The sequence below is a fragment of the Brevibacterium sp. R8603A2 genome (assembly GCF_023072605.1).
Classification (GTDB): domain Bacteria; phylum Actinomycetota; class Actinomycetes; order Actinomycetales; family Brevibacteriaceae; genus Brevibacterium; species Brevibacterium pityocampae.
The window spans coordinates 57,672-115,342 of sequence record NZ_JALLGN010000009.1 but is presented as its reverse complement, the minus strand read 5'-3'; the positions used below and the strand labels follow the sequence as shown (position 1 = coordinate 115,342).

The 57,671-nt window shown below is 68.3% G+C and carries 42 protein-coding genes and 1 pseudogene (2 of these 43 cut by a window edge); 28 read left to right on the top strand and 15 right to left on the bottom strand.

Annotated features, from left to right (window positions below; translation table 11 throughout):
- The 4 genes from MTQ12_RS10540 to MTQ12_RS10525 form a co-directional block, all read left to right on the top strand.
- On the top strand, positions 1–517 hold the 3' portion of the coding sequence (locus MTQ12_RS10540) for a DUF4194 domain-containing protein (protein WP_247618585.1). It extends 203 nt beyond the left edge of the window; the window shows 517 of its 720 coding nt (coding positions 204–720); its start codon lies off the left edge, out of view; the stop codon is at positions 515–517.
- A complete protein-coding gene (locus MTQ12_RS10535) occupies positions 514–4,005 on the top strand; it encodes an SbcC/MukB-like Walker B domain-containing protein (protein WP_247618584.1) in 3,492 nt (1,163 codons plus the stop codon). The genes MTQ12_RS10540 and MTQ12_RS10535 overlap by 4 nt, the downstream gene beginning before the upstream one ends.
- The gene (locus tag MTQ12_RS10530) at positions 4,002–5,306 is read left to right on the top strand and encodes a Wadjet anti-phage system protein JetD domain-containing protein (protein WP_247618583.1); all 1,305 of its coding nucleotides are present in this window, start codon (positions 4,002–4,004) and stop codon (positions 5,304–5,306) included. The genes MTQ12_RS10535 and MTQ12_RS10530 overlap by 4 nt, the downstream gene beginning before the upstream one ends.
- Positions 5,307–5,470: 164 nt before the next feature.
- The gene (locus tag MTQ12_RS10525) at positions 5,471–6,559 is read left to right on the top strand and encodes a Fic family protein (RefSeq protein WP_247618582.1); all 1,089 of its coding nucleotides are present in this window, start codon (positions 5,471–5,473) and stop codon (positions 6,557–6,559) included.
- A 33-nt stretch (positions 6,560–6,592) separates the two neighbouring features.
- Here MTQ12_RS10525 and MTQ12_RS10520 read toward each other — a convergent pair whose 3' ends face one another.
- Entirely contained in the window at positions 6,593–7,117 is a 525-nt protein-coding gene (locus MTQ12_RS10520) for a DUF1801 domain-containing protein (protein ID WP_247618581.1), read from the bottom strand.
- Positions 7,118–7,501: 384 nt separating this feature from the next.
- Between MTQ12_RS10520 and MTQ12_RS10515 the strand changes: the two genes are divergently transcribed.
- Both MTQ12_RS10515 and MTQ12_RS10510 read left to right on the top strand, forming a co-directional pair.
- Positions 7,502–7,780, top strand: a complete 279-nt coding sequence (locus tag MTQ12_RS10515; protein WP_137318450.1) for a glutaredoxin domain-containing protein — start codon at positions 7,502–7,504, stop codon at positions 7,778–7,780.
- A gap of 55 nt (positions 7,781–7,835) precedes the next feature.
- A complete protein-coding gene (locus MTQ12_RS10510) occupies positions 7,836–8,303 on the top strand; it encodes a GNAT family N-acetyltransferase (RefSeq protein WP_247618580.1) in 468 nt (155 codons plus the stop codon).
- A 52-nt stretch (positions 8,304–8,355) separates the two neighbouring features.
- Here the strand turns inward: MTQ12_RS10510 and MTQ12_RS10505 are convergent, their stop codons facing one another.
- On the bottom strand, positions 8,356–9,030 hold the full coding sequence (locus tag MTQ12_RS10505) for a GntR family transcriptional regulator (RefSeq protein ID WP_247618579.1): 675 nt from the start codon (positions 9,028–9,030) through the stop codon (positions 8,356–8,358).
- A gap of 107 nt (positions 9,031–9,137) precedes the next feature.
- Here MTQ12_RS10505 and MTQ12_RS10500 point away from each other — a divergent pair, with 107 nt between their 5' ends.
- From MTQ12_RS10500 to MTQ12_RS10485, 4 genes are all read left to right on the top strand, one after another.
- Complete coding sequence (locus tag MTQ12_RS10500) at positions 9,138–10,157, top strand: 1-aminocyclopropane-1-carboxylate deaminase (protein ID WP_247618578.1); 1,020 nt, start codon at positions 9,138–9,140, stop codon at positions 10,155–10,157.
- A 361-nt stretch (positions 10,158–10,518) separates the two neighbouring features.
- Entirely contained in the window at positions 10,519–13,008 is a 2,490-nt protein-coding gene (locus tag MTQ12_RS10495; protein WP_247618577.1) for a pyruvate dehydrogenase, read from the top strand.
- Positions 13,009–13,163: 155 nt separating this feature from the next.
- Positions 13,164–13,346, top strand: coding sequence for a hypothetical protein (locus tag MTQ12_RS10490; protein ID WP_247618576.1), 183 nt, complete (start codon positions 13,164–13,166; stop codon positions 13,344–13,346).
- Positions 13,339–14,064, top strand: coding sequence for a hypothetical protein (locus tag MTQ12_RS10485; RefSeq protein ID WP_247618575.1), 726 nt, complete (start codon positions 13,339–13,341; stop codon positions 14,062–14,064). Before MTQ12_RS10490 ends, MTQ12_RS10485 begins: the two co-directional genes overlap by 8 nt.
- Positions 14,065–14,090: 26 nt before the next feature.
- Here MTQ12_RS10485 and MTQ12_RS10480 read toward each other — a convergent pair whose 3' ends face one another.
- On the bottom strand, positions 14,091–14,492 hold the full coding sequence (locus MTQ12_RS10480) for a helix-turn-helix domain-containing protein (protein WP_247618574.1): 402 nt from the start codon (positions 14,490–14,492) through the stop codon (positions 14,091–14,093).
- 192 nt (positions 14,493–14,684) lie between these two features.
- Between MTQ12_RS10480 and MTQ12_RS10475 the strand changes: the two genes are divergently transcribed.
- Positions 14,685–18,212 carry a bifunctional RecB family nuclease/DEAD/DEAH box helicase gene (locus MTQ12_RS10475; protein WP_247618573.1) on the top strand — a complete coding sequence of 1,176 codons (3,528 nt, stop codon included), beginning with the start codon at positions 14,685–14,687 and terminating at the stop codon, positions 18,210–18,212.
- A 37-nt stretch (positions 18,213–18,249) separates the two neighbouring features.
- Here the strand turns inward: MTQ12_RS10475 and MTQ12_RS10470 are convergent, their stop codons facing one another.
- From MTQ12_RS10470 to MTQ12_RS10460, 3 genes and pseudogenes are all read right to left on the bottom strand, one after another.
- On the bottom strand, positions 18,250–19,179 hold the full coding sequence (locus tag MTQ12_RS10470) for an HNH endonuclease (RefSeq protein ID WP_247618572.1): 930 nt from the start codon (positions 19,177–19,179) through the stop codon (positions 18,250–18,252).
- A 122-nt stretch (positions 19,180–19,301) separates the two neighbouring features.
- Positions 19,302–19,724, bottom strand: coding sequence for a (deoxy)nucleoside triphosphate pyrophosphohydrolase (locus tag MTQ12_RS10465; RefSeq protein ID WP_247618571.1), 423 nt, complete (start codon positions 19,722–19,724; stop codon positions 19,302–19,304).
- 76 nt (positions 19,725–19,800) lie between these two features.
- A pseudogene (locus MTQ12_RS10460) lies at positions 19,801–21,027 on the bottom strand (hypothetical protein).
- 329 nt (positions 21,028–21,356) lie between these two features.
- Here MTQ12_RS10460 and MTQ12_RS10455 point away from each other — a divergent pair.
- From MTQ12_RS10455 to MTQ12_RS10440, 4 genes are all read left to right on the top strand, one after another.
- Positions 21,357–21,866, top strand: a complete 510-nt coding sequence (locus MTQ12_RS10455) for an SRPBCC family protein (protein ID WP_247618570.1) — start codon at positions 21,357–21,359, stop codon at positions 21,864–21,866.
- 206 nt (positions 21,867–22,072) lie between these two features.
- Positions 22,073–23,239 (top strand): CoA transferase, encoded by a 1,167-nt coding sequence (locus MTQ12_RS10450; RefSeq protein WP_247618569.1) that lies wholly within the window; start codon positions 22,073–22,075, stop codon positions 23,237–23,239.
- A 2-nt stretch (positions 23,240–23,241) separates the two neighbouring features.
- Complete coding sequence (locus tag MTQ12_RS10445; RefSeq protein ID WP_247618568.1) at positions 23,242–24,375, top strand: acyl-CoA dehydrogenase family protein; 1,134 nt, start codon at positions 23,242–23,244, stop codon at positions 24,373–24,375.
- 335 nt (positions 24,376–24,710) lie between these two features.
- Positions 24,711–27,050 (top strand): hypothetical protein, encoded by a 2,340-nt coding sequence (locus MTQ12_RS10440; protein ID WP_247618567.1) that lies wholly within the window; start codon positions 24,711–24,713, stop codon positions 27,048–27,050.
- A 47-nt stretch (positions 27,051–27,097) separates the two neighbouring features.
- On the opposite strand, the gene MTQ12_RS10435 is transcribed toward MTQ12_RS10440, so the two are convergent.
- The 4 genes from MTQ12_RS10435 to MTQ12_RS10420 are packed head-to-tail and all read right to left on the bottom strand — an operon-like array spanning position 27,098 to position 31,252.
- Positions 27,098–27,922 carry a galactosyltransferase-related protein gene (locus MTQ12_RS10435; protein WP_247618566.1) on the bottom strand — a complete coding sequence of 275 codons (825 nt, stop codon included), beginning with the start codon at positions 27,920–27,922 and terminating at the stop codon, positions 27,098–27,100.
- On the bottom strand, positions 27,919–28,878 hold the full coding sequence (locus tag MTQ12_RS10430; protein WP_247618565.1) for a glycosyltransferase: 960 nt from the start codon (positions 28,876–28,878) through the stop codon (positions 27,919–27,921). Before MTQ12_RS10430 ends, MTQ12_RS10435 begins: the two co-directional genes overlap by 4 nt.
- Positions 28,875–30,035: a glycosyltransferase gene (locus MTQ12_RS10425; RefSeq protein WP_247618564.1), complete on the bottom strand. Its 1,161-nt coding sequence runs from the start codon at positions 30,033–30,035 to the stop codon at positions 28,875–28,877. Before MTQ12_RS10425 ends, MTQ12_RS10430 begins: the two co-directional genes overlap by 4 nt.
- Positions 30,032–31,252: a hypothetical protein gene (locus tag MTQ12_RS10420; RefSeq protein WP_247618563.1), complete on the bottom strand. Its 1,221-nt coding sequence runs from the start codon at positions 31,250–31,252 to the stop codon at positions 30,032–30,034. Before MTQ12_RS10420 ends, MTQ12_RS10425 begins: the two co-directional genes overlap by 4 nt.
- Before the next feature lie 135 nt (positions 31,253–31,387).
- On the opposite strand from MTQ12_RS10420, the gene MTQ12_RS10415 reads away from it, so the two are divergent.
- The 5 genes from MTQ12_RS10415 to MTQ12_RS10395 all read left to right on the top strand — a co-directional run bounded on the left by MTQ12_RS10415 (position 31,388) and on the right by MTQ12_RS10395 (position 36,327).
- A complete protein-coding gene (locus MTQ12_RS10415; protein ID WP_247618562.1) occupies positions 31,388–32,326 on the top strand; it encodes a WcbI family polysaccharide biosynthesis putative acetyltransferase in 939 nt (312 codons plus the stop codon).
- A 113-nt stretch (positions 32,327–32,439) separates the two neighbouring features.
- Positions 32,440–33,702 carry a hypothetical protein gene (locus MTQ12_RS10410; RefSeq protein ID WP_247618561.1) on the top strand — a complete coding sequence of 421 codons (1,263 nt, stop codon included), beginning with the start codon at positions 32,440–32,442 and terminating at the stop codon, positions 33,700–33,702.
- A gap of 30 nt (positions 33,703–33,732) precedes the next feature.
- The gene (locus MTQ12_RS10405; RefSeq protein ID WP_247618560.1) at positions 33,733–34,941 is read left to right on the top strand and encodes a glycosyltransferase; all 1,209 of its coding nucleotides are present in this window, start codon (positions 33,733–33,735) and stop codon (positions 34,939–34,941) included.
- A gap of 94 nt (positions 34,942–35,035) precedes the next feature.
- Complete coding sequence (locus MTQ12_RS10400) at positions 35,036–35,800, top strand: hypothetical protein (RefSeq protein WP_247618559.1); 765 nt, start codon at positions 35,036–35,038, stop codon at positions 35,798–35,800.
- A gap of 185 nt (positions 35,801–35,985) precedes the next feature.
- On the top strand, positions 35,986–36,327 hold the full coding sequence (locus tag MTQ12_RS10395) for an addiction module antidote protein (RefSeq protein WP_247618558.1): 342 nt from the start codon (positions 35,986–35,988) through the stop codon (positions 36,325–36,327).
- Positions 36,328–36,395: 68 nt separating this feature from the next.
- On the opposite strand, the gene MTQ12_RS10390 is transcribed toward MTQ12_RS10395, so the two are convergent.
- Together MTQ12_RS10390 and MTQ12_RS10385 are read right to left on the bottom strand one after the other, a co-directional pair.
- Positions 36,396–37,466: a DoxX family protein gene (locus MTQ12_RS10390; RefSeq protein ID WP_247618557.1), complete on the bottom strand. Its 1,071-nt coding sequence runs from the start codon at positions 37,464–37,466 to the stop codon at positions 36,396–36,398.
- A 1-nt stretch (position 37,467) separates the two neighbouring features.
- Positions 37,468–38,250 (bottom strand): SDR family oxidoreductase, encoded by a 783-nt coding sequence (locus tag MTQ12_RS10385; RefSeq protein WP_247618556.1) that lies wholly within the window; start codon positions 38,248–38,250, stop codon positions 37,468–37,470.
- A gap of 354 nt (positions 38,251–38,604) precedes the next feature.
- On the opposite strand from MTQ12_RS10385, the gene MTQ12_RS10380 reads away from it, so the two are divergent.
- Both MTQ12_RS10380 and MTQ12_RS10375 read left to right on the top strand, forming a co-directional pair.
- Positions 38,605–39,855, top strand: coding sequence for a glutaminase (locus MTQ12_RS10380; protein ID WP_137318436.1), 1,251 nt, complete (start codon positions 38,605–38,607; stop codon positions 39,853–39,855).
- Between the two features lie 205 nt (positions 39,856–40,060).
- Positions 40,061–42,139 (top strand): 3-hydroxyacyl-CoA dehydrogenase NAD-binding domain-containing protein, encoded by a 2,079-nt coding sequence (locus MTQ12_RS10375; protein ID WP_247618555.1) that lies wholly within the window; start codon positions 40,061–40,063, stop codon positions 42,137–42,139.
- A gap of 255 nt (positions 42,140–42,394) precedes the next feature.
- On the opposite strand, the gene aztD is transcribed toward MTQ12_RS10375, so the two are convergent.
- Complete coding sequence (gene aztD / locus MTQ12_RS10370; RefSeq protein ID WP_247618554.1) at positions 42,395–43,795, bottom strand: zinc metallochaperone AztD; 1,401 nt, start codon at positions 43,793–43,795, stop codon at positions 42,395–42,397.
- Positions 43,796–44,011: 216 nt separating this feature from the next.
- On the opposite strand from aztD, the gene MTQ12_RS10365 reads away from it, so the two are divergent.
- From MTQ12_RS10365 to MTQ12_RS10355, 3 genes are all read left to right on the top strand, one after another.
- Positions 44,012–45,295 carry an acyl-CoA dehydrogenase family protein gene (locus MTQ12_RS10365; protein WP_247618553.1) on the top strand — a complete coding sequence of 428 codons (1,284 nt, stop codon included), beginning with the start codon at positions 44,012–44,014 and terminating at the stop codon, positions 45,293–45,295.
- 267 nt (positions 45,296–45,562) lie between these two features.
- Positions 45,563–47,116, top strand: a complete 1,554-nt coding sequence (locus MTQ12_RS10360) for a PQQ-binding-like beta-propeller repeat protein (protein WP_247618552.1) — start codon at positions 45,563–45,565, stop codon at positions 47,114–47,116.
- A 1-nt stretch (position 47,117) separates the two neighbouring features.
- Positions 47,118–48,956, top strand: a complete 1,839-nt coding sequence (locus tag MTQ12_RS10355; RefSeq protein ID WP_247618551.1) for a gamma-glutamyltransferase — start codon at positions 47,118–47,120, stop codon at positions 48,954–48,956.
- Between the two features lie 104 nt (positions 48,957–49,060).
- Here MTQ12_RS10355 and hutG read toward each other — a convergent pair whose 3' ends face one another.
- Positions 49,061–50,080: a formimidoylglutamase gene (gene hutG / locus MTQ12_RS10350; RefSeq protein ID WP_247618550.1), complete on the bottom strand. Its 1,020-nt coding sequence runs from the start codon at positions 50,078–50,080 to the stop codon at positions 49,061–49,063.
- Between the two features lie 253 nt (positions 50,081–50,333).
- Between hutG and hutU the strand changes: the two genes are divergently transcribed.
- The 3 genes from hutU (at position 50,334) to MTQ12_RS10335 (ending at position 55,700) form a co-directional block, all read left to right on the top strand.
- Positions 50,334–52,076 (top strand): urocanate hydratase, encoded by a 1,743-nt coding sequence (gene hutU, locus MTQ12_RS10345; protein ID WP_247618549.1) that lies wholly within the window; start codon positions 50,334–50,336, stop codon positions 52,074–52,076.
- A 281-nt stretch (positions 52,077–52,357) separates the two neighbouring features.
- A complete protein-coding gene (locus MTQ12_RS10340) occupies positions 52,358–53,761 on the top strand; it encodes an MFS transporter (protein ID WP_247618548.1) in 1,404 nt (467 codons plus the stop codon).
- Positions 53,762–53,849: 88 nt separating this feature from the next.
- Positions 53,850–55,700: a long-chain-fatty-acid--CoA ligase gene (locus MTQ12_RS10335; protein WP_247618547.1), complete on the top strand. Its 1,851-nt coding sequence runs from the start codon at positions 53,850–53,852 to the stop codon at positions 55,698–55,700.
- Between the two features lie 237 nt (positions 55,701–55,937).
- Here the strand turns inward: MTQ12_RS10335 and MTQ12_RS10330 are convergent, their stop codons facing one another.
- A protein-coding gene (locus MTQ12_RS10330; RefSeq protein ID WP_247618546.1) for a carboxylesterase family protein crosses the window boundary here: on the bottom strand, positions 55,938–57,671 show its 3' portion. 102 nt of this gene lie beyond the right edge of the window; 1,734 of the gene's 1,836 nt are visible here — the last part of the coding sequence; the start codon falls outside the window, past its right edge; the stop codon is at positions 55,938–55,940.

Sequence of the window (57,671 nt, the reverse complement as noted above, 5' to 3'; positions counted from 1 at the left end):
CGAGGCAGCGTTGCGAGCCCGGTTGTCCGACATGTTCCTCGAGCTCGTCGTGGATACCGATTCGCGCCTCGCGTTCGTGCGCAATGCGGAGGTACCCGACGAGCAGGTCCCGGCCGTGGTCCGTACGCACAGCTTGACCTTCCTCGATACCGCTCTGCTGCTCCATCTGCGGCACGAGCTGCTTAGAGCGGACCGGTCCGAGCGCGTGATCGTCGGTGTCGACGAGTCGCGCGATGCACTCCGGGTGTACGGCAGCGCATACGGACTCGACGAGGTGGGCTTCGCGAAGCGCTTCAACGCCTCGTGGACCAAAATGCACAAGTACGGTCTGCTCGCCGACACCGCGACGGAGGACCGGTTCGAGATCTCGCCGGTCCTGCGGTTGATCTTCGGACCGGACGAGATCCGTGCGGTGCGTGAGGAGTACGAGCGGCGGCTCGCCGAGGTCGGGACGAATGCCGCTCACGCACGGGAAGACCGGGATGAAGTCATGGACGCGATGGAGGACGACGAATGAACCGACCCGCTGAATCGCCGGCGACTCTGTTCGACGTCGAGACTCCCGCCGGTGAGGACCTGGTGTCGACCGAGCAGACTGCGGCCTCCGGGACGGTCGATGCACCGTTCCTCCGATCCGGCACGCTGCCTGCCGCAGCCGCCTCACCCGATGTCTCCGGGCAATGGCGCCTGTCGCGGATCGATGTGGTCAACTGGGGGACCTTCAACGGTCATCACGTCATCGACGTGCCGAGGACCGGTCTGGTGATCACCGGGGATTCCGGGACCGGCAAGTCCTCGCTGCTCGATGCGGTGACCACGGTACTCACTCCGCGCTCGAAGGTGCGGTACAACGCCGCAGCACAGGACCAATCGGTCCGTGCAAGTGATCGCAGCCTGGTGAGCTACATCCGCGGTGCGTGGCGATCGACCGATGCCGAGGACGCCGACGAGGTGCGCAGTGACTTCCTTCGCGCGGGAGCCTGCTGGTCGGGAGTGCGCCTGCGCTTCGACACGGCTGACGGGCAGGATCCGGTAGTGCTCGTCAAGCTGTTCAAGCTCAACCGCGGACAGATGTCCTCCGGCGACGTCAAGGAGATCTGCGTGCTCGCGCGGGAGGACCTCGACCTCGCGAAACTCGGAGCATTCGTCTCCGAAGCCGTCGACATCCGCGGCCTGAAGAAGGAATATCCGCAGGCGACGATCACGGAGAAGCACTCCGTCTTCCAGCAGCGGTTCCAGCGCTTCCTCGGCATCGTGTCGGATTCGGCGATCCTGCTGCTCCACCGGACGATGGCGGCGAAGAACCTCGGCAGCCTCGATGCTCTGTTCCGTGAGTACATGCTCGACGAACCGAAGACCTTCGCCACTGCGGATATGGCGGTCGAACAGTTCTCGGAACTGTCACAGGCGCACCGCAGTGTGGTCGAGGCCCGCCGCCAGCTGGACGTCCTCGACACGATCGCTGAACTCCTCGACCGGTGGGAGACGGCGAGTGGCGACAGCGCTCGGGTCCGAGCACTCGCAGAAGCACTCGATCCGGTGACGAACGAATGGATCATCGAGCTCGCGGAGAAGGAGCTCGACCGGGCTCAGGCGTCGAACGCACGGGCCGAGGGCGAGCAGAGACAGGCGTCGACTGCGCTCACCGAAGCGCAGCGGGATCGGGACGCCGTGCACAGCCGCCTGCTCGAATCCGGTGGTGCCGAGCTCGAGAACCAGCAGGCGCTGCTCACCCATGCGCGGCGGGAGCACGAGCGGATCACGCGCACCCGAGAGCGCCTGGCTGCCCGGATCCGCACGGTGGGCATCGAATCGCTGCCGGATTCGTGGGAGGAGTTCGCCGAACTGCAGCGGACCGGGCAGAAGGAAGCCGCAGATACGGACCTGCTCGAACGACTCGACAACGCCAAGCTCGCCGCCCATGACCGGCTCCGGGACCTGCGGCAGTCGCGGTCCGGCCTCGAAGCGGACCGGGACGCCGCCCGCAGGCAGCAGTCCAATCTCGACCGCCGACTGCTCGCCGCGCGGACACTGATCGCGCGCTCCACCGGCCTCAACGAGTCCGCACTGCCATTCGCCGGGGAACTCATGGAGGTCCGCCCCGAGCACACCGAATGGACCGGGGCCATCGAACGGGTGCTGCGGCCTCTGTCACGCACGATCCTCGTCGAGGACCGGCATCTGCCCGAGGTCACGCGCGCCCTCGATGAGCACCATTTCGGCACCCGGGTGGTCGTCGAATCCGTTCCCGCCGAGGTGCCCGCCCCGCGGGCGCTCGCCGATGACCGCTCACTCGTCTATCGGGTCGACCTCAAGGACTGGTCGCCCAAGGCCGCCTGGCTGCGGACCGAGCTCGCCCGTCGATACGACTATTCGTGTGTGGGCAGCACTGCGGAGCTGACCGGCGTCGATCGCGGTCTCACCCGCGCCGGTCAGGTCAAACGCGGACCCGGCCGATTCGAGAAGGACGACCGTTGGCGGGTCGATGATCCGAGCACCTGGGTGATGGGTTTCAGCGCCGAGGACAAGGTCGTTCGTCTCCTCGAACAGCTCGAGCACATCGACCGACAGATCGCGAACGCGGACAAGGAGCTCGAACAGGCCATGCGCCGACACGCGCAGGCTCAGGAGCGCCGACGACTCATCGTCGATCTCGCCGACACCGACTGGGTGGACCTCGATATCACCGCAGCGTCCGCAGCGATCTCCGCGGTGGAGCACCGGATCGAGACTCTCACTGCGGCGAGCGCCGGGCTGGCGGCTGCCCGGCGTGATCTCGACGCGGCCGAGAAGTCCCTGACCGCAGCTCGGGTGCGGTGCCGGGACGCCGACCGCGAGCACGCCCGGATCGGGCAGGAGCTCAAAGCCGTCACCCGGGCCTTGGACGACGCGCGTGCCGACCTGAGAAGGACCGTGGAAGGACAAGTCGTCGCCGAAGACACGTCTACGGGCGAAGTCCCGGCGCCGGTGGTGGCATCCGGGCAGCGAGACGTCATTCGCAGGCGCATTCGAGCGGCCAAGCGGCACATCGAGTACTTCGATCTGGTGCGGCTCTCGAAGAACCTCTCCATCGAACTCCAGCGGGAGGAGAAGACTGCTGACCGGGCGCGCACCGAGGCGGAGGCCGGGTTCACGGCCGCAGCCGGCGAGTTCAGGAGGACGTGGCCGGGCGTGAGCGCCGACCTCACCGGCTCGGTGGACGATCGCGTGGGCTACCGCGAACTGCGATCACGGCTGAAGTCCGACGGTCTGCCGGAATTCGAGGATCGGTTCGCCCAGATGCTGCGCAAGCAGTCGACGCAGAACATGGGCAAGCTCAACACCATGCTCCGCAACGCCGCACAAGAGATTCGTGCACGGGTCGATCCGGTGAACACCTCGCTCCTGCGATCCCAGTTCGATGTGGGCCGATACCTCCAGATCCGGGTCAAGACCCGATTCAACGCCGATGTCCGGGAACTCATGCAGAAACTGCAGACCGTCACCTCCGGCGGACTGTCGGACATCGAACCGGCTGAGGCGGAGAGGAAGTTCGCCGTGATGGAAGAGATCATCACCCGGCTGCAGTCGTCGGAGCCCGCCGACCTCCGCTGGAGGCGCGCGTGCCTGGACACCCGCAGGCACGTGAGCTTCGTCGGGGTCGATCAGGACGCGGAAGGCGAGGTGGTGAGCGTGTACGAGTCGGCCGCCGGACTGTCCGGAGGACAGCGGCAGAAGCTCGTCGTGTTCTGCCTCGCCGCCGCGCTGCGGTATCAGCTCACCGACGGAGCCGAGGACGTCCCTCGGTTCGGCACCGTGTTCCTCGACGAGGCCTTCGATCGGGCGGACCAGGACTTCGCGCGGATGGCGATGGACATCTTCGTCGCTTTCGGGTTCCACATGATCCTCGTGACTCCGAAGAAGCTCCTGCAGACTCTCGAGGACTATGTGGGCGGCATCACCCTGGTGCGGAACAGTGATCGCCGCGATTCCCAGCTGAGCCGGACGACCTGGGACGACGCATGAGCACGCGGGAGTCGTCGGCGCCGACAACGCCTCTCACCGTTGCCGAGGCGCGGGCGCGCGTTCGGCGCGCTGTCACCGCGCATCAGCGCGCGTGGGCAGTCGGCCTCGAGTTCTCCCCGATCACGGTCGGCCTGCGTCCTCCCACCGAGGCGGCCGCCCTCGCCGATCTGCCCGGGGTATCCGCGTGGATCGCGGATTGGAACCACATCGCTGGAAGGGATCGCCGCTCAGCACCGTCACCGCCCGACAGGCCGGAGGTGGAGTTCACCGTGCGCCGGTGGGCGGGCCTCGGAACTCAGCAGCTGCCTACCAGGTTGCGGCTCGGTTCCACCGGTGCGGCGGTGGAGTTCGTCGGCGGTCGCGCACAGTTCCGGCGGCTGCAGAGCCGTGCGGCGGGTGTGCTCGACTGGTTGAGCACGGTGCGGGCGACGGCGGATCCGAGCACGGAGGACCGGCAACTGGTGCGAGCACTCCTCGGCGACCTCGTCACACTTGAGGAGAGCGATTTCATGAGGCTGCTCGGAGTCCTCGAATGGCTGACCGCTCACCCGGAGTCGGGGATGTACGTCCGGCAGCTGCCGATCGCCGGGGTCGATACGAAGTGGTTGGGCCGTCATCGGCGCGTGGTGACCGGACTCGTCACAGCGGTTACGGGAGCCGACGATCTGGGGCTGGCGGCGATGGAGTCGCGGGTGCGCCTGCGCCTGCTGCACCCGGAGCTGCGGATCGTCGGACTCGACGATCTCGAGATCCCGTGGTCGCAGGCCGCTGCTCTCTCCTTGCCGGGGCTCGGCGCGGAGGATCGGCGTGTGCTCGTGGTGGAGAACCTCGAGAGCTTCATCGCATTGCCGACCGACGGGTCAATGGGATGGGTGATCGCGATCTACGGGGGTGGGTACGCTGCATCCCTGGTGGCCGATCTCCCATGGCTGAGCTCATGCCGGGTCTACTACTGGGGAGACATCGATTCCCACGGCTTCGGGATCCTCAACCGATTCCGCGCGCATGTCGGTCATGCGGAGTCGGTGCTCATGGATTGCGGGACGCTCGATACCTTTCGGCATCTGGTCGTGCACGAACCGCGTCCCCTCGATGTCGAACCCGAGCATCTGCAGACCCTCACCGAGGACGAGCGTGACGTCTACCGATCCCTCCGTGCGTGCTCTGCCGGCTCGGATGATGCTGAGGGCGTTGACAGCAGCGGACCTGGTGGCGTGAATCGGATGGGCGGGCTGCGCCTCGAGCAGGAACGCATCGCGTGGCCCTTTGTTCTTGAACGGCTGACGTGGGCTCTGAAGTGACTCCCGGGTGGGGGTCCGACCGTTGGTGACGGCGATCGATTGGTCAGTGCGACGGTGTCGGTGCCCGTATGTGACGTGTCAAAACCGATGACAGATCGGCGGAACGTGTAAAGAATCAGGTGATTTTTTTACACGTTCTGGCGATCTGCAACTATTGTTTGCATATGCACTGGGATCCTCAGAAGCCGTACAACGATCTGCCGCCGCTTCCTCCGACCGCAGATGTCGAGTCCAGGGAGATCCTCAAGGAGACGATCGAGGCACGGGCGTCGTTGGCATCGTTGGACCAAGCCGTGCAGAGGATCCCCAATCCGTCGATCCTCATCAACTCGCTGTCGATTCTCGAAGCCCAGGCGAGCTCCGAGATCGAGAACATCGTGACGACGAGCGACGATCTGTTCCGCAACGTCCAGCGCGAAGCGGAATCGGCCAGCCCGGAGACCAAGGAGACGCTGCGCTATCGGACCGCCTTGTTCGCCGGTCTGGAGAGCATCAGGAGCAGGCCGCTGTCCACGAACACTGCCGTGCAGATCTGCACGATCATCCATGACCGCGAGATGGCCATCCGGTGCACGGCTGGAACGATGATCGCGGATCAGCGTACGCGTACGGCCGTGTATACGTCGCCGACGGGCGAGCAGACGATCCGCGATCTGCTGTCGAACTGGGAGCGCTTCATCCATGCATCGGATGAACTGGATCCGCTCATCGCCATGGCCATCGGGCACTACCAATTCGAAGCTATCCACCCGTTCGGCGACGGCAATGGACGAACGGGAAGGATCCTCAACGTGCTCCACCTCGTGCATGCCGGGCTTCTCGAAGTCCCCGTGCTCTATCTCTCGCGGTACATCATCGAGCACAAAGATGATTACTACCGTCTCCTGTTGCAGGTCACGACGGAAGGCGCGTGGGAGGAATGGATCCTCTTCATGCTGAGAGGCCTCCGCGAAACGGCACGATCAACACTGCGGAAGATCGACGGGATCGAGGAGACGCAGCGATCGGTCATGCAGAGCATCCGCGATGTCACGACCGCCGGTCCCAACGCCGATCTGCTCGATGTCCTGTTCGAGAACGTCTACTGCCGGATCAGTGACGTCGTCGCACGGTGCGAGGTCTCCCGCCCGACAGCGACCAGCTGGCTCAATGCTCTTGTCGAGAACGGCACACTGGTGGACCACAAGATCGGGAGAGAGCGTCTTTTCCTCAACGTCGCGTTCGCCGAGGTGCTCGGGCGTCCTGAGCTGTAACCATGGGAGTCGCGATACGCAGTGCGGATCCGGTCAGCAGTGCGGGCTGTCGGACTCCCAGCCGATCCGGATGAGCTCGCACAGCACGTCGAGGTCGATGTCCTCGGGCTTGTTGACGTAGACGCAGGAGGCACCGCGCCGGTGCTTGCCGAACCGGGCCCAGAGCTCGGGCGCGTCGTCTTCCTGCGGCAGCCCGTAGAGGGAGAGCGCGGCCTTGCGCGGGGCGAAGCCGGAGCGGAAGTACGTGCCCGACCAGCCGGACGCGTACGTGTAGTCGTAGGTCCCGTAGCCGATCATCGTCGGCCCCCACATCACCGGCGGCTCCCCGGTGACCTCGGAGTAGATGTCGAGCAGCAGGTGCCCGTGCACCCGCCGCCGAGGGGTCTCGAGGGAATCGATGTATGCGCGCGGGTCGACGTCGGTGGGGCCGGTCGCGGGGCCCGAGGCCGAGGCGCCCGCGTCGGGTGTTCGCGTGCTCGACTTCGCTGTGCCGGAGGATCTCGCACCGGACTTCGAGGTGCCGGACTTCTTCGCGCCGGTCTTCGCTGCGTCGCTCATGCCCCGATTGTGCCGCCGCCGACGCACGGTGTCGAGAGCCGGTGGTGTCGAGGTGCGCGCCGCCCCGGCCCCATTGCCGGCGAAGCGGGGCCCGCACCGTGCGATTGCGGGTCTTTTCGGAATCGGCAACCGGATCTTCGGCGTACTGGCGAGTACAGCTGAGATCCAGTTGTCTTTCGCAGAAACACCTGTATCGGCGCTCGGTGTCGAAAGCCGGTGGTGTCGAGAGGCGGTGGAGTCGGGAGCCGGTGGTGTCGAGGTGCGTGCCGCCTCGGGCCCGGGAATAGCGCGTGGGGGTGCGCGGTTGTGGGTGGCGAGCACCATCACCCGCACGGCCCGGCCGACCGGAGGCCGGAGACCGTGCATGACTGCCGAGGAGGCACGATGAGCGTCAGCGTCGAGGAGTTCCTGCCCGAGACCGGGTCCGTCACCATGTTCACCACGAGCTGGTGCGGCTACTGCAAGCGCCTGCGCCCGCAGCTCGACCAGGCGGAGATCCCCGTCACCGAGGTCAACATCGAGACCATCGACAACGGCGCGGCCGTCGTCGAGCAGGCCAACGGCGGCAACCAGACCGTCCCGACCCTGCTGTTCTCCGACGGCACCACGCTCACCAACCCCTCGCGCGCCCAGGTGCAGGACAAGCTCGCCGCGATCGGCTGAGCCGCGGGCCGGTGCTACGGTCGCTCCAACGGACCCGCAGGACCGAGGAGGACCCATGGCCGGCACCGACATCACCATCCGCCCCGTCACCCGGGACGATGCCGCCCAGTGGCACCGCCTCTACACGGGCTACGCGGAGTTCTACCGGGTCGAGCAGACTGCGGAGATGCGTGACACCGTGCTGGCGTGGCTGCTCGACGACGCCCACACCTCGCAGGGCCTCGTCGCCGAGGCGTCCGACGGGATGCTCGTCGGGCTCGCCCATTTCCGGCCGTTCGCCCGGCCGCTGTCCGCGTCGACCGGCATGTACCTCGATGATCTGTTCGTCGACCCGGAGCACCGGGGATCGGGTGCTGCGCGCCTGCTGCTCGCGGGGCTCGCCCGGGTCGCCGCGGACCGCGGCTGGACGCTGACCCGCTGGATCACCCGCGACGACAACTATCGCGCCCGCGGGCTCTACGATCAGGTTGCCGCGCGCACCGACTGGATCACTTACGACATGCCCCCGGCGGACGCACGCTGACCTCCGGCTCGCGAGCGCTGACCTCGGCCCAGCAGGAGTTCCGGTCCTCGGCTCAGGCGGGCTGATCCGCAGCCGCGCCCTCGCTCCGGATCGCCAGCGTCGACCAGTTGCGGCGCGTGAGCTCGGCGGCCCTGTCCGCATCACCGGCGGCGCAGGCGTCGATGATCGCGGCGTGGTCGGCCGCGGAGTCGATCGCGCGCACGTCCCCGAACCGCAGGTACTCCGCCCGGCGCAGCATCGCGGTCACCGGTTCGAGGTGCTCGGCGACGAGCGGGTTCCCGCACAGCTCGACGGCCACGGCGTGGAACGCATCGTCGGCCCGGACGGCCGCCTCGGCGTCCCCCGAGGCGAGTGCGGTGTCGAGAGAGGCGTTCGCCTCGGCCATGGTGTTGATGTGGTGCTCGGTCATGAGGGGGACGGCCAGGCGGACGGCGAGGGCGTGGAGCTCGGCGGCGATCTGCTGGGCGTGGGCCACCGCCTCGTCGGTGACGGGGGAGACCATGGTGAGCCGGCCGGGCTCGGCGATGACGAGGCCGGAGCGCTCGAGCCGGAGCAGCGCCTCGCGGATCGGGGTGCGGGACACGCCCAGCCACTCGCTGAGCTCGGCGTCGCGGAGCTTCTCGCCGGGGGCGAGCCGCCCGCTGACGATCGCGTCGCGCAGGGAGAAGTAGACGTCGTCGCGTAGGAGGGTGCGGCGGTGGACGCCCCGAGCGGCGGGGACCGGCATGGAAGACCTCCTGGTGGGCGGGGTGACTTTTGACATCCTACCTCGCGAAGTGCAATATATTGCATACCACGCGATGACCATCACGCCACCGACCCTTAGGAGCTCCCGTGGCACTCTCCGACTTCGAACGCTATCCCCTGACCTTCGGGGCCAGCCCCGTCCACCCGCTCGACAACCTCACCAAGCACCTCGGCGGTGCACGCATCTGGGCCAAGCGCGAGGACGTCAACTCCGGCCTGGCGTTCGGCGGCAACAAGACCCGCAAGCTCGAGTACATCGTGCCCGACGTGCTCGCCTCCGGCGCGGACACCATCGTGTCGATCGGCGGCTACCAGTCCAACCACACCCGCCAGGTCGCGGCCGTCGCCGCCCACCTGGGCCTCAAGGCGCGCCTCGTGCAGGAGAGGTGGGTCGACTGGGACGACCCGGTCAACGACAAGGTCGGCAACATCGAGCTGTCGCGGATCATGGGTGCCGATGTGCGCCTCGACTCCGCCGGCTTCGACATCGGCATCCGCTCGAGCTGGGAGGAGGCGATGGAGGACGTGCGTGCCAACGGCGGCACCCCGTACCCGATCCCGGCCGGCGCGTCGGAGCACAAGCTCGGCGGCCTGGGCTTCGCGAACTGGGCCCATGAGGTGGCCGAGCAGGAGAAGGAGCTCGGCGTCTTCTTCGACACCATCGTCGTGTGCACCGTCACCGGCTCGACGCACGCCGGCATGATCGCCGGGTTCGCCGCGCTCGAGGACGCCGGCGGCCGCAAGCGGAATGTCATCGGCATCGACGCCTCCGCTACGATCGACAAGACCCGCGACCAGGTGGGCCGGATCGCGGCGAACACCGCGGAGCTCATCGAGCTCGGCCGTGAGCTGCGCGACGACGAGATCACCATCCTCGAGGGCTGGGCCGGCGACTACTACGGCATCCCCGTCGAGTCGACGGTCAACGCCATCCGCACCGCCGCGAGCCTCGAGGGCTTCATCACCGATCCGGTGTACGAGGGCAAGTCGATGGCCGGTCTCATCGACCTGGTGAAGTCCGGCGAGATCGGCAAGGACTCCAACGTCCTCTACGCGCACCTGGGCGGGCAGCTCGCCCTCAACGCGTACTCGTCGATCTTCGACTGACCACCCCGGGCGCCGGGGCCGTGGGCACCGAGACCGTGGGCACGTGCCTACCGCCCCGGGGCCGTGGTGGTCCAGCGGGCTCCGGTTCCGTAGTGGTTCGGTGCTCCCCGGTTCTGCTCCCCGGTTCCGTGGTCGATCCAGTGCGGTTCGCCTGCCGATTCCGCACTGGATCGACCACGGAGCATCCCGGACCGCACTGGAGTGGACATGGAACCCGCCGCCCGCACCAGAAAGACTGTGGAATCGGACGGCTGCACCGCCGCTCGCCCCGTCGCTCGCTCCGCCCCGCACTGCTGCCCCATCCTGCGCCGCCCGCGCACCTGTACCGCCCGCGCACGCCGACCTGCTCGACAGGAGAATCATGAGCTCGAACCCCACCGCCCCTCAGGATGCCGCCGCCCCCGACAGCCGGACCCCGGACGCCCGGTCCCAGGACGTCCGCACCCCGGACGCCCAGCCGGAGGACCGCCACCAGTTCGAGACGAGCACCCAGCTCGACCCGCCGAGCGTGAACTCCAGGCCGCTGTCGGCGACCGCCTCGGCGGACGAGGCGGTGCTCGACGAGATCGCCCAGCGCGTGCTGTGGATCGCGACCGCGATGATCGACGCGGCCAATCGCGGGCGGGAGAACCCGGACGGGGTCAAGGTCGGCGGGCACCAGTCCTCGAGCGCCTCGATGGTGGGCATCATGACCGCGCTGTGGTTCTCCGAGCTCACCGCCGCGGACCGGGTGTCGGTGAAGCCGCACGCCTCGCCGGTGCTCCACGCGATCAACTACCTGCTGGGCGATCTCGACGAGAAGTACCTCACCACGCTGCGGTCCAAGGGCGGGCTGCAGCCGTACCCCTCGCGCGCCAAGGACCCCGACACGGTCGACTTCTCCACCGGCTCGGTGGGCATCGGGGCGACCGCGCCGCTGTGGGCTGCGCTGAGCCACCGCTACGTCAAGGAGCACTTCCCGCAGGCGCCGGAGGCCGGCCGCTTCTACTCGCTGCTCGGCGACGCGGAGATGGACGAGGGTGCGGTGTGGGAGGCGATCATCGATCCCGAGGTGCGTCAGCTCGGGGAGGCGGTGTGGATCGTCGACCTCAACCGGCAGTCGCTCGACCGGATCATCCCCGACGTGCAGATCGCGCGCCTGCAGGGGATGTTCGCCGCCGCGGACTGGCAGGTGCTCACCTGCAAGTGGGGCGCGCGGATCCAGGGTCTGTTCGCAGGCGCCGGCGGGCAGGCGTTCGAGCAGCGCATGACCGACATGCCCAACGAGGAGTACCAGCGGATCCTGCGCTCGCACCCGGACGAGGTCGCCGAGCGCGTGCTCGCCGGGGTCGAGGATGCCGAGGGGTCGGGGCTGCGCGCACTCGTCGAGTCGCTCACGCCTCGGGAGCTCGCCGAGGTGGTCCGCGACCTGGGCGGGCACGACATCTCCCAGCTGCTCGGCACCTTCGCGCAGATCGACGACACCCGGCCGACGGTGATCTTCGCCTACACGATCAAGGGCCGCGGCCTGGCGACCGAGGGGCACCCGAACAACCACGCCGCCCAGCTCACCGAGTCGCAGATGCGCGAGCTCGCGGAGATCTCCGGGACCGTGCTCGAATCCCCCTGGCAGCTCTTCGACGCGGACACCTCGGCCGGAGAGCTGTGCGCGGCGACCGCCGAGCGCCTGCACCGCGAGCCAATCGCTGAGGAGACCGTGGGCGCGATCCCGGACGAGCTCGAGTGGGGCCACAGGCAGGTGACGAGTACGCAGGCGACGCTCGGCCGGTTCCTGTCCGACCTCAAGCGGGCAGTGCCGGAGGTGGCCGAGCGCGTGGTGACGCTGAGCCCGGACGTCGCGACGTCGACGAACCTGGGCGGTTGGATCAACAAGACCGGCGTGTGGTCGCTCACCGGCCGGCACGACTGGTTCAGCGACGACCGCGAGCGGGTGCTCAAGTGGCAAGAGGTGTCCGGCGGCCAGCACATCGAGCTCGGCATCGCGGAGGTCAACCTCGTCAGCCTCGCCGGTGAGCTCGGCGCGACCTACAGCCGGTGGGGTCAGCCGCTCATCCCGATCGCGACGATCTACGACCCGTTCATCAACCGGGCGCTCGAGCCGTGGACGTTCGGGATGTACGCCGGAGGGCAGTCGATCATGGTCGGCACGCCGTCCGGGGTGACGCTCGCGCCGGAGGGCGGGGCGCACCAGTCGTTCAACACGCCGTCGGTGACGATGGAGATCCCGGAGCTCGTGGCGTGGGAGCCGGCGTTCGCGCAGGACCTCGAGTGGACCATGCTCGAGGCGATGAAGTCGATCGGCAAGCCCGGCGGGCACTCGGCGTACTTCCGGCTCTCGACCCGGCCGGTGGACCAGTCGATCGCGGCGTTGCCGGAGGACCCGGTGCTGCTGGCGCGCAGGCGGGAGCACGCGGTGGCCGGCGGCTACCGGATCAGCGAGCACCCGGCCTACGAGGACGAGGTCGTGCTCGTGGGCGTGGGCGCGATGATGACCGAGGTCGTTGCCGCAGCACGGGAGCTCGCCGCTCGCGGCATCACCGCCGGAGTGGTGTGCCTGACGAGCCCGGACCTCGTGTTCCGCTCGCTGCAGGACCGGCACCGGGTGGCGGCAGGGGAGAGGTCGGCCATCGCCGAGGCGCTCTTCCCCGCCAACTGCCCGGCACCTCTAGTGACCGTAATCGACGGGCACCCGCACACGCTGGCTTTCCTCGCCGGGGTGCGCGGGGACCGGACGGTGAACCTGGGCGTGAGCAGCTTCGGCCAGGCGTCATCCGTGTCCGAGGCGTACGCGCTGCACGGGATCGACGCTGCGTCGATCCAGCGGGCGGCCTTGGACGTGGTGCGGCGGTAGGGGCCGAACGCGAGAATGCGCTGTCACGATGTGCGACAGCGCATTCTCTGTTGGGGTGAAGTCATCCGAGTAGACCGAGAATCCCCGGTCTGGGGCCGTGTCTGTGCCTACGTCTACGCTCGTCGTATCATGAGGCGTACGACGAAGGGGGCGACATGACTGCTGTAGTACCCGAGATCATCACCCGAGTTGAGGCAGAAAGCCGCCGGGACGCGATACTCCATGCAGTGGGCGATGAGGCCCGCTTCAGGGAGCGCGGCGAAGCATACGAACTCCACGGCAAGGAGCTCGAGCTGTACGACGATCTCTGCGAGCTGGATTTTCTGCTCGGTGGGTGAGCGAGAGGACCTCGAGGTTCAAGTAACCCGTTTTGCAGAGGAACTCACCCAGACCGTCAGCGCCATCGCGCCAGGTTGCGCACCGTTCAAATCGCTCGCAGTGAAAGGTGGCCTCCGCTTTGCAGTGAGGCAGGACCCTGCAGACGGTATTCCGCTGTCCGTCAACAACGAATCACTGATCCGGCTCAAGGTCGACTATTGGTGTTGCCTTGACGGAGTCGGAAAACACATGGCGATCGAGAAGTCGAAGATCGCGGTTCACGCGGGACCGTCGGAGCCGTTGTTCCGGTATGAATATGTGCGCGATGCCAACCAGATTCCTGCGGCCCACCTGCAACTGCATGCGCATCGGGATGCTTTCACCGCCTTGATGGTGCGGGCGGGGAAAGAGACGAAACGGGGAGCTCGACGTGCAGACAGCACGGGTGTTCAAGCAATCAGTGAACTGCACTTCCCAGTTGGCGGACACCGATTCCGGCCGAGCCTGGAAGACATCCTCGAAATGCTGATCGATGAGTTCGGTGTGGACGGTGCGGCGAAGGCGAAAGACGCGCTTGCCGATGGGCGGGTGCGGTGGCGGCGCACTCAGACCAAAGCGGCAGTTCGAGATGACCCGGAATCGGCGATCGAAGTACTGGAGTCACTGGGGTACGACGTGACTCTTCCACCCGGCCAACCTGAGCCGTCGGTGCGTTTCGCGAGATTGCGACAGCGGTAGAAACCGACCACTGACACGGTTGCGTGTCAGAGCAGGTCGGCGATCTCGTCGATGGCTGACTTGCGAGTCCGGTCCTGTGACGCGAATCGTTCTGCGAGTTCCTTCTTGTCGGCTTCTCGCTGCGCTCGGAACTCCACGAGGTCGCTCGCCTGGATCTTGCGATGGCTCCCGACGCGGTGAAAGGGGAGGACTCCGCGGTCGAGCAGCTTGTACAGGTGCGTGCGGCTCATGCCGAGACTGTCGGCGGCTTCCTGCGGGGAGACGACAGCAGCAGTGCTGAGTTCGGCGATATCGTGGCCGTGGCGAGCGGATGCGATGACACGGTCGAGAACGGCTCGCATCTGAGGCGAGTCACTCTCGTTCCGAACCGCGGTCAACTGGTCGAGGTCGTTGTTGGTGAGTTGTGATGTGGCAATGGTCTTCGTCACGGGTGACCTCCAGGCAGGGAAGAGTGTCAGATCATCTACTCTGTCACAATAGGCACATCTGTCACAAGTGAAACCGTTGCAGGGGAAGCCGGCGATCACAATGTCGAACAGTCCAGTGCGACCCTGCCGGTCTAGTCTGGTGCGGACTGGCAGGATGTGATCAGAACGAATAGGCACACGGAATGAGGGACGATGTACATCGACTTCCACGATCGCGTGGTGACCAGTGCCGGTGATTTGACTGCCGCCTCGGCCTGCGAGTTCGGTTTTCTCCGACTGCTCGACGAGAAGCTCGGCAGGATCGAGTCGATTCCTCGCGAGGCGGACCCGCTGCTTGAGCGCACCGCGGAACTCGGCGTCGGACACGAGGCGCGCATCATCGAGGAACTCAAGGAGCAGGGTCTCGCTGTCGTCACCCTCGATCGGCCGCGTCTCCACGATCGTAGTGCGGTGGAAGAGGCCGAGCGGGCTACACTCGCGGCGCTCGACTCCGGTGCCGATGTCGTCGTCCAGGCCGCTCTCGCAGGCGACGATGGTCTGCCCTTCGTCGGCTTCGCCGACTTCCTCGTCCGGCGGCCTGACGGCCGCTGGCGGGTGCAGGACTCCAAACTCGCCAGGAGTGCGAAGGTCACAGCGCTTCTCCAGCTGGCGGCTTATGCTCAGCGCCTGGTCGAACTCGGCGTGGCAGTCGACGACGAGGTCGACCTCATCCTCGGTGATCGGACGGTGAGCACACACCGGTTGGCCGACATCGCGCCGATGTACCGACTCCGCCGTGCACGCCTCGTCGACATGATCGTCAAGCACCTGGCAGCATCTCAGCCGGCCCGGTGGAATGACTCCCGTTACACGCAGTGCGGTGTATGCCCCGATTGCACAGCCGAGATCGAAGCAAACCGGGACATGTGGCTCGTCTACTCTCTTTCCGTCTCCCAGCGGCAGCGGCTGCGCAAGGCCGGCCTGCAGACGATCGATGACGTCGCAAAATGGCGACCGGGATCGGAGACCGGCGGCGTGCCCGCACGAACCATGGAAAAGCTCTCCCGGCAGGCCCAGCTGCAGATCGCTAGCGAGGGCCAGGCAGACCCCGTGTTCGAGGTCGCCGACCCGACCGCTCTCCACCTGCTCCCGGAACCCAGCCCGGGCGATCTCTTCTTCGACTTCGAAGGGGATCCACTGTGGACTCCGGACGGTGTCACGTGGGGCCTCGATTACTTGTTCGGCATCGCCGATGCCGGTGGCACTTTCACTCCGCTCTGGGCCCACGGCATGGCACAGGAGCAGAAAGCACTGCTCGACTTCCTCGACCTCGCGGAGCGCAAACGGCGCGAGCACCCGGGCATGCACATCTACCACTACGCCCCCTACGAACGCACTCACCTGTTGTCGATCGCACAGCGCCACGGTGTGGGCGAGGACAGGGTGGACGAACTGCTGCGGCAGGGAGTCCTTATCGACCTGTACGCCACGGTGAGCAAGTCCCTGGTGCTTGGTCTGCGGTCGTACTCCATCAAGAAGCTCGAAGCACTCCACATGGCCGGAGAGGAGGAGCGCGAAGGCGTGGCGAGCGGCGGTGACAGCATCGACGCGTACGCCCAGGCGATGGAGCTCCGTGATGAGGGGCGAACCGAGGAGGCTCAGGCTCGGCTCGACGACATCGAGCAGTACAACGAGTATGACTGCATCTCGACGCTCAAGCTGCGCGATTGGTTGCGGGCCCTTGCTGCGCAGCATCCAGCGTCCGCCGGTACCACGCCCGGGGCGTCCACAGCCGGGTCCGAGGCATCGAAGCCGGAGACCGACGACGCCCGCGCGAGGCGGGAGAAGAACGAAGCCGACGACGCACTACGGAATCAGCTCGAGGCAGAGCTCGAGGACCTGGCCGGGGATCCGTTCGCCACGGACCGCACCGACACCCAGCGGGCATGGGGGATGGCGCGCGCGGCGCTGCGGTACCACGAACGCGAGGAGAAGGGCTTCTGGTGGGAGCACTTCGCCCGGCTCGAACAGGCGCGCGACGAATGGGCGGAGCATCGCAACGTCTTCCTCATCGAGCACGCCGAGGTCGTCGAGGACTGGACCAAACAGGGACGTGCGAGGACGCACAGCCGGCGTCTCGCCCTGCACGGTGCGTGGACCGAGGGCAGCTCGGGAGTGCCTGGCTCGGGATTCCTCCTCTACGAGCACCCGGGACCCAGGCCCCCGCGCGAGAACGACACCGGCGTCCGTGACGCCATCAGGTGCATCGATATCGAAGAGGTAGCGAGCGATGTCGGCGGTTCATATCTCGTCGTCACCGAGAAGACCGAACTGAAGTTCCCCGACACCTACGATCACCTCCCGATCGCGATGACCCCGGATGCCCCGCCGAGGACCACGAGCCTTCGGCAGTCGATTCTCGACTGGGTTGCCGATGTCGTTGAGGGCGCTCCCGGCTGGCCGGTCGGTGCTTCAGCTGACGTCCTGGCCCGGCGGCCCTCCCGGCTGAGTGGCGGCGGGCTCGCGCCGGTGGCCGGTGAGAACGTCGTGAGCTCGGTCGTGGACTCCGCACTGCGTCTGGACGAGAGCTACCTCGCCGTCCAGGGACCGCCGGGGACGGGGAAGACCTACGTCGCGGCGCGCGCCATCGCGCGCCTCGTCGCCGATTACGGGTGGAAGATCGGAGTGGTCGCGCAGTCCCACGCCGTCGTCGACAACGTGCTCACGGAGATCGTGGAGAGCGGCCTGCTCGAGGTCGGGGCGGTTTCCAAAGCTCAGAGCGAGGACCGGGATCCGCTACATCCGGATGTCACTGTCACGACCCCGACGAAGTGGGAGAGTGAGTTCGCTGCCGAACGGGCCGACCGTGGGTACGTGGTGGGCGGCACTGCCTGGTTCTTCTCGAACGCGAAAGCGATCGGCAGCGGCGCACTCGACCTGCTGGTCATCGACGAGGCCGGCCAGTACTCCCTGGCGAACACGATCGCCGTCAGCCGGGCGGCACGGAACCTCATGCTCTTCGGCGACCCGCAGCAGCTGCCGCAGGTGAGTCAGGGGTCGCATCCGGAGCCGGTCGACACCTCGGCTCTCGGTTTCCTCAGCGCCGGGCACGACGTTCTGCCGACCGAGTTCGGGTACTTCCTCGGGGAGAGCCGGCGGATGGATGCTGCAGTGAGTGCGCCGGTCTCCGAGCTGTCCTACGACGGGCGTCTCGACTCGCACCCCAGCACGCGCGCCCGCCTGCTCGCCGGGGTGGCTCCTGGCCTCGAGCCCATCAGGGTTCGGCACGCCGGCAATGCGACGAGTTCGGTCGAGGAGGCCGAGGAAGTGGTCGGGATCGTCCGCAGGATGCTGGGTGTGCAGTGGGACGACGGCGGAGGCAACGCGAGACCGCTGGCTCAGAGTGATGTCATCGTGGTCACTCCCTACAATGCCCAGGTGGGCACGGTGCGAGCGGCGCTCGATGCTGCGAGGCTGGGCGATGTCCGGGTGGGGACGGTGGACAAGTTCCAGGGGCAGCAGGCGGTCGTGTCCATCATGACGCTGGCGGCGTCCTCCGCTTCCGAGGTGCCGCGCGGCATCAGCTTCCTCCTCATGAAGAACCGGCTCAACGTCGCGATCTCACGTGCGAAGTGGAAGGCATATCTGGTCTACTCACCCGATCTGCTCGACCATCTGCCCTCGACACCGCAGGCGCTCGCGGAGATGAGCGCGTTCGCGGGGTTGGTGGAAGATTGTTAAAGAGGTCGCCCGGACGACGACATAGCGCTTTGCCAACTTATCGATATCCTGCTGAAGTTGCTGACCGAAAGGTTTCGTAAGCAATCTCAAGGAGTTTCTTATCTGGATGCTGCCCCCGTCGCGTAGGCAGCTTCATCAATGGTTTGCCGTGCAGCTCCTGGAGCCCGTGTCGGAGCATTGGGCCATCGACCTCTTCAAGCAGGTCGTGGCGAATCTCTACGTAATGATCGGGCCTAATTCCTAGAAATTGCTGGTCGAAGGCAGCATGGTGAATCTTGCAGAGCGCTAGACCGTTGACAACGGACGCGATTCCACGCTCATCATGGTCCGGCACAATGTGAGCAGCATCGAGGAGTTGTGTGTGCGCGAGATTGCACACGGCGCAGTGATTCTCATACGCCATGAGAACTGTCGATCGAAAAACTGGCTGGTGGAGGCGAACTTTAGTTTCCCTGCGCAAGTATCGTTTCATCGATTCTTCGACGGCTGATCCTTCGAGCTGATCTGGTAGGAACAGGCTGTTTTCGACCGGAACAACAACGAAGCGTTTGTGCTGCGGCTCTTCGTCGACGACGTAGACAGGGGCAACGATCTGAAACCGTGCCGGTTTCATCGCTACGCCGACAAACCAGATCACTGGTAGACGCAACTCCATCGCGCGTCGTAGGCCTCGGTTCTCAGGGTGATTAGGATTATCTCCCCGCCATGCGTAACGGATCAAGCCGTCGCTTCCAAGATCATCGTCATACGGACGCTCTTGGTTAGGTGTTCGGAAAACTGTGTAGAACGATAAGGCTGCCTCAAAACCCGCGGGTTTCCGGATTCCATTCTGCGTCGATTGAATGGGAAAGCGTTCACCGTTGAACGTGAAGTCCTTGATGTCTTCGCGGGTCAAGGGCTCTTGCCCGTCTGACGAACGCTCAAGCAGCCAAGCAATAGCAGCATCCCTCAGGCCGGGTGGTTCCATGGTCCGACTCCTAGTTCTCAGGGCGACCGCGGAGATCTCCCCAATCTTTGGCAGTTGGTTGACCACACACTGCCAACGCCACCCAAGTGGCGACACCCGCAGTATATAGGCGGATGCCCTGGTCAGTGCTGGCTCGATCTTTGCAATCTCAGATTCTCTGCTATCAGGAGCTCCACTGTGGGGATGTCTGGTTTCGCCCACTCCAGTTGAGCGAGCTCCTGCATCGGAACCCATCGGATCTTGTCATGATCGCTACTGGCTATTGGTTCCGCGGAAATGACCGTCTCAAAGCAGGCCAAATCAATCATGGTGTCGGCTACACGAGTCGTTTCACGATGGAGCAATCGGATCGGATGGGCGGTGACTCCGAGTTCCTCGGCAAGTTCTCGGCTGAGAGCGTGCTCGGGGCGCTCTGTGGGCTCGACTTTTCCACCAGGGAACTCCCACATTCCGGCAGCTGACTTATGAGGCGCGCGGCGGCACGCGAGGATTCGATCTCCGCGGATGATTACGGCGCCAACAACCTCAACGGTAGAAATGGTCATATCCTACTTTTGCATACCTCAACACGGCAGGCCCTCGGTTGAGCAGCAGCTAGTCGGAACAGTGACTGAGGGGTTTCTATCGCACATCGCTATCCGCCGCCCCGACTCCAGCCCCAACCCCACGCCCCCGCGCCAGGTCCGTGAACGCCTCGGCTTTGGCGGTCTCCGGCCTGGTGAGCAGGGAGCCGGCGAAGTAGGCGATGCCGCTGACGGCCATGCCCAGGAGGATGCGGGTCGCCCCGCCCTCCCAGAAGTGCGGCAGCGCCACCCGGAGCTCCACGAGGAACCCGTAGAGGATGAACCCGCCGCCGCAGATGATCGACGCGATCGCACCCGCGGTGTTCCCGCGCTTCCAGAAGAACCCGAGGATGAGCGGGAAGAACAGCCCGGCGGCCAGGAACTCGCTCGCCAGTGCCAGCAGGGCCAGAGCGGAGGGCAGCAGCACGGCGACGATGAACCCGAGCACCGCGGCGACCACGGTGAACACCATGCCGAGCTTGACCTTGAAGTGGTCCGAATCGCGCCGGCCGCGCGCCTTCTCCCACAGCTCCGTCATGTACAGCGAGGACAGGTTGAGCGTGGTGCACACCGTCGACATGATCGCCGCCGCGATTCCGATGAACACGATGAGTCCGAAGATCGGCGCGAACTCCTCGTTCGCCAGCGTCGCCACCACACTGTTCTCCGGGACCTCGTTGAAGATCCCGATCTAGCCGATGCCGCTGATCACGACGAGGCAGTACAGCGGGATGAAATAGATCATCGCGCTCACCGAAGTGCGGCGTGCCTGCCCCGGGCTGCGCACCGCCTGGATCCTCTGCCAGGCCGCTCCGTCGATGATGAATGCCAGCCCGAACGACACGATGTACGTGAGGTTCGGCCAGAAGCCGGAGAAAAGGTTGAAATAGCCCGGATCGCGCTGCTCGGCGGCCACCCGGGAGATCACGTCCCAGCCGCCGGAGAGCATGATCGCACCGACCATGGTCACGACGAGGCCCAGCAGCAGGAGCGCGAACTGGATCGTCTCCGTGAGCACCACGGCGCGGAAGCCGCCGATCGCCGCATACACGATCGCTACGACGCTGCCGAGCGCCACTGCAATGGGGAATGCGATGTCGACGGTGCGGCCGGTGGATTCGCGCAGGAACCGCTGGCTGACCTCGAGCAGGCGGCCGCTCGGGATGTCCGCGTTCGACCACACGGAGAGGCGCAAGACGCGGATGCAGGGTCCAGCATGCTCCTCGACGAGGTCGAACTCGCGCAGTGACGTGAGGTAGCGGTAAGTCGTCGGCAGGGAAGGCATAGCCGTCCGGCGAGCTACCCGCCCTGTATCTCAACGCTCTGCGCGTCGGCGGTGAGCACGCTCCGGTCCCGGGCGAAAACGCCATCGCGGGTGGTGCCGCCCCGGCCGATGGGTTCACTCGTGGAACTGCGGCGGCCGGCTCCGGTCTCGGCCCCTGCTCGCCGGATCCACGCTCCCTGTCGATTATTTTGGGGAGGGCGCTTCGCCCCGCCCGGAGGGCCGCAGAGGCGAGTAATGACAGGATGTGACCGAGACGCGACTGCATTCCACCGTCACTCGAAACGGCTCGATTCCCCGGGCAACGCTGCCCTCCACGGAAGGACCCCGTCATGACATCCGATAACGCCACCATGAACGGCACCACCAGCATTTTCGCCGAGCGCACCGTCCACGCCTCCCCGCAGGAGGTCTTCGCCCTCCTCGCCGACCCCGCCCGTCACCATCTGACCGAGCCGCGCGATTGGGTGCGCGGCAGCCTCGAGGGGCAGCCCGTGCCGATCACCGAGGTGGATCAGGTGTTCGGAATGGAGATGTTCAACACCCACCGCGGCGGCCGCTACGAGATGCACAACCGCATAACCGTCCTCGAACCCGACCGCGCCATCGCATGGGCGCCCGGCCAGCGCACACCTGACGGCGAGATCGTGGCCGGCGGCTGGTTCTGGCGCTACGACCTGGAATCGGTGGCAGACGGGACCCGTGTGCGCCTCACCTACGACTGGGCCGAGACCCCGCTGGAGACCATCGAGTTGATCGGCGGCATGCCCGCCGTCAGCGAGCGGTACCTCGGCAAGTCCCTCGCATCCCTCGCCGCAGCCGTGGAGTCCGGCGAGAGCTGATCGCGCACTGAGGGCTCATACGCATCTTCGCCGAGCATGACACCCGCAGAGCAGACGTGCGATTCGATGGGATGATGACGATTCCGAGTCCCGCCTTATCCGATGCATGCATCAATGGTGACTGCGATCACATTTAGTCCGATATATCGGATTAATCCTCGTGAAGTGCGGTATGCATCCCGAGTGGTTCGGGAAACCATGGTGGTATGGACACCACTGAACCGCTCCTCGCCGGTATCAGGATCGCGGACTTCTCCCGCGTCCTCGCCGGTCCGTACTGCACTGCGCTGCTCGCAGACCAGGGTGCCGAGGTCTATAAGATCGAGCTGCCCGGCGTCGGTGATGACTCCCGACATCTCGGACCCTTCCGCGGTGACGACAGCACGTATTTCTCCGGGATCAATCGGGGCAAACACTCCTTCGAGGCCGACCTCAAAGATCCGGCTGCCCGCGCCGCGCTCCTCGACTTCATCGCCGGCTGCGACGTCGTCGTGGAGAACTTCCGTCCCGGCGTCACCGCCAAGCTCGGGCTCGCCTTCGAGGACATCGTCGCGGTCAAGCCCGACATCGTCTACGCCTCGATCTCCGGGTTCGGCCAGACCGGCTCCGCGACGAAGCGCCCGGCCTACGACACCGTGATCCAGGCGCTCACCGGCCTCATGGCGACCACCGGGTTTCCCGACGGCTCGCCGACCCGCGTGGGCGAGTCGATCGCGGACGTGTCCGCAGGCGTGTTCGCCGCCTTCGGCGTGACCTCGGCCCTCGTCCGCCGCGACCGGACCGGGCAGCCCGCCCACATCGACATTCCGATGTTCGACGTCATGCTCGCGATGCAGCCGACGAACTCCGCGATCTACGCCGCCACCGACCGCGCCCCGCAGCGGGTCGGCAACCGCCACCCGGTGTCAGCGCCGTTCGACACCTACCGGGCCTCCGACGGGCTGTTCGTCATCGCGGTGGCCAACGACCGTCTGTTCGCCGCGCTCGCCGACGCACTCGGCGCCCCGGAGCTCGCCGCCGACCCGCGCTTCGCCACCGACCCCGCACGCAGCGACAACGACGCAGCCCTGCGCGAGGCGATCGAGGAGTTCTCCCGCACCCGCACGGTCGTGCAGATGTGCGCGCACCTCGATGCCGCGGGCATCCCGTCCTCCCCGGTCTGGGACTTCGCCGAGGCCGTGACCAGCGACATCAGCACCGAGCGCGGTCTGCTCACGCACGACGAGCGCCTTCGGCACAGCTACGTCGCCCACCCGCTGCTCGTCGACGGCTCCCGCCCGGCCTCCGCCCTGCCCGTGCCCCGGCTCGGTGAGCACAACGCCGCACTGCTCGGCGAGAACCCGGCCCGCACGGACTTCCGGACTGAAGGATGACCATGGAACTCGAGCCGACTCCCGACGAACGCGAACTCATCGCCGCCGTGGCCGAGGTGGCCCGCGGCACGCTGGCCCCGCAGGCCGCCGCTGCCGACGAGGCCGAGCGCGTCGCCCCCGAGGTGCTGAAGACGCTCGCCTCGGTGGGCGTGTTCGGACTCAACCTGCCCGAGGAGCTCGGCGGACCCGGCATCGGCTCCGTGGCGATGAGTCACATGGTCGCCGAAGTGGCCCAGGCCTGCGCCGCCACCGCCTCGATCATCACCGCCCACTACCTCGCCACCGACGCGATCCTCCTCGGCGCTACCGACGAGCAGCGCCGGGCGCTCCTCCCGGCCGCCGCCGAGGGACGGACGATCGGCGCGTTCGGGCTCACCGAGCCGGGCGCCGGATCGAACCCGGTGGAGATGTCGACCCGGGCCGTTCGCACCGAGGACGGCTGGCACCTCAAGGGCACCAAGCACTTCATCACCAATGCCGGCTTCGCCGACTTCATCGTCGTCTTCGCGATCACCGACCCCGAGGCCGGCCACCACGGCATCAGCGCGTTCCTCGTCGAGCCCAAGACCACTCCGGGCGTCACCTTCAACACCCCAGAGAAGACGATGGGGCTGCGCGGCAGCCCGATCTACGAATTCGTCATCGACGCCCACCTGCCGGAATCGGCGCTCCTGGGCACGGAGGGCGACGGCTTCCGCACCGCGATGCAGGTGCTCGACCGCGGCCGCATCGAGGTCGCGGCGATGAGCCTGGGCGTGAGCCGGGCTGCGCTCGACGCCGCCATCGCCTGGGCGAAGGAGCGGAAGATCTCAGGCAAGCCGATCAACCGGCTGCAGGACATCGCCTTCAAGCTCGCCGACATGCACACCCGCTTCCGTGCGGCCTGGTTGCTCACCATGGAGGCCGCCGCCGCCCGAGATTCCGGGGACTTCACCCTCGAATCCGCGACGGCCAAGCTGTTCGCCTCCGAGGCGGCCGCCTTCATCACCGACGAGGCCCTGCAGATCCACGGCGGCTACGGGTTCACCCGCGACTTCCCCCTCGAGCGTTATGTCCGCGACGTGCGGATCTACCGGATCTACGAGGGCTCCTCCGAGATCCAGCGCACCATCATCTCCCGCGCGCTCTCGAAGTGATGCAGGGGTGAAACCGGGGCAGGGGCGCGGATGCGTCCCCGCCCCGATTCCTGCGGTCGTCACTCCTTCGGGCGGGGCCCCTTCACCCATTCGACCCCGTCGAAGTGCGCCAGCCCCATGTCCTCGAAAGTTGCTCAAGCAACGAAAACTAGTGCGACAGCGGCTCGCTAAGAAACCTGTTCGCCTAAGAGTGTCTTCCTTTGACCACCTGGATGCACACGATCGCCACCAGCAACTGTGTCGATTAATCCGTTCGCCTACCAAGAATGTGCAACGTGCGTTCTATAGTTGAAAACCTGTGATGGGTACATCTTTTCAACGGCGACACGGAGGCAATGATGGCGGATACGGGATCTGAAACATCTGCGAAAGATCTGGCCCTTCGGATTCACGAGGCTCAGCTGTCGGGGACGATGTCAACAGTTCGCGCGTTGCGTACTGAAGTCCTCAAGGCCCTTCGGGATCGAAATTTCACCGACAACGCCGACGATGACGATCTGTCGATCGTACGGCGGTTCTACCGGGACCCTTATACACTGGTTCCGCGAAAGAACCTTCGTCAAGAAGGCGCATTCCCGGCAGCATCACAGCCGCCGAGGAGGAGTCAGACTCGGCCATCGATGAAAAAGCAACCACAAACAATTGAACCTCGGAACCGTCAACGTGGTGCGAATACGAAGTCAAATGTTCCGAGGCCTGTCGAAGACACCAAGCCCGAGGCGAAAACACCTAGCACAAATGGACAAGCGGGTGCGAGCACAACGAGAGAACGAAAAGGGTCGACTCCTAACCCAAGCATGCTGGCCAGACTTACTCCTCCACAGCTGAAAGATCGTGATAGAGGCCCGGTTAGTAACGCGGCTCAGCGCAATACACGAGACGAAGAGAAGCCTTATGACATTAGGGCGATTCGCAAACGATACACTTCATTCGTCGTCCTTAAACCGAATCGTGCGAACAGCGTACGGGACCTTATTAATCAGTGGTTGGGTGAGAAAGGAATACGTGCTGATTTCGGCACGAACAGCTCTTTTCGTGACGCGCGCAAACGCACCGTTGCGGAAACAATCAATACCACTGATGGAAACACGCGATATAATGAACTCAGTATTGTCGAAGAGACGAATGGCATATTCACCACCACAATTACGTTGGCGGTTGCACATGACAGTTGCTGGGTATCGGTCAATGTAGAAAGCGCCGACGGCAACTATGCATCGGCTCCGCGTGTCATGCGAAAAATCGCATCAAAGGGGTCGATCGACGGCGCGCCGGACGGATGGCACTCTGGGCTAGTGGAAATCGGAATAGACGAAGTTGACGATCTTTATGAATACATCGTTAGCGAGAATCGCCGTTTGCCTGTTTTTGTGGTTGGAACCGACGACGACTACGATCTTACAGTCGAGTTTCGAAACCGATCCAAGGATTGGTCCCGCTATCTTGTTGGTACGGCGTGCTTTGTACTGTTAAGCCCGGAGGCAACAGAGTGGATTGCAGAAAAGCTGGGTAGGTACTTTGACCCGTCGCCTTGGGCAATTAGATCATATTTGCCGGACGTGAATCTTTCGGAAGAGGCGGATTCGAGGCGCCACCGTTTCACGGGCAAGTCCAGAATCGCATCCGAGGAAGACTCGAGAATTAGCCGCCGGTTCGGACTTATTGCAAGTGAAGCGCGCTTGGCACGAAAACTTCCGTCAGAACTGTCGGATGCGAAACGGGCAATCGACATTGCTAAGAACCGCGCGCTTTTGCAGGGTGTTTCGAGTCGAGATGCGCTTATCGAGCGGTCTACTGCGCTTCATAGAGCGCCGAATACCGGCGGTTCGCTGGGTTCGGCACTCCTGACGGAGCCTGAAGCACGGCATTTGATTGTACTTCGAGACCTGATTAGCGCGAAGTCTTTCGATGAAGAACTGATCCTGGACCTTGCCGGATCTTATGAAAGTAGAAACGACCCGAAGGTGTCTGAGCGTTTGAATGCTCTAAGTGCTGAAATACGGAGCAAAGAGAATGAGATCGAATTCTTGCAGATGGAGAACGAAGAGCTTCAATCGTCTCTTGATTCGCGCGATGTCGAGATGAACAACATTCGCACTCAAGGTGTTTTTCTGCGTAAACGACTGGTTGAATTGGGTGAGGCGGCCACTGCTCATTCATACGAATCTGAGCCTTTCTATTTGGATGAACTCAACGAGTTTTCAGATCTGCCGGATCTTCTCCCTCGATTGCACAACGACGGAGTGGTTTTCACTGGAGATATTTCAGTTGCACTAGAGATTGACGAGTATGACTCTAAAGGCCAAGCTATCAAGAACGCTGCCAACTGCTTGCGTGCACTGGTTGACTATGTTGAAGCGTCGAAGAATGGTGACCACTCTTATGGTGTTTACGAGTACCTGAAGAGTCCACCGGCGGGGTACTTCAGTGTATCGCCGTCGATGCATGCCTCGCGTGAAAGTGAGTCAGCGATGAACCAGTTTGGTCATTTGCGCAAGTTTCCTGTCCCGGATGATGTGGATCCGGGCCGCACTGCATACATGCAGGCGCATTTTAAGCTCGCAAAGATCGGAATGAAATCGCCTCGGATGCATTATCTAGACGATACTGGGTCGTCGGGGTGTATATATATCGGTTATCTTGGGTCGCATCTTCAGACGGGCGCAACCAACTGAGCGGCGGTCTTGAAGTTGCGTTCCATTGGACACCGCCTGAAGTTTTGTCAGGGGCTGTTCTTACCCTTCACCCACTCGACCCCGTCGAAGTGCGCGAGCCCCATGTCCTCGAAGGTGCGCAACCAACCGTGCATGGGCCAGAACGCCCAGCGGCGGTAGAAGGTGTGGGCGTTGACGAGGATCGCGTCGAGGTGCTCGACCGGCGGGGTGGAGACCGGGTGCCACTGGTGGTAGGCGTGCGCCCCGCCGACCCACACGAACGGCACCCCGCAGGCTCGCAGATTCATACCGAAGTCGGTGTCCTCGCCGCCGTAGCCCACGTAGTCCTCGCAGAACCCGCCGAACCGCTGCCGCAGCGCCCGCCACGTCCTCGCGGTGACGGCGAAGGATAGCGACCAGAACAGCTCGTACTCCTCGTCCGTCGCCCGCTGCAGCTCATCCTCCCGCGGGTTGGGCCGCGCGCCGTGCGGGCGCGTCCACTTCGCCAGCCGGTCGAGGTCGTAGGGCCGGTCGTCCGCCGCGAGGTAGGTCACCGGCCCGGCGAGCACGGCCTCCGGCAGCTGCTCCGCCGCCCGCGCGTATCCCGAGCACAGATCCTCCCCGGGCATGCAGTCCGCGTCGAGGAACACGACGAGCTCCGCCCCGTCGGCAACAGCGGCGTCACCGGTGACGTTCCGGGCGCGCGCCAGGTTCACCGGGCCCGGCCCGGTGCGATCGATGACTTGGGAGCCGGGCACGGTGAACGGCTCTTCGCCGATGAGCACCGTATGGTGCGCGGCGCCGGGCATCCAGCGTCCCACCGCCTCGAGCTGGCGCAGCACGTGCCCCCGCCGCCCGGCCGAGGCCAGGGTCACCACATGGATCGCGTTCATCGTCCGACCTCCTCGATGATCCGGGCCGCACGCTGCGCCGCACCCGTACTGCCCCACTGCTCCCAGCGCGGCTCCAGCTCCCGCGCGCGCTCGATGAGTCCGGCCCACTCCTCGACGGCGGGCACCGACTCCGGCACCACCGCCAGGCCGGCTTCGCACAGCACCCGGGCGGTGGCCTCCTGCTCCCCGAACGGCCGGTCCTGGGGCACGACCACGGCGCGCGCGCCGAGCACGGCGAGGTCCGCGATCGAGTTCTGACCGGCGGCGGTGACGACCACCTCGGCGGCGGACAGCAGAGCGAAGGGGTCGTCGACCCACGCACCCGGCCCGATCACCGTGACCGGCACCGGGAGCGATTCCGCCACGGCATCCCAATACGCGGCCGGCTGATCCATCCCGCCGCCGCCGTGGACGATGACGACGCCGGTGCGCTCTCTATCCCCGGCGGGAGCGGGCACCCGGCCGGCGAACCGGCTGATCCCGCCGACCGCGTGCACCCGCTCGGCCACCGGCCCCAGGTGCTCGGGCAGCTCCACCCAGTCCGGCCAGGCGGCGATGATCGCATCGGCCACCCGGTAGCCGAGCGTATGCGGGGCATCGTCGCGGACGCCGGGCATCGCCTGCACCGTCACCGGCACGCCGAGGGCGCGCACGAGCACCGCGACCTCGACGGACACGTCGACGTGGAAAGCCCGCGGCCGGTTCTCCGCCACCCACGCCGCGATCGCGGCCATCCGCTCGGCGAGCCCGGCATGGTGCGCCGGCGCCCAGTGGAAGGTCCCGTGGGCGTCGAGCTGGGCACCGGTGACCCCGGGGGCCGGTGCGTCCATCGGCAGCACGAGATCCGCACCCGGCGCCGAGGACAGGATCGTCGTGTCGTCGTCGAGCGCCGCGGCGATCTCCCGGCACCGTGTCAGGTGCCCGGTGCCGTGGTGGTGGGCGTAGAAGCCGATCATCGGACGGACTTCCGCGCGGAGCGCTGCTGAGCGGTGATGCGATCGATGCGGGAGCGGTGCGCGAGCCGCGGGTACTCGACGGCCGGGCGCGGTCCGGGAAGCGCCGGCCCGCCGTCGGCCAGGCGCGCGAACACCTCGAGGTAGCGCTCGATCATGATCCGCAGGTCGAACCGCTCGACGGCGATCTGCCGAGCCTCCGCACGCGACTGCCGGAGCGCTGCCCGCACCGCGCGGGCGAGGTCGTCCGGGTCGGACGGGCGGGAGATGTGGTCGGGGGTGTCGGCGAGCACCTCGGGCACTCCGCCGCGGCCGAATGCCGCCACCGGGGTGCCGCACGCCAGCGCCTCGATCGTCACCAGGCCGAACGGCTCGTCCCACTCCGGGGTGACGAGCGCGACGTCCGCCTGGCCCACCTCGCGGGCGAGCTCGTCCGGCGACAGGGTGCCGAGCCAGCGGATGTCGTCGCCCAGCCGCGGACGGATCTCCTCCTCGACATAGGACGGCTGGGCGGCGCGGCCGATGAGGGTGAGCGGCAGGCCCAGGCGCCGGCACGTGTCGATCGCGTGGTGCGGGCCCTTCTCCCGGGTCAGCCGCCCGAACCAGACCGCGCCGCGCCCACCGGGGCCCGCCGGCCACTGTGCCGTGTCGACGCCGTTGTGGATGACTCCGGCCGGGGCGGGCAGCCGCCACTGGCCGGCGGTGAATGCGCTCACCGCAGTGAACTTCCCGGCATCCGGGCCCACCTGGTCGATCGCGGATTGGATGGACCGCTGCGGGGGCACGTGGAGGGTGGTGAGCATCGGCGCGCGCCGGCCGGGGTCGGCGAAGAGCAGCGCCGGGTGCGTGCTGTTGTTATGGATGACGTCGTAGTCCGTGGTCTCTAGGTGGTCTCTCAGCTGGGCGAACGCGTGCGCCTCGGACTCCCTGGCTCCGGGCGGGTACTCGTCGTCGCGCGCGTGCTCCTCGTACCCGGTCCAGTCGACGCCGGGGAACTCGAGGGCGGTGCTGTGCCCGTTCGAGCCGCGCGCGGCGAACAGATCGACCTCCACCCCGGCGGCCGCCAGGCCTACGACGAGGCGGTCGACGAACACTTCGAGACCACCCCCGAACGGCGGGGCGATCGGCAGGCGCGACGGCCCCACGACCGCGACCCTCATGGCGTCGCCGCCCGGGGAGCGGGCACGCGCGATGCCGCGGCCGCTGCAGTGCCGGGCGCCGGGGATCCCGGGGCGGCGGTCGGCGCGGGCGCGGGCGTCGCTGCGCTGTCGGCAGGTTCCGAGGGTGCTGCGCCGGCGGGCACCTCGGCGGCGGGACGGCCAGTGTAGATCCGGTGGTGCGCGCGGACGATCTCCGCGTACTCGCGCTCGCGGTTCCCGCCGTAGGGCAGCGGGCCGCCGGCGAGCGCGGTGAGGGCCGCCGCCGCCGCCGAGGCGCCCGCCCCGGTGGCATAGGACACGACCCCGCCCGGCCGGTCGGCCTGGTCCGCGTAGTAGCCGCAGTCGGGGGCGACGACGGTGACGGCGAGGTCGCGGCACATCTCGAGCCAGCCGGAGTGGGAGCCGCGGATGTAGGGCAGGACGACGGCGTCGTACTCCGCGACCGCGGCGAAGAGCGCGGCGTCGTCCATGCGTGGGTGGACGTGCAGGCCTTCGCCCCACGTCGTCGCGAGCGCGGTGACGAGCGGGTGCTGCGCGGCGTCCTCGTGGACGTGGACGTGGAGCTCGGCCCCGCCCGCCGCGAGGCCGCCGGCCAGCGCGCGGTGGTACTCCGGATCCGTGGCGGTGTTGTGGCGCATGCTCTTGAGGAACAGGCCCACTCGGTTCCCGGTCCGGCGCGCTGCGGCGGCCGCGACGACCCGGCGGGCGGTGCCCGGGTCGACGATGAACGGGTGGGGGATCACCTCGGTGGCGACACCCAGCCGGGCGGCGATGCGGGCGGCGGCAGCAGGAGTGAGCGTGATGACCGATTCCGCGGCGCGGATGAGGTCGGTAAGCCGCGCGTGGTGGTCGGCCTGCTCGGTGAGGTGCGGATTGTCGAGGTCGTGGACGGTGACGACGAGCCGGGTCGCGGTGGCCGCGCACTCGTCGACGAACTCGCGGATCCGCTCCGGCGAGCAGTGCTCGAAGCCGAAGTGGATGTGGACGAGGTCGACCGCCTCCGTATGCGCCCGCAACCACCCGGGTTCGAGCGCGGGGTGCGGGAACCAGGCCCCGGCGCGGGTGCCGGGAGGGGGTTCGGGAGCGAAGGCCGCGATGTCGGACCAGCGGGAGGCGGGGAGGACCGCGGCGACGTACGGGTGATCGGCGGGGATCGCCGCGACGGTGACGCGAGCCGCGCCGGCCTGCAGGGCGGGTGCAGCGGGTGACGTGCGCATGGTCCTCTCCTTCCGGTGAATCGGTGGTTCAAGGTCGCTCGATGATGCGCCCACTCCCTCGTTTCAAGGTCGATTGTCGCACCTCGGCCGCCCGGCGAACTCGGGACGACGAAGCGGCGCGGATAGGATGCAGGCGTGAGCATTTCCGGACGCACCCGCCACTACGCCGATTTCTATGGCCTCAATACCGCTCTGACCAGGAGCGATGATCGACCGTTCGGCATCGTGGTGGGCAACTGCCAGGCGGAGTCGATCCGCGTGCTCCTGGCAAGCACCCTTGTTATTGACACCATACGCGTTCCCCCGGCCTTCGAGTGGACCGCGGACGATATCCGACACGTCACGGAACTCCTGCCGCGCCTCGACGTGCTCGTCGTCCAGCCCATCCGCGACGACTACCGCGGTCTGCCCGCCGGCACCCGACAGCTCGAGGCGCAGTTGGCTCGCTCCGCGGTGAGCGTGCGGGTGCCCGCCCTGCGCTATGCCGGCCTGCACCCGTACCAGGTCATCGCCCGCGACCCGGTCGACCCCTCGCTCGACCCGCCCCTCGTGCCCTACCACGACCTCCGCACCATCGTCGCCGCCGCACAGGGGCTCGAGGTGCCCGTCGACCATGCCCTCACCGAGCAGGCGCTGCGCGACTCCGAGGAGGAGTCGCTCGACCAGCTGCGCCGCCGCGAGGAACACCACGACACCATCCGGATGTCGGACGTGCTCGCCGCCCGCCCGCACTGGCACACGATCAACCACCCCGACAACGCCACCCTCACCGCGCTCGCCGCCCGGGTGTGCGAGCGGCTGGGGATCGATTCCCCGGTGGGGGATCCGGGCCGTGAGCTGCTCGGCGCGGTCGAGGCGCCGGTCGACCCGGAGCACGCGCGGGTGCTCGACGCGGTCCTGCGCCCGGACGCCTCCGTCGGTGAGTGGCGGCTGTCCGGCACCCCGCCGACCACGCTCACCGAGGCCGAGGTGGCCCGCGCCCACCTCGAGTTCTACGCCTCCCGGCCCGGCCTCGTGGACAACGCGCTGATCCGCCACCGCGGCCGGCTCGAGCTCCTGGCGTTCCGGCTGTGAGCGCGGCCGACGGCTCGGGCCGGGGTCCGGACCGGGGCACGGGCCAGGGTTCGGATCAGGACTCGGGCCAAGGTCAGGGCTCGGCCGGAGCATCGAGCGACTCCCCGGGTGTCGTGGCAGCCGCCGCGCGGCCGGTCGTGTGCCACGTGGTCGTCGGCCCGCCCCACCACGGGGTCACCCGGTACGGGCTCGCGCTCGTCGACGCCTGCACATCCTCGCCCGGCGGTCTCACCCACCGGCTCGTGCACCTCGGCGACCGGGAGGACCTGACGCCGCCTTCGTCGGTCGAGGCGGACATCATCCACGTGACCTTCACCGACCACCTGTTCGGGTCCGACCCCGCGTCCGCGGCGCGAGCCGTCGCCAGACTCGTCGCCGAGGCGCGGCGTCCGGGCCCTGCCGCAGGGCTGCTCTACGATCCGGCCGACGGCGGCGCCCCGGCAGGTGAGGCCGCGCAGGCTGTGAGCGGGACGGGTGAGGAGAGCCGCCGGGCCGGCGAAGCCGAGGAGCGGATCGGTGAGGCGGGGGACCGGCCGCGGCTCACGGTCTCAGTCCACGACGTGCCCCAGCCCGCCGAGGGCGAGGACCGGTACGCCCGCCGGGCACGCGGGTACGCCGCGCTCGCCGAGCAGGCCGATGCCGTCGTGGTGAACTCCGCGCACGAGGCCGCGTTCTTCGACAGCGACGCCTCCGTCATCCCCCTGCCGATCGAGGATCCGCGCCCGCAGCCGCCGGTCGCAGCACGCTGCGAGGACGTTAGCAGGCAGGTCGATGGGGCGGGAGATACGACGGGAGACGCGGCGGTTCCGACGGTCGGGCTCCTCGGCTTCGTCTACCCGGGCAAGGGGTACGAGCGCGTCATCGAGGCGGCGCCCGCGGGCGTCCTCGTGCGGGCACTCGGCGCGGTCGCCACCGGGCACGACGACTACGCCGCGCAGCTGAGCGCGCTCGCCGCTGAGCGCGGGGTCGACTTCGAGGTCAGCGGATACGTCCCGGACAGCGCACTCGCGGCAGAGCTCGATGCGGTCACGGTGCCCGTGTGCCCACACCGGCACGTGTCCGCCTCGGGTTCGCTCAACACGTGGATCGCCCACAACCGGCGGGTCGTCGTCGCCGACGGCCCCTACATGCGCGAGGTTGCCGAGCGCTGGTCGGAGCGCGTGGTGCTCGCGGGAGAGCGTGGCCCCGGGCAGGGTGCTGCGGTTGTCCATGACGCCCCGGGGGGCGCCTCGGGTGGGGATGTTCCGGACCTTGCCTCGGCGATCGAGTCCATGCTCGGCGACCCCGCGAGCGCATGGTGCGCCGAGCCGCCGCCGGCCTGGGGGTGGCCCGAGCTCGTCGCCGCGTACACGCGGCTGTGGAGCGAGCTGACATGAACGAGGAGCTGCTGTGAGCGAGGCTCCGCTGTGAGCAAGGACCAGCCCCGGGTCTCGGTGGTCATCCCCTACTATGAGAATCCGAGTGGGCTCGCCCAGGTGCTCGATGGCATCGCCGCCCAGACCTATTCCGGGGTGATCGAGGTCGTCGTCGCCGACGACGGCTCCCAGGCCCCGCCCGAGGTGCCCGCCCACGTCCGCGTGGTCCGTCAGGAGGACCGCGGATTCCGAGCGGCGGCGGCGCGGAACCTCGGGGCGGCGGAGGCCTCGGGAGTGGTGCTCGCCTTCCTCGACGGCGACACCATCCCCGAACCCGGCTACCTCGACGCCGTCGTCGCACGGCTCCGGGCCGAACCCAGGGTGCTCGTCGTCGGCAGCCGCCGGCACCTCGTCACCGGGGAGGACGGTGCGGTGCGCGACCTCGGGGAGCCCGCGTGGCTGCGGGACGCGTGGGGGTACACCGATGACCTGCGGGCGGTCGACGACACCGGGTTCCGGTTCGTCATCTCCGCCGTGCTGTCGTGCACCCGCGCGGTGTTCGACCAGGTGGGCGGATTCGACGGCACACTCGTGGGCTACGGCGGCGAGGACTGGGAATTCGGCTGGCAGGCGTGGCTGGCCGGGATCGACCTGAGGCACGAACCGGCGGCGCAGGCGGTGCACCTGGGCGCGGACTGGGGCGGACGCGCGGAGGACCGAGCGGCGGCGATCGCGGAGAAGAACCGGGAGAGCGTGGCGCTCGCCTCCCGGGTCACCCATCCGATCATGCGCCCGGCAGGGGTCGTGTATGCGGTGCCCGACATCCGGGTGCGCTGGGCGGGGGAGACCGACCCCGGGGTCGTCGTGCCGGTGGTGGCGGCGCTGCTGGCCGCGGGCGATGTCCACGTCGAGCTCGACGCGGTGCCCGCGGTGTTCGCCGCGGACCCGCGGGTGCGTACGGCGGATGATCCGGGCTCGGCCGGGAGCGGCCGGGTCCGGCCCCGGTTCGACGTCGAGCTGCTCCGCGCATGCCGGATCCCTGCCGGCGGACTCCAGGCGGTGTGCGAGGAGGTGTCGCGCCTCGGCGGGTGCGCCGAAGTGCTCGGCACCGAGGGCGAGGTGCTGCTTCGGATCGCACCGCGGCGGGCAGTTGCGCGAGGCGAACGCGAGATGACATCCCTTGACTGGGAATGGTCGGTGCTCACTACTCCGCTCCGCCTCGAGGACGAGTTCCGAGAGGCCGCCGCCCAATTCTGGTAGGCGGGGGGAACGAAATGTGACGCTGTTCAGAAGGCCGCGAGAACCCTTTCTTAAATGTATAGACGCAAACTTATACGTCTGCAATCATGTGCCCATGAGCATTGGAATCTTCATCACCTTCTTGGGGACTCTGCTGGGGTCAGGGGTTGCGGCGAAACTCGTCGGTCACTTGCTTTCGCGGAATCAGCCGGAGAGGGACGTTGATCGGTTTGCGGCTTGGGAAGCAAGCCTCAAGCAAGTGAAAGTTCTGGAAGACCAGGGTGACTCCCCGGCAATGCAGACGCTTGCTTTAGCGATTCGTTCCAAGGCACACGGATCATTGGTTAGTCAAATTGTTCCGGCGAGCGGGACTGATGCCTTCATGGTCGTATTCGGATTCTTTATCACGATAACAGGAGCCGGTATTACGGCGGCGGGTATATCTACTCCGGAATTTCTTCAGACAGGCAGCGAGAACGCAAGTGCAGTTCTGTTGATCTACGGCATTCCATGGCTTCTTGTGGGAATTTTGATAAGCCTCTTCGGGCTTGCCTCCAAGTGGGAGCGGGACTATATGCGAGCAGCATTGCTCGATATTATGTCTCCTGACGACTTTGAAATTGTGGGTCACGGAAAATGGTATAAGAAGATCAAGGAAAATCAGTTGTCTGATCGGGGAGAGGGTCCCATGTTCGGCAGGGCGACTCGAATGCTCGTTCCTCCGGATATCAGGTTCACCGTCGAGTATTTAATTCGCAATAGTTTGAAGAGCGAGTCCGAAAAGAGCACCGAATCTGGTGGTGACTCGGAATCGGACCCATGCGACTCTGGCTCGGGGCGGCGCCCAGGAGGGACTGAAAACGTCTCCCCTAACGATTGATTGGCGGACGTGGTGGCCAGTTGAAGTCGCGGTCGAACATCTTGCGCCTCGGCGTCGGACTCGATGACGAAGTCCACCCATCATGGCTCAGCACGAATTCCGCCGTGGACTGCCGGGATATGACGATCCCGGGGAAGTTCGGACCGAGTGCTGTGCTGAGGGCAAGTGTGAACTACAGTTGACACATGGTCGGGAACCCAAGCAACTCTGATTCCGGCTCGGACAAGAGTTCGAGCGCGGAAACCTTCGCGCTCTTCGACGCGGCTGACTATCTCGAGAACGAGCGCGATGCTGCGGCGTACCTCGAGGTCGTGCTCGAAGAATGCGCTGATGACTCCACCGCTATCGCCCAGGCCCTCGGCACGATCGCCCGTTCCGGCAATCTCAGCGAGCTCGCCAGGCGCGTGGGAATGAGCAGGGAAGGGCTCTACAAGGCGCTGTCGAGCGAGGGGAATCCGAGCTTCGCCACCATCGTCAAGGTGGCCCGCGCTCTGGGGCTGCGAATCCATTTCAGCTCTGTGGCCTGACGGCTCATCAGGCGAGCTGCGATCGCGCGATTCTGTCATCGTGCCCTCGCAACGCGCCCGGCCGAACCCTACCGATTGATCGGCGGGCGCGGTGCCCAGCTGAAGTCGCGGTCGAACAGGTAGCGCGCCTCGGCGTCGGACTCGATGACGATGTCGACCCGGTCGCCGGTGAGCGCGATCCGGCCATCAGGCAGCTCCTCCCACGTGAGGTCGAAACCCGCGACGTAGTCGTTGCGACCCAACGGCTGGCTGCCCTCGCGGATCCGGTCGAGCGAGAGCGTCACCGTATCGCCGTCGAGGCGGTAGGTCCCGCCCTGGAAGTCGCCGTTCGCATAGCGGATGCCCACCCGGCCGCGGCCGTCGTGGTAGTCCCACTGGCCGAACGCCACCTGCTGCCAGCGGTCGTCCTCGGCGAGCTGCGCGGCCGGCTCCCGGGCGTCCTCGACCACCCGATACACCCCGGGCAGCGGGCCGTCGACCCGGGAGATCCCCTGCGCCGACCACACGAACACCGCACCGGACCCAGCGACCGCGACGACGGCGACGATCGCACCGAGCCAGCGGGTGAAACGGGCGAGGCGCGGCCACGGGATGGGCGTGGGGAGCAGCGCCGGCCCGGTCGCGCGCCCAGCGACGAAGCGCAGCAGCCGGGGCAGGAACGGCAGCAGGATGATGATCCCGACCACGCCCAAGACCCCGGCGAGCTGCTTGACCGGGACGTCGTAGGCCATGTTGAGGAGGAACACGACGGCCATGTCCGCGACCGCGAGCAGCGCCCCCAGCCACACGGTCCGCCGGAACAGGAGGAGGGCGGCGGCGAGCACCTCGGCGACCCCGGCCAGGCACTGCACCACCGGCGCATACGCCATGAACCGCCACAGCAGGCCCATCGGGCTCATCTCGCCGAACTGGGTCAGCGCGTCGCCGTAGTCGCCGACCCCCATCTGCATGAGCACGACCTTCGACCAGCCGTAGACCAGGAGCATCGCGGCGAGCCCCATGCGCAGCACCCAGTGGAGCATCCACGCGAGGGTGACGAGGAGGTTCTGCCGGCGCGCCTGCCGCTGCGCATCGAGCTTCTCGATCGGGTCGCGCAGCTCGGCGGTCGGTGATCCGGACGCGGGGCCGTCCGTGCTCATCTCAGCTCCAGATGTCGTCGCCGCGGCTCACCGCGTCGAAGCCGCTGTCGACGAACACGACCTGGCCGGTCATGCGGGCGTTGCCAGGGGAGACGAGGAACGCGTGCACCTCGGCGATGTCCACGGCCTCGGCCGGACCGCCGTAGGGGCTGGGCATCGCGGCCTCGACCATCTTCCGACCCTCCTCGGTGGAGAGCAGCTCCGCGGTCATCGCGGTGCGGACCTGGCCGGGGCCCACGGCGTTGATCCCGATCCCGGCGCCGGCGTAGTCCGCCGTCGGGGCGGCGCGGCGCACCCAGCGGGAGATCGCGCGCTTCGAGCTCGAGTAGTTCGCATACCCCGCCTGGCCCTGCGCGGCGAGCGCCTTCCCGCGCTCCACCGCCGCATCACGGTCGCCGGCGAGCAGGAGGTCGACGAGCTCGGGGTCGTTGCCCTGGAGGGTCGCCGCCGAGCTCGTCACGGAGACCCGCGGGGCCTCGGACTTCGCGAGCAGCGGGCGCAGGCCCTCGATGAGCGCAACGGTGCCGAAGTAGTTGACGAGCAGCGAGAGCTCGTTGTTCGCCGACACCCCGGCGTTGGCGACGAGCCCGTCGAGGGTGCCGCCGGTGCGCTCGGTGATCTGCTCGACGACCTGCGCGATCGCGGCGTCGTCGGTAAGATCGGCGGTGATGTCCGCATCCCGGAGGTCGACCGTGATGACGGTGTCACCGCGGGCGGCGAGGAGCTCGGCGGTGGCCTGCCCGATGCCCGAGGCGGCTCCGGTGACGACGATGGTGCGGGACATGGGTCCTCCTGGTGAGGGCGGGGAGCGGCGGATCCGGGCGGGCCGACCGAGGGCCGGCCCGGGGTCGCCGGGCTGTCGGATCCACCGTATCCCTCCGGCCCGCTACGACCCGATAGGTGAATATCGTGATGTCGCTAGATGCGCGGATACTCCGGTGAGAAGGTGCCCGGGCCGCGCCCACCTCGCGGCCGGCCCCGGGTCAACCCGCCATCGGCCCGCGCCCACCTCGCCATCGGCCCGGGGTCAACCCACCGCGGAGCCGGGCCGAGCGGCGCCTCCCCTATAATGAGAACCGCACGTGCCGGTCCTCGCCGCTCACCGGCGAGGACGGCGACCGCGACGGAAGGCGAGACGATGAAGAGCCCGATCTCCGACTACCTCACCGAGATCATCACCGATGCCCGCTCCGCGACCGGCGGGGAGGTCGCCGACTACATCCCCGTGCTCTCCGAGGTCGACCGGGAGCTGCTCGGCGCAGCACTCTGCACGGCGTCCGGCGACCTCTACAGCGTGGGCGATGACGAGCACGCGTTCTCGATCCAGTCGATCTCCAAGCCCTTCGCCTACGCCGTCGCCCTCGAGGAGCGCGGGCCCGAGGTCGTCGACGCCCGGGTGGGGATGGAGCCCTCGGGCGAGGCGTTCAACGACATCTCGCTCGACGAGGAGACCGGCCGGCCGGACAACCCGATGATCAACGTCGGCGCGATCGCCGTCACCCAGCTCATCGGTGGACGGTCCGCGAGCGTCGACTCGCGGGTGGGCCTGCTCCTCGACCGGTTCTCCGCGCTCGCCGGGCGGCAGCTGAGCATCGACGAGCGGGTCGCGGAGTCCGAGCTCGCCCACTCCGATTACAGCATGGCGATGGCCTACATGCTCCGCGACACCGGCGTGGTGACCGACACCGCCGAGCACGCGGTGACGAGCTACATCCGCCAGTGCGCGGTGCTCGTCACCGTCCGTGATCTGGCCGTCATGGCCGCGACCCTGGCCAACGGCGGCATCCAGCCGATCACCGGACAGCGGGTGTTCTCACAGGCGGTGTGCCGGCAGGTGCAGGCGGTGATGGCCTCGGCGGGGATGTACAACGCCGCGGGCCGCTGGATGACGACTGTCGGGATCCCTGCCAAATCCGGTGTCGCCGGCGGCCTGCTCGGCACCCTGCCCGGCCGGCTGGGCCTGGCGACCTTCTCCCCGCCGCTCGACCCGCAGGGCAACAGCGTGCGCGGGGTGAAGATCTTCCAGCGCCTGTCCGAGGACATGGGGATGCACCTCATGGGCGCGGAGCCGACGGGCGACACCGCCGTGCGCGAGGTCGAGGTCACCGATGCCGCGACGACCATCGCCCTCCAGGGACCCCTCGATTTCAACGGCGGGGAGGCCTTCCTCCGCGCGGCGGTCGACTGCGCCGTGCCCTCCGGCACCGTCGTCGTCGACCTGGCACGGGTGGGGCGGGTGCACGATGTGGGCCGACGCATGATCCTCGAGGGGATGCGCCGGCTGCGCGGCGACGGGCACCGGGTGATGCTCCGCGATCCGGAGGGCCGGTTGCCGGGCCCCGACCTCGGCGACGGGACCCGGCCGGAGACCCCCGACCCGGTGGCCTGACCCGGCTGGGTGACCCGGTGGGCGCCTCGGGATCGGCCGGCTCGCGCGGTGCCCGGCCGGCTCGGTCACCGGCCCCTTCCGGGCAAGCCTCGTCGACCCGGCGGGCACCTCGGGAGCGCCCGCGTCCCACGATGTGCCCGGCGGTCCGCGTGACCCGCGTCACTGCATACGATGAGGGGGAACGCACTCGACGAGGAGGAACCACGTGGAACAGATCAACGAAGTCGTCACCCTGGACATCGAGGACGGGATCGCCGTCCTCACCCTGGACTCGCCCCCGGTCAACGCACTGTCGGCCGCGGTCCGTGCGGGCCTGCAGCAGGGCTTCACCGCCGCCATCGATGACGACGCCGTGCACGCGATCGTCCTCATCTGCGCCGGACGGACATTCATCGCCGGCGCCGACATCTCCGAGTTCGGCTCGGACTCGGGCGCGCAGACCGGCCCCGATGAGCGCGAGATCATGGACAACTCGCCCAAGCCGATCGTCGCCGCGATCCACGGCACCGCACTCGGCGGCGGCCTCGAGACCGCGCTCTGCGCCCACTACCGGGTGGCCGCGCAGTCCGCGAAGGTCGGCCTGCCCGAGGTGCACCTCGGCCTGCTGCCCGGGGCCGGCGGCACCCAGCGCCTGCCGCGCCTAACCGGCGCCGAGGTGGCGCTCGACTGGATGATCACCGGCCGGCACGTGCCCGTCGCCGAGGCCCTCGAGTACGGGGTCGTCGACGAGGTCGTGCCCGACGCGTCGCTGCGCGAGGACGCGATCGCGTTCGCCCGCCGGATCGTCGCCGAGGGCGGCGAGCTGCGCCGAGTGCGCGACCGCGACGACAAGGTGACTTCCGACCGGGACAAGCCGGAGCTGTTCGCCGACTTCCGGAAGAAACACGCCCGGAAGTTCCGCGGCTTCAAGGCGCCCGAGGCGATCGTGCAGTGCGTCGAGGCGGCGGTGAACCTCCCCTACGACGAAGGCCGCGAGGTCGAGAAGAGGCTGTTCGCCGAACTCGTCAGCAGCCCGGAGTCCGCCGCCCAGCGCTACTACTTCTTCGCCGAGCGCGCCGCGGCCAAGGTGCCCGACGTCCCGCGCGACACCCCGCGCATCCCCGTCGAGTCCGTCGGGATCATCGGTGCGGGCACCATGGGCGGCGGCATCGCGATGAACTTCGCCAACGCCGGCATCCCGGTGACCATCGTCGAGCAGCAGCCCGAGGCGCTCGAGCGCGGGCTCGGCGTGATCCGCAAGAACTACGAGCGCACCGCCTCGAAGGGCCGCATCACCGCCGCCCAGGTCGAGGAGCGGATGGGACTCATCACCGGATCGCTCACCAAGGACGACCTCGCCTCCGTCGACCTCGTCATCGAGGCCGTGTTCGAGCTCATGGACGTGAAGAAGAGCATCTTCACCGAGCTCGACGCCATCTGCAAGCCCGGCGCGATCCTCGCGACGAACACCTCCGGTCTCGACATCGACGAGATCGCCGCGGTGACCAAGCGGCCGGAGTCCGTCATCGGTATGCACTTCTTCTCCCCGGCCAACGTCATGAAGCTCCTCGAGGTCGTCCGCGCCGACCACACCTCGAAGGAGGTCATCGCCACGGTGATGGCACTGTCGAAGAAGATCGGCAAGATCCCGGTGCTCGTGGGCGTGTGCCCCGGATTCGTCGGCAACCGGATCCTCTACGCGCGCCGCCGCGAGTCCGAGCGCCTCCTCATGGAGGGCGCGATGCCCTGGGACATCGACACCGCGGTCACGAACTTCGGACTGCCGATGGGGCCCTACCAGATGAGCGACCTCGCCGGCCTCGACATCGGCTGGCGCAAGGAGGAGTCCGCCGGACGCACCGTGCGCGAGGTGCTCTGCGAGATGGACCGCCGCGGGCAGAAGACCGGTGCCGGCTACTACGACTACGACGAGAACCGGAAGTCGACCCCGTCGCCGGTCGCGGCGAAGATCATCGAGGACTTCCGGGCCAAGGAAGGTGTGGAGCCGCGCGAGATCTCCGAGGAGGAGATCTTCGAGCGCTGCACCCTGCCGATGATCAACGAGGGTCTGCGCATCCTCGAGGAGGGCAAGGCGGTCCGCGCCTCCGACATCGACGTCATCTACGTCAACGGCTACGGCTGGCCGGTGTACCGCGGCGGCCCGATGTTCTACGCCGACCAGCTCGGCGCCGAGCACGTGCTCGAGCGGCTGCGCCACTACGAGGAGAAGTACGGGGCCGATTTCACCCCGTCCCCGCTGCTCGAGAAGGTCGTCGCCGAGGGCGGACGCATCTCCGAGCTGTGAGGACCTCCGCGCGGTGAGCCGCATGCCGAGGAGCCGGCCGGCTCCGTCGTGAGCACCGGCCGGTTCCGCGGTGAGGTGCCGGTGATGTGCGAGGGCCCGGGGAAGGATCTCCTTCCCCGGGCCCTCGGCTATCCCTCGCTACCGGACTATCGGGTGGAGGCTAGATTCGTCGATATTGTCCTGAGCTCGGTTCCGGGCAGTGCAGTCGAGCCGGAGCCGGGACGTCGCGCACTCTGTCACGGACCGAAGCGGTCGTCAGTGGTCGTGCCCCTCGTGGTCACCGTGGTCATGGTCGTCCTCGCTGTGCTCGTGGCCGTGGTCATGACCTTCGTGGCCGTGCCCCTCCTCGCCATGATCGTGCCCCTCGTGATCGCCGTGGTCATGAGCGTGGTCGGCAGCGGGGGCCTTCCCGGAGGCGCTGCCCACCTCGTTGGGCACCTCGGGCAGCTCACTGCTCCGCGTCACCTCGCCGGCGCCGATGTCGACGACATGGAGCGTCTGCGTGCCGGGTTCGGTGACGAGCACCTCGTCACCGGCGACGTGGACGATGGGGCGCGGCTCCTGCCACTCGACCGGCTCCTCCCACGGCTCGGCCACCTCGATCTCCCGGGTCACCTCGGCGGATGCGGGGTCGATGACCCGGAGCGTGCCGTCGGTGCCGAGGACGAGCGCCTCGCCCTGCGGCCCGCGGGCCAGCGAGCGGAAGGAGTACGAGGCGGCGAGATCGACGAGGCGCAGCTCGCCGGATCCGGTGTCGGTGAGGGTGACGCGGGTGGGTCGCTCGAGCTCGGCACCTTCCTCGACCTTGTAGTCGCCGAGCACCACGGGGGAGTGCTCGCTGCCGAACTGGTTGCCGATCCGGCCGTAGTCGTCGGGTGAGTCGACCTTGCGGATCTCGTCCCCGTCGATGATGAGCAGTCCGTCCTCGCAGCCGACGGTGATGACCCCGCCTTCTGCGACCGCCTCCCCGTGGACGCCCGGGCAGCCGGTGCTCTCCGCGACCGTCTCGCCCGCCTCGTCGACGATCTTCACACCCGAACGGGACTCCTCGTTCCCGATCGTGACGACGGTGGAGTCGTCGGCGCGGGGCACGGCGACTCCGTGGTGCGCCTCGTCCGTGGTGGTGACCGTGGTGTCGATCGGGGAGTCGGCGGAGAGGTTCGCGGGGTCGAACAGGTGCATCTCCCCGGTGCCGTCGAAGAACGCGAGGCTCCGCCCGTCGTGGTTCACGAGGTGGCCCGGGTGGCTGCCGGTGATGCGCTGCTCGGTGAGGAGCGGGTCGGTGGTGTAGGCGTGGGCGTGGTCGCCGTGCGGCTCGGACCATGTGCCGAGGTCGAGGAGCCGGAAGGAGTCGCCCTCGGTGAGGAACAGGTGCCGGTTGTCGCCGGCCGGGTTGAGGCGGGTGAAGCCCTCGGCGGGGAAGGTGTCGAGGACCTCGAGGGACTCGCCGTCGAGCACCATGACCCCGCCGTCATAGGTCACGGCGAGGCGCGGCGCGGCGCCTGCGGCCTCGGTCGTCTCCCGGGCGGCGGGCTCCGCCGAGGCGCCCGCGGAGCTCTCATCACCGGCCGGACCGCCGGCCTGGCCGGGGTCGCCGCAGCCGGCGACGACGGTGAGTGCGAGGAGCGAGGCGGGCGCGGCGGCCCACCGGGACATGTGGTTGAGCTTGATCTTCGTGCCCGGAAGATTCGCACCGATACGAACCTATTGTCATAGCGCTATAGACGTATAGAAGAGGCGATCGGGGCTCGCCGTATGAGAAGCTGGCAGCAGCGACCATCCAGAGTCGGATGGGTCGACGTGGCGCCGGGTCGAGTCCTCGCCGCCCTTCAGCCCGCCGCCTGGAACCCATGACGCCAAGGAGGGCGAGAGATGAAGTTCGCAGAAGAAGGCACCAAGGACCACGTCGAGGTCGGCAGCACCGATCCCCAGGACGCACTGAATGACCTGCGCATGTCCGAAGAGGCGCTGCCTCTGCTCAACCACGTGAAGCGGTTCATCAAGGACACCGTCGACCCGATGTACGCGGAGTTCGTCACGCTCGGTGAGGGCCACGCAGACCGCTGGAGCTTCGCGCCGGGACAGCTCGAGGTCCTGCAGAAGGCCAAGGACAAGGCGAAGGAGGAGGGGCTGTGGAACTTCTTCCTGCCCGACGCGGAGACCGGTGACGGCCTGTCGAACCTCGACTACGCCTACATCGCGATCGAGCTCGGCAAGAGCCCCCTGGCCTCGGAGACGATGAACTGCTCCGCACCGGACACCGGCAACATGGAGGTCCTCGAGCGGGTCGGTACGCCCGAGCAGAAGGAGCAGTGGCTGAAGCCGCTGCTCAACGGCGAGATCCGTTCGGCCTACGCCATGACGGAGCCGGACGTCGCCACCTCGGACGCCAAGAATGTCGCGACCCGGGCAGTGCTGGAGAACGGCGAGTGGGTGATCAACGGCGAGAAGCATTACATCTCCGGTGCCGGGGACCCGCGCTGCAAGATCATGATCACGATGGTCAGGACCAACGACGACGGTCCGCGCGGTCAGAACCACTCGCAGATCCTCGTGCCCATCGACACCCCGGGGGTCGAGATCGTCGGCCCGATGCACGTCTTCGGAGAGGACCACGCCCCCCGCGGACACATGCACATCCGGTTCACCGACGTGCGCGTCCCGGAGTCCAACATGCTCCTCGGCGAGGGCCGCGGCTTCGAGATCTCCCAGCTCCGCCTGGGCCCCGGCCGCATCCACCACTGCATGCGCACCATCGGCAAGGCCGAGGTCGCGCTGGACTACATGGTCAAGCGCGGCAACTCGCGGACCGCGTTCGGCCAGCCGCTGTCCAAGCTCGGCGGGAACATCGAGAAGATCTCCCGTGCGCGCATCGACATCGAATCGATGCGCCTGCTGGTGCTCAAGGCGGCGAAGGCCATGGACGTGCTGGGCAACAAGGAAGCCCGCGTCTGGGTCTCGATGGCCAAGGCGCATGTCCCGGAGAAGGCCTGCCAGATCATCGACCAGGCGATCCAGATCCACGGTGCCTACGGCTTGTCGCAGTTCACGCCGCTGCCCGAGCTGTACGCGGACGTGCGGCACCTGCGCTTCGCCGACGGCCCGGACGAGGTGCACCACATGGTGGTCGGCCGCCACGAGCTGACGCAGCACTGATCTCCAGCACCTCTCCAGTCGACCTCGAGAGCGTGTGGGCAGCCACGGCGAACGCCCACTGCCCGCACGCTCGTCGTGTGTGCGGCCGGATGCACAGTCGATGGGGCGGGGGATTCGGCTCTCTGGGCGTCTATTGTGATGACGCTATAGATGTGTAGATCGAGCGATCGATGGCGGGCCGAGCGAGTCTGCGCGCAGGTCACCCGGCCGTCGGCTCGGGCATAATCAAGGAAGCAGACCGAGAATCGGACCACCGGAAGGCCCGCCATGACCGTGCAGATCCCCCGTGTCGGACCGAGGCTCGCCGCCGCCGCCGGGGCGTTTCTCGTGCTCGTGCTGGTCGCCGGATGCTCCGGAGGAGCGGAGAGCGGGACGGCCCCGGCCCCCGAGGAATCGGCCTCCCCATTGCCGGAGCCGCCCGCGCTGTCCGAGCCGATCGATCTCGACTACAGCGGTCACGTCCTCACCGACGATGGGCGCGATCGTGCGCTGCTCGTCGACTGGACGAACGGGCAGCTCCGCGCGATCGACAACCAGGGCACCGCGCTGTGGGCCGAGCAGGTGCAGCTCGACGACGAGATGATGTCCGCACCCCTCGCCTACTCCTCCGGCGACATCGTCATCATCGACGACCTGTCCGGTGCGCTCGTCGCCCGCCAGTGGAACGACGGCGCGGAGGTGTGGCGATTCGCGCCCGCCGAGGCCGGAGCAGGGTGCCACGAGGACTGGGGCTTCGGCCCCGCGACCACCGCGACCGGCACCGTGCTGGAAGAAGGCGACGTCATCCTCCTCGAGTACTTCATGGTGATGAAGAAGGACAGCTGCACGACCGGCGCCGACGGCGATCCGCTCGTCATCGCACTCGACCCCGCGACCGGCGAGGAGGCGTGGCCGGCCCTCACCGTCGGTGCGGGCGGCCTGCCGTTCGGCGGGTCCACCTTGAGCATCTCCCCGGACCGCTGGTACGGGCTGCTTCCATGGGCCGACGACGGCAGCTCGATGCTCACCCGCGTCGACCTCGCGACCGGGGAGCACACGACGCTCGACCTCACCGAGCTCCGCACGGCCGACGACACCGGCGTCGAATGGTTCTCGGTGGTGCCCACGGGAGACCCGAGCAGCGCTGTCTACGTGTACGGCGGGGAGGATCCGGATGACCCGTACAGCGGGCTCGTGCAGAGACAGGCGTTCCTGACAGTGCCGGAGGGTCTCCCGATGAGCGACGCCGGTGCGCTCACTCCACTCGATCCGGAGGAGCACGCCGAGGCGTACGCGGCCCTCGATCTCGAGGACACCTTCGATCCGGTGTGCACGGCACAGCCGGTCTTCACCCCGACCGGTGAGGGGGCATGCATCATGGTGCAGCTGTTCGCCTCGACCGTGGCGTACTGGGGCTCCGACCTCGCGGCGATCGCCTGGCAATCGGAGGAGCAGGCACCGGAGAGCGTCCTCGAGTACGCGACGCCCGAATCCGACATCGGGGGAGCCCAGTACGCCGCCGTCGACGGGCCCGAGGGTCCGGTCGTCGTCGTCCCGACCGTCGACAGCTCCGTCACCGCGTTCGATGCCGCGAGCGGCGAGGTCGTGTGGGCCTCCGAGGCGCAGGGCGGATCCGACCCGTGGGGCGGGCAGGGCTACCTGCCGGACCTCGACTTCGTGCCGGTCGTCGACGACGGTGCGCTCACCTTCTACGATGCCGCAACTGGCGAGGCGAACGACTCCGGCGACGTCGCCGACTTCGCCTCCCTGAGCTCTACCACCCGCTTCCTTCTCGTCACCGAGGACCAGACCTCGCGGCTCTGGACCGTCACCGGAGGCTGACATGACCTTCCGCAGCGAGACCACCACGACCCGCCCGACCCTCGAGGGCACTTTCGGGATGAGCGCGTCCACGCACTGGCTGGCGACCGGCTCCGCCCAGGCGGTGCTCGAGCGCGGCGGCAACGCCTTCGACGCGGCCGTCGCCGCAGCCTTCGTCCTCCACGTCGTCGAGCCGCACCTCAACGGTCCCGGCGGCGACATGACCGGGGTGTTCGCCACTGCCCAGGAGCCGGGCCGTCCCGTCGTCCTCATGGGCCAGGGCCCCGCCCCGGCCGGAGCGACGATCGAGGACTTCCGCACCGAAGGGCTCGACGCGGTGCCCGGCGCCGGCGCGCTGGCCGCCGCCGTACCGGGAGCCGTCGACGCCTGGCTCCTGCTCCTCCAGGAGCACGGCACGTGGGAGCTCGCCGAGGTCCTCGCCTTCGCGATCGACTACGCCGAACGGGGACATCCCGTGCTCGCCCGCGTCGCTGAGACGATCGACAGCGCGAGCGCGCTGTTCCGGACCGACTGGCCGAGCTCCGCGGACCTGTGGCTGGAGAACGGGCAGGCCCCCGAGCCCGGATCGCTCATCCGCAACCCGGAGTACGCGCAAGTGCTCCGAGAGCTCGTCGCGACCGGGGACGGAGAACCCACCCGAGAGGAGCGGATCGCCGCCGCCCGGCGGGAATGGCGCACCGGTCGGGTCGCGCGCAGCATCGCCGATTTCATCCGCACCCCGCATCGCCATTCCGACGGCGGCCTGCACGCCGGGGTCCTCACCGCGGCCGATATGGCCGACTGGACCGCCGGCTTCGAGGACGCGCTCACCCTGGATTTCCGCGGATACACGATCGCCAAGACCGGGCCGTGGGGCCAGGGTCCGGTGCTCCTCCAGGCGCTCGCGATCCTCGACGGCTTCGACGAAGCGCACCTCGATCCTGGCACCGAGCTCGGTGCGCACACCGTGCTCGAGGCGTTCAAGCTCGCCCTCGCCGACCGCGACACCTACTACGGGGACAGCGGGTCCGCGACCGCACTGACCCCGGAGGCGCTCGCCGTGCTGCTGAGCCCGGAGTACGCCGCCGAGCGTCGCGCACTCATCGGCGAACACGCCTCCCGCGGGTTCCGGCCCGGCACCCTCCCCGGTGCCGGCCCCGTGCTGCCGCTGCTGCGCACCGAGGCGGAGTTCGGTGCTGCAGGGGGCCTCGGGATCGGGGAGCCGACGGTGCCGAAGCCCGCGGAACCCACGCCCGAGGCGCGCGCCGCGGTCCGCGGCGACACGTGCCACATCGATGTCGTCGACCGGTGGGGGAACATGGTGAGCGCAACACCCTCGGGCGGGTGGCTCCAGTCCTCGCCTACCGTGCCCGGGCTGGGGTTCTGCCTCGGCACGCGGCTGCAGATGATGTGGCTCGACGCGAGTTCGCCGTCCCGTCTGGAACCGGGAGCGCGACCGCGCACCACGCTCTCGCCGACCCTCGTGCTCCGCGACGGGGAACCGGTGATGGCGCTCGGCACGCCGGGCGGCGACCAGCAGGACCAGTGGCAGCTGCTCCTGCTCCTCCGGCTGCTGGTCGGCGGTCTCGACCCGCAGGCCGCGATCGACGCCCCGGCGTTCCACACCACCGCGATGCCCGGCTCGTTCTACCCGCGCACCTGGGAACCCGCGGGAGCGGTGGTCGAGGACCGGCTGGGCGAGGACGTCATCATTGGGCTCGAGCGGCGCGGTCACCGCGTGACCCGGGCCGGCGACTGGGCGCTCGGCCGCCTGTCGTGCGTGATCCGCGACCCGGAGACCGGTGTGCTCAGGGCGGCTGCGAACCCGCGCGGCATGCAGGGGTACGCCGCCGGGCGGTGAGCTGCAGCGGCCGGATCCGGTCGATCAGACGGTTGTCGGCCTGGCCGGCGTCGTGTTCCTGCAGTCCGTGGTTCGCTGTCTGACGTCCGCTGGCGGCCGTTCGCTCAGACCCTCGAGTCGCCCGACCGCTCAGCCGCGGCGCGGGTGAGGATCTCGTGGACGAGCCGGGCCGCGGTGCGGGCGGTGCGGCCGTCGACGTCGTAGCGCGGGTTGAGCTCGACGATGTCGAAGTGCCGCAGCTTCCCGCTCGCCGCCGCGGCAGCGCACGCCGCGAGGATCACCGCGGTGGGCACCCCGAGTCCGGCCGGTGCGCTCACGCCCGGCGCCACCGCCGCCGGCAGGACGTCGAGATCGATCGTGAGATAGAGGTCATCGACCCCGGCCGCGAACTCCTCGACCCAGCGGACCGCCCGCGCGACGTCCTGGGATTCGACGTCGCTCAGCCAGGTGACGCCGAGCTCCCGCGCGGTGTCGAACAGCGTGGTGGTGTTGTTCGCCTCGCTGATCCCGATCACCGTGTAGTCTAAGTCCGCCCCGCGCGCGGCGCGGTCCGCCGCGATCTGCCGGAACGGCGTGCCCGAGGTGGGCCTCTCCGCCTGCCGCAGGTCGAAGTGGGCATCGAGGTTGAGGATGCCCAGGCGCCGGTCCGCGCACTCCTCGGCGAGCCCCAGATAGCTTCCCCACGCGGTCTCGTGCCCGCCGCCGAGCACCCCGGTCAGCGCTCCGGACAGCTCGGGGGAGCGCCGCAGCTCGGCGATCTGCCGCGCGAGGTCGGCATGCCCGGACTCGAGGTCCTCACCCGCGACGACGGCGTCCCCGGCATCGAGCACGCGCAGCGGGGAGTGGACGGCGAGGGAGCCGAGAGCCGCGCGGATCGCCTCGGGGCCGGCGGCGGCACCCTGGCGGCCGTGGTTGCGGCGCACCCCCTCATCGCTCGCGAACCCGAGGATCACGGCATCGGCGGCGGGCGCATCGGCGGCGGGCCCACCGGGCCGGGTGGGATCGGTGCCGGCCCGGTTCCCCGGGGCGGCGGGCGCCTCGGCGGGTTCGACGATCTGCCAGAAGCGGCGATGCTCGTCTCCCGGACCGTCCGCGCGGCCGGTCCACGTGTGCGTGCGATTCATGCTCTGCTCCTCGGGGTTCTGCGGGGTCCCAACCAGGCTAGGAGAGCGAGCGCGTGCGCGGCACACCTCGGCGACGGCGTGCGTCCGAGATCTCGGACGGATTGGGAGGTTCGGGCCTGGTCGCGGGCCTCGCGCGCGCCAAGAATGGGGAGCATCGCCGGCCCCGAGGACGCGTCGGCCCGGCCCCGCCCGTGGTGCCACTCCGGCGTCCACCTGACCACCCGCCCGATCCGGCCCGCCCCGAGGAGACGCCATGACGATCACCCCCAGCAGCCCCGACCAGAAGCCGGGCTTCACCCGCCACGACCCCAGCCGCACCATCCGCGCCCCCCGCGGCACCGACTTCACCGCGAAGTCGTGGCAGACCGAGGCCGCCAAGCGGATGCTCATGAACAACCTCGACCCCGAGGTCGCCGAGCGCCCCGAGGACCTCGTGGTCTACGGCGGCACCGGCCGCGCCGCCCGCTCCTGGGAGGCCTACGACGCGATCGTCCGCACCCTCGACGACCTCGAGGCCGACGAGACCCTCCTCGTCCAGTCCGGCAAGCCCGTCGGCGTGCTCCGCACCCACGAATGGGCCCCGCGCGTGCTCATCGCCAACTCCAACCTCGTGGGCGACTGGGCGAACTGGGAGCACTTCCGCGAGCTCGAGGCCGAGGGCCTCATGATGTACGGCCAGATGACCGCCGGCTCGTGGATCTACATCGCCACCCAGGGCATCCTCCAGGGCACCTACGAGACCTTCGCCGCGATCGCCCGGAAGAGCTTCGACGGCACCCTGGCCGGCACCCTCACCGTGACCGCCGGCTGCGGCGGCATGGGCGGCGCGCAGCCGCTGTCCGTCACCCTCAACGGCGGTGCCTGCCTCATCATCGACGTCGACCGCACCCGGCTCGAGCGCCGCAAGTCCAAGCGCTACCTCGACGAGGTCGTCACCGACCTCGACACCGCCCTCGCGCAGGTCATCGAGGCGAAGAGGAACCGGCAGGCGCTGTCCGTCGGGCTCGTCGGCAACGCCGCGGAGATCCTCCCGGCGCTCCTCGACCGCCCGGAGGCCGCCGAGGTCGACATCGTCACCGACCAGACCTCGGCCCACGACCCGCTGTCCTACCTGCCTCTGGGCGTGGCCCTCGAGGACTGGCAGACGGAGGCGGACGAGGACGCGGAGAAGTTCACCCTGCGCGCCGAGGAGTCGATGGCCAAGCACGTCGCTGCGATGGTCGGCTTCCAGGACCGCGGGGTCGAGGTGTTCGACTACGGCAACTCGATCCGCGACGAGGCCCGCAAGGCCGGCTACGAGCGCGCCTTCGAGTTCCCCGGCTTCGTCCCGGCCTACATCCGACCGCTGTTCTGCGAGGGCATGGGTCCGTTCCGCTGGGTCGCGCTGTCCGGCGACCCCAAGGACATCGAGGTCACCGACGCCGCGCTCAAGGAGCTGTTCCCGGAGAACGAGTCGCTCCGCACCTGGCTCGACGCGGCTGCCGAATTCGTCGAGTTCGAGGGCCTGCCGGCACGCATCTGCTGGCTCGGCTACAAGGAGCGCCACCAGGCCGGCCTCCTCTTCAACCGGCTCGTCGCCGAGGGCAAGGTGTCGGCACCCATCGTCATCGGCCGCGACCATCTGGACTCCGGCTCCGTCGCCAGCCCCTACCGGGAGACCGAGGGCATGCGCGACGGCACCGACGCGGTCGCCGACTGGCCGCTGCTCAACGCCCTCGTCAACACCTCCTCGGGTGCGACCTGGGTGTCGATCCACCATGGCGGAGGCGTGGGCATGGGCCGTTCGATCCACGCCGGCCAGGTGTCCGTGGCCGACGGCACCGAGCTCGCCGCGCAGAAGCTCGCGCGCCTGCTCACCAACGACCCGGGCATGGGCGTGCTGCGCCACGTCGACGCCGGCTACGAGCGCGCCGCCGAGGTCGCCGGTGAGCGCGGCATCCGCGTCCCCATGGTCGAGGAGCTCGACCGCCGCGACGAGGAGTCCGCCCAGGGCTGAGAATAAGAGGGGCTGAGGTCGTGAAGGGCTGAGACCATGACGTCATGAGGCTCCTGTGACTCTGGTCCCGAGGTTCGGTACCCGCGAACTGCGCGGTATCCCGAACCAGACGCGCAATGATGCGTTCGGCTTGGGATACCGCGCAGTTCGGTTCTCGGTGCCGCTGCGTGTGACGGCACTCTGTGACGCCCCGCGACCGAATGTGACGCCGGATGACCGGTTTATGACGCTGAACGTTCCGTAGCCACGGCATCGCCATCAGCCCGTGTGAAGGTCTGCCCATGACAGCAGATTCCCGAGTCACCGCCACCGGTGCGTCGAGCGGCCCCGGCCGCGCCCCTGCCACCCCTGCCATCGACATCAAGAAGCAGCGGCGCTCGATGCTCGCGTCCGTCACCGGCCAGCTCCTCGAGTGGTACGAGTGGAGTGCGTACGCGGTGTTCGCCCCGTTCATCGCCGGCGCCCTGTTCAATCCGCAGAATCAGGTCTCCGCGCTGCTCTCGACGTTCGGCGTGTTCGCGATCGGCTTCCTGTTCCGGCCGCTCGGCGGCGTCGTGTTCGGGCGGATCGCCGACAAGCGCGGCCGCCGCTTCGTCCTCGTCACCACCATGCTCATGATGGCCGGCGGCTCGGTGATGATCGGCCTGCTCCCGACCTTCGAATCGATCGGCATCTTCGCCTCCGCGCTCCTGCTGCTCGCCCGCGTGGTCCAGGGCTTCGCCCACGGCGGCGAGTCCGCGACCGCGAACTCCTACATCGCGGAGATCGCCCCGGCCCACCGCCGCGGGCTCTGGGGCTCGACGGTGTTCATGACGATCTTCGGCGGCGCGATCATCGCGTTCGTCATCGGCGGCATCATCACCGGCACCCTCTCCGAGCCCGACGTCCAGTCCTGGGGCTGGCGCATCCCGTTCCTGCTCGGCGCAGTGCTCGCGGTCGTCGCCCTGTGGCTGCGCGTCGGCATGGTCGAGTCGCAGGTGTTCCAGGCCGACGAGGCCACCCCCGCCGTCGAGGACCCGGCCGCCACCCGCACCGGGAGCGCCGCGCTCCACGCCGGCCTCGGCGCGGAGTCCTTCTCCGCGAAGACCCTCGCCCCGCTCAGCCGTCCGCTGTCGATCGTGCTGATCTTCTTCCTCGTCTCCGGCGTCGCGGCGAGCAACTACACGTGGACCTCCTACGTCTCGACCTACGCGATCAGCCAGGAGGGCATGGACCCGTCCGGCGCCTACTGGTCGCTCGTCGCCGCGCTCGTCGTCGGCCTGGCCGCCCTCCCGTTCTGGGGTGCGGTGTCCGACCGAGTGGGCCGCCGGCCGGTGCTGCTGTTCTTCGCGATCGGCGTCATCGTCACCCAGTTCCCGCTCATGGCCTTCATCGACGACCGCCCGTGGACCCTGTTCGTCGCGACCTCGATCGGCCTGTTCGTGCTGTCCGCCGGTGCGAGTCTCCTCGCCTGCGTCATGGCCGAGACCTTCCCCACCCATGCGCGCACCGCGAGCATCGGCCTGGCCTACTCGCTCGCCACCGCGGTGTTCGGCGGCACCACGCCCTACGTCAACCAGCTCGCCGTGTCCCAGGGCGTGCCGTGGGCGGCCAATGCGTTCATCCTGTTCGCCGCCGCACTCGCCCTGTGGGCGGTCACCCGCCTGCCCGAGCGCCGCGCCATCGACCTGACGATCGTCCGCTGAGCCGAGGGTCCACGGGATGGGAAAGACGATGGGAGAGACCGCGCCGAAGACTGGGGACAGCGCAGAACGTGTGGAAGGAGCAGAACGCGTGGCAGCAGCCGAGCAGTTGGATGTGAACCCGGTGGAAACCGCGGACGTGTCCGTGGCCGAACCGGGGGACGCGACCGGGAGGAGCGCCCGGGTCGAATCCGCGGGCCAGGTGTGGACCACCGAGCTCACCCCGCTGTCCTTCCTGCGCCGCTCGGCCGACGTGTTCCCGCACAAGCGCGCACTCGTCTACGGGTCGGAATCGCTGACCTACGCGGAGTTCGCCGCGGCCGTCGAGCAGCGGGCGCACGCCCTGCGCGCCGCCGGGGTCGAACCCAGTGACCGCGTCGCCTACCTCGTGCCGAATCTGCCGGAGATGCTCATCGCGCAGTTCGCGGTGCCGCTGGCCGGTGCCGTGCTCGTGTCGATCAACACCCGGCTCGCCGCCGAGGAGGTCCGCTACATCTGCGACCACAGCCAGGCGCGACTCCTCGTCGTCGACGCCGAGCTGTGGTCCACCGTCGCCCCGGTGGCCGACGTCCTCGAGACCGTCGAGCGGATCGTCGTCGCCGAGGACCCGCTGCTCGCGGCGGGCGCCGCTGCGGATGCGAAGGCCGAAGGCGCGGCAGGTGAGGCGGGGGGCGCCGCAACGGGCACCTCGGGCACGGATGCCGGGCCGGCCCGCACCTCGGGCACGGATGCCGCGGCCGAGGCGCTCGCCCACCCGGCGACCGTCTCCCTCGCCGAGTTCCTCGCCGGGGCGGACGCACACACCGCGCACCTGCCGTGGACGGTGGCCGACGAGAACGCGACGCTGTCGATCAACTACACCTCCGGCACCACGGGCCAGCCCAAGGGTGTGATGTACACCCACCGCGGTGCCTACCTCAACGCGATGAGCGAGATCATCCACTCCCGCCACGACCACGCGAGCGTGTACCTGTGGACGCTGCCGATGTTCCACTGCAACGGCTGGTGCACCGGCTGGGCGGTGGCGGCCGCCGGGGGCACCCAGGTGTGCCTGCGCGAGGTCCGTGCCGAGGTGATCTGGGGGCTCATCGACCGCGAGGGCGTCACCCACCTCAACGGGGCGCCGACGGTGATGACGACGCTCGTCAACGCCCTCGAGGCACACCCGCTCGACCGCACGATCGTCGCCACGGTGGCCGGCGCGCCCCCGAGCCCGACGATCATCTGGCAGCTCGAGGAGCTCGGCTTCCGGATCGTCCACGTGTACGGCCTGACCGAGACCTACGGTCCGCACACCGTGTGCGAATGGCAGGACGAGTGGGACGGCTACGATCGGCGGTCCCGGGCGCGCGTGCAGTCGCGGCAGGGTGTGGGGATGCTCCACACCGACCCGATCCGCGTGGTCGCCGTGGGCGGCGGGGACGAGCTCACCGACGTGCCGGCCGACGGGCGGACGATCGGTGAGATCGTCATGCGCGGCAACAACGTCATGAAGGGCTACTTCCGCAACCCGGAGGCGACCGCGAAGGCGTTCGCCGGCGGCTGGTTCCACTCCGGGGACCTCGGGGTGATGCACCCGGACGGGTACATCGAGCTGCGCGACCGGGCGAAGGACATCATCGTGTCCGGCGGGGAGAACATCTCCACCGTCGAGGTCGAGCAGGCGATCGTCGCGCACGAGTCCGTGCTCGAGGCCGCGGTCATCGGGGTGCCCGACGAGAAGTGGGGCGAGCGGCCCAAGGCATACGTCGTGCTGCGTGCGGGTGAGGAGCTCGGGGCCGAGGAGCTGCTCGACCACGTGCGCTCGCTGCTCGCGCGGTACAAGACGCCGCGCGAGGTCGAGTTCGTCGATGCGCTCGCGAAGTCCTCGACCGGCAAGATCCAGAAGTTCGAGCTCCGCGAGGCCGCCTGGTCCGGGCACGCCAGTCGCATCCAGGGCTGAGTCCAGTCGTCCCCGTCCGAAGTGCAATATCTGAAGGTTCCTGAGAGCGGATCCGCGAATATTCGCAAGGTGTGACCGGTGTGTGCACTGCGGCTGCCGGGTGCAGTCGCGTACTGCGCGGTATCCAAAGAGCGACGCGCAATTGCGCGCTCGGTTCGGGATACCGCGCAGTCGGGCCTCGGGGGGGTGCCGGGCGCCGGGTGCCGAGTCGTCAACCGGCACCCGGTGCGCCGCTGTTCAGGCCTCGCGGAGCCCGAGGGGGCGTGCCGGGTCGTCGGCGAACAGGCGCCAGCGGTCGATGAAGGGATGCGTGTCCGTGCGCGAGGTGTAGTCGAAGACCCGCACCGGGTGGGTGCTGTCCCAGGCCGGCCAGCCCGGGTCGCCGCTCGCGGCGAAGCGCACCCACGCCTGCCGCATCTCCGCGCTGAGGTGCCGGTCGCCGTCGTGCGGACGCGGATGGGTGACGGCGGCGAAGCTGCCGTCGAAGTTCCCGAACAGCGGCGCGATGTCCGCGGCGTGCGCCGCTCCGATCCCGCCGTCGGGCCGTGCGGCGAACACGTAGACGAAGGTCCGACCGCCGGAGTCCGAATGGGCCTGGGCGGCATCGAGGGTCGACACGGTGAACATGCGGTCGGTCTGCACCGCCTCGAAAAGGGTGTCCGGGGACGGGCCCTCCGCCGCAGGCACGCCCGGTTCGGCGCTCGCGTCCGCAGTCGGTTCGGCAGCCGCACCCTCACCCGCACCCTCACCCGCACCCGCACCTGAACCCGCCCCCGGACCCGCACCGATACCTGCACCTGCGCCGGATTCCGCTCCTGCCCCGCCCAGCAGCGCGGTGTACTCCTCGCCCCGACCCGCCGGTCCGACGAGCGCGACCCGCTGGGCGGCGCGCGCCTCGGACGCGGGGGCCGAACCGGCGGTGAAGAAGCGGAACTCCTCGGTGGTCTGCCCGATGAGCACCTCGATCCCGGCGGCCGCGCCGGCGCGCAGCGCCTCCCACGGATCCGTGGGCACCACCTCACCGTCGACGACCGGGCACAGCGGCGGTGCGAAGGTCACCGCGAGCCCCCAGCGTGCGGCGTGGCGGGTCTGCCCCCGCACGAACCGGGCCATGAGGTCGGTGCACTCCGCCGGTGAGAGCGCGGCGAATCCGGCAGCCGTCGGCTCCACCCCGGCGAGCCCGGCGAACTCCGCGGTCACCTCGGTGGCGAGGCCGGCGTCGAGGACCATGGCCGGCGGGCTCTGCAGGACGGCGCGGGCGAACAGGCCGCGCGCGGCGGGCATGGTGAGGAGCATGTGGATCGACCCGGCGCCCGCGGACTCGCCGAACACCGTGACGCGCGCCGGATCCCCGCCGAACGCCGCGATGTTCTCCCGCACCCATTCGAGTGCCGCGACCTGGTCGAGCAGGCCGCGGTTCGCCGGGGCGTCGGGGAAGTGCGCGAACCCCTCGATCCCCAGCCGGTAGTTGAGGGTGACGACGACCGCGCCGGCCCGGGCGAGACGCGAGCCCTCGTAGGCGGGGTGGGCGGAGGAGCCGTCGACATAGGCGCCGCCGTGGATCCACACGAGCACCGGCAGGCCGGGACCCGCAGTGGCGCCCGCGGCTCTCGAAACCGAGGCGCCCGCCGCTCTCGACACAGAGGCACCCGCGGCTTCCGTCGCCGAAGCACCCGCTCTGCCTGACGCGGTGCCCTCCGCCCTGGCCTCCGAGGCGACCGCGCCCGCCACCTCTGCATCCGGGGTCGCCTCTGCCGCCGACTCCGCTCCCGGCAGCTCCGGCGTCCAGATGTTCAGGGTCAGCCAGTCCTCACCGTCCCGGTGCGGTGCGACCGCGGCGGGCCCCAGTGTGCTGAAGCGCGGCGGCGGCGGGCCGAACTCCGAGGTGTCGAGCACCCCGTCCCACCGGGGCACGGACTGCGGCGCGGCGAACCGCAGGTCCCCGACCGGCGGAAGCGCGTAGGGGATGCC

What these genes read in the sequence shown, in the direction of transcription:
- MTQ12_RS10385 (WP_247618556.1), bottom strand. Translation starts at nt 38,250, where the DNA reads ATGTCCCGCACCATCGTCGTCACCGGAGCCGCCTCGGGCATCGGGCAG.
- MTQ12_RS10365 (WP_247618553.1), top strand. Translation starts at nt 44,012, where the DNA reads ATGAAGTTCGCAGAAGAAGGCACCAAGGACCACGTCGAGGTCGGCAGC.
- MTQ12_RS10450 (WP_247618569.1), top strand. Translation starts at nt 22,073, where the DNA reads ATGGACACCACTGAACCGCTCCTCGCCGGTATCAGGATCGCGGACTTC.
- MTQ12_RS10440 (WP_247618567.1), top strand. Translation starts at nt 24,711, where the DNA reads ATGATGGCGGATACGGGATCTGAAACATCTGCGAAAGATCTGGCCCTT.
- hutU (WP_247618549.1), top strand. Translation starts at nt 50,334, where the DNA reads ATGACGATCACCCCCAGCAGCCCCGACCAGAAGCCGGGCTTCACCCGC.
- MTQ12_RS10395 (WP_247618558.1), top strand. Translation starts at nt 35,986, where the DNA reads ATGGTCGGGAACCCAAGCAACTCTGATTCCGGCTCGGACAAGAGTTCG.
- MTQ12_RS10445 (WP_247618568.1), top strand. Translation starts at nt 23,242, where the DNA reads ATGGAACTCGAGCCGACTCCCGACGAACGCGAACTCATCGCCGCCGTG.
- MTQ12_RS10520 (WP_247618581.1), bottom strand. Translation starts at nt 7,117, where the DNA reads ATGAGCGACGCAGCGAAGACCGGCGCGAAGAAGTCCGGCACCTCGAAG.
- MTQ12_RS10400 (WP_247618559.1), top strand. Translation starts at nt 35,036, where the DNA reads ATGAGCATTGGAATCTTCATCACCTTCTTGGGGACTCTGCTGGGGTCA.
- MTQ12_RS10505 (WP_247618579.1), bottom strand. Translation starts at nt 9,030, where the DNA reads ATGCCGGTCCCCGCCGCTCGGGGCGTCCACCGCCGCACCCTCCTACGC.
- MTQ12_RS10435 (WP_247618566.1), bottom strand. Translation starts at nt 27,922, where the DNA reads ATGAACGCGATCCATGTGGTGACCCTGGCCTCGGCCGGGCGGCGGGGG.
- MTQ12_RS10510 (WP_247618580.1), top strand. Translation starts at nt 7,836, where the DNA reads ATGGCCGGCACCGACATCACCATCCGCCCCGTCACCCGGGACGATGCC.
- MTQ12_RS10420 (WP_247618563.1), bottom strand. Translation starts at nt 31,252, where the DNA reads ATGCGCACGTCACCCGCTGCACCCGCCCTGCAGGCCGGCGCGGCTCGC.
- hutG (WP_247618550.1), bottom strand. Translation starts at nt 50,080, where the DNA reads ATGAATCGCACGCACACGTGGACCGGCCGCGCGGACGGTCCGGGAGAC.
- aztD (WP_247618554.1), bottom strand. Translation starts at nt 43,795, where the DNA reads ATGTCCCGGTGGGCCGCCGCGCCCGCCTCGCTCCTCGCACTCACCGTC.
- MTQ12_RS10340 (WP_247618548.1), top strand. Translation starts at nt 52,358, where the DNA reads ATGACAGCAGATTCCCGAGTCACCGCCACCGGTGCGTCGAGCGGCCCC.
- MTQ12_RS10360 (WP_247618552.1), top strand. Translation starts at nt 45,563, where the DNA reads ATGACCGTGCAGATCCCCCGTGTCGGACCGAGGCTCGCCGCCGCCGCC.
- MTQ12_RS10490 (WP_247618576.1), top strand. Translation starts at nt 13,164, where the DNA reads ATGACTGCTGTAGTACCCGAGATCATCACCCGAGTTGAGGCAGAAAGC.
- MTQ12_RS10380 (WP_137318436.1), top strand. Translation starts at nt 38,605, where the DNA reads ATGAAGAGCCCGATCTCCGACTACCTCACCGAGATCATCACCGATGCC.
- MTQ12_RS10530 (WP_247618583.1), top strand. Translation starts at nt 4,002, where the DNA reads ATGAGCACGCGGGAGTCGTCGGCGCCGACAACGCCTCTCACCGTTGCC.
- MTQ12_RS10515 (WP_137318450.1), top strand. Translation starts at nt 7,502, where the DNA reads ATGAGCGTCAGCGTCGAGGAGTTCCTGCCCGAGACCGGGTCCGTCACC.
- MTQ12_RS10535 (WP_247618584.1), top strand. Translation starts at nt 514, where the DNA reads ATGAACCGACCCGCTGAATCGCCGGCGACTCTGTTCGACGTCGAGACT.
- MTQ12_RS10390 (WP_247618557.1), bottom strand. Translation starts at nt 37,466, where the DNA reads ATGAGCACGGACGGCCCCGCGTCCGGATCACCGACCGCCGAGCTGCGC.
- MTQ12_RS10470 (WP_247618572.1), bottom strand. Translation starts at nt 19,179, where the DNA reads ATGGAACCACCCGGCCTGAGGGATGCTGCTATTGCTTGGCTGCTTGAG.
- MTQ12_RS10425 (WP_247618564.1), bottom strand. Translation starts at nt 30,035, where the DNA reads ATGAGGGTCGCGGTCGTGGGGCCGTCGCGCCTGCCGATCGCCCCGCCG.
- MTQ12_RS10355 (WP_247618551.1), top strand. Translation starts at nt 47,118, where the DNA reads ATGACCTTCCGCAGCGAGACCACCACGACCCGCCCGACCCTCGAGGGC.
- MTQ12_RS10455 (WP_247618570.1), top strand. Translation starts at nt 21,357, where the DNA reads ATGACATCCGATAACGCCACCATGAACGGCACCACCAGCATTTTCGCC.
- MTQ12_RS10495 (WP_247618577.1), top strand. Translation starts at nt 10,519, where the DNA reads ATGAGCTCGAACCCCACCGCCCCTCAGGATGCCGCCGCCCCCGACAGC.
- MTQ12_RS10525 (WP_247618582.1), top strand. Translation starts at nt 5,471, where the DNA reads ATGCACTGGGATCCTCAGAAGCCGTACAACGATCTGCCGCCGCTTCCT.
- MTQ12_RS10465 (WP_247618571.1), bottom strand. Translation starts at nt 19,724, where the DNA reads ATGACCATTTCTACCGTTGAGGTTGTTGGCGCCGTAATCATCCGCGGA.
- MTQ12_RS10475 (WP_247618573.1), top strand. Translation starts at nt 14,685, where the DNA reads ATGTACATCGACTTCCACGATCGCGTGGTGACCAGTGCCGGTGATTTG.
- MTQ12_RS10430 (WP_247618565.1), bottom strand. Translation starts at nt 28,878, where the DNA reads ATGATCGGCTTCTACGCCCACCACCACGGCACCGGGCACCTGACACGG.